The 57,671-nt window shown below is 71.7% G+C and carries 51 protein-coding genes and 1 tRNA gene (1 of these 52 only partly in view); 35 read left to right on the forward strand and 17 right to left on the reverse strand.

What is annotated here, in order from left to right:
- Positions 1 to 31: 31 nt before the first annotated feature.
- Entirely contained in the window at positions 32 to 493 is a 462-nt protein-coding gene (locus tag LDL48_RS13390; protein ID WP_225255395.1) for a DUF4383 domain-containing protein, read from the forward strand.
- A 16-nt stretch (positions 494 to 509) separates the two neighbouring features.
- Here the strand turns inward: LDL48_RS13390 and LDL48_RS13395 are convergent, their stop codons facing one another.
- Positions 510 to 1,112, reverse strand: coding sequence for a TetR/AcrR family transcriptional regulator (locus tag LDL48_RS13395; protein ID WP_225255454.1), 603 nt, complete (start codon positions 1,110 to 1,112; stop codon positions 510 to 512).
- Between the two features lie 237 nt (positions 1,113 to 1,349).
- Between LDL48_RS13395 and LDL48_RS13400 the strand changes: the two genes are divergently transcribed.
- From LDL48_RS13400 to LDL48_RS13445, 10 genes are all read left to right on the forward strand, one after another.
- On the forward strand, positions 1,350 to 2,222 hold the full coding sequence (locus LDL48_RS13400) for a resolvase (RefSeq protein WP_225255396.1): 873 nt from the start codon (positions 1,350 to 1,352) through the stop codon (positions 2,220 to 2,222).
- A gap of 44 nt (positions 2,223 to 2,266) precedes the next feature.
- A tRNA-Gln gene (locus LDL48_RS13405) sits at positions 2,267 to 2,337 on the forward strand.
- Positions 2,338 to 2,400: 63 nt separating this feature from the next.
- A complete protein-coding gene (glmU, locus tag LDL48_RS13410; RefSeq protein WP_225255397.1) occupies positions 2,401 to 3,837 on the forward strand; it encodes a bifunctional UDP-N-acetylglucosamine diphosphorylase/glucosamine-1-phosphate N-acetyltransferase GlmU in 1,437 nt (478 codons plus the stop codon).
- Positions 3,838 to 3,935: 98 nt separating this feature from the next.
- Entirely contained in the window at positions 3,936 to 4,916 is a 981-nt protein-coding gene (locus tag LDL48_RS13415; RefSeq protein WP_225255398.1) for a ribose-phosphate diphosphokinase, read from the forward strand.
- Positions 4,917 to 5,241: 325 nt separating this feature from the next.
- Entirely contained in the window at positions 5,242 to 5,874 is a 633-nt protein-coding gene (locus LDL48_RS13420) for a 50S ribosomal protein L25/general stress protein Ctc (RefSeq protein WP_225255399.1), read from the forward strand.
- A gap of 82 nt (positions 5,875 to 5,956) precedes the next feature.
- The gene (gene pth / locus LDL48_RS13425; RefSeq protein WP_225255400.1) at positions 5,957 to 6,541 is read left to right on the forward strand and encodes an aminoacyl-tRNA hydrolase; all 585 of its coding nucleotides are present in this window, start codon (positions 5,957 to 5,959) and stop codon (positions 6,539 to 6,541) included.
- Positions 6,542 to 8,474: 1,933 nt separating this feature from the next.
- On the forward strand, positions 8,475 to 9,875 hold the full coding sequence (locus tag LDL48_RS13430) for a sugar transferase (protein WP_225255401.1): 1,401 nt from the start codon (positions 8,475 to 8,477) through the stop codon (positions 9,873 to 9,875).
- A gap of 155 nt (positions 9,876 to 10,030) precedes the next feature.
- Positions 10,031 to 10,879: a 3'(2'),5'-bisphosphate nucleotidase CysQ gene (locus tag LDL48_RS13435; protein WP_225255455.1), complete on the forward strand. Its 849-nt coding sequence runs from the start codon at positions 10,031 to 10,033 to the stop codon at positions 10,877 to 10,879.
- A gap of 43 nt (positions 10,880 to 10,922) precedes the next feature.
- Positions 10,923 to 11,834, forward strand: a complete 912-nt coding sequence (gene cysD / locus LDL48_RS13440; RefSeq protein WP_225255402.1) for a sulfate adenylyltransferase subunit CysD — start codon at positions 10,923 to 10,925, stop codon at positions 11,832 to 11,834.
- The gene (locus LDL48_RS13445; RefSeq protein WP_225255403.1) at positions 11,834 to 13,132 is read left to right on the forward strand and encodes a sulfate adenylyltransferase subunit 1; all 1,299 of its coding nucleotides are present in this window, start codon (positions 11,834 to 11,836) and stop codon (positions 13,130 to 13,132) included. Before cysD ends, LDL48_RS13445 begins: the two co-directional genes overlap by 1 nt.
- A gap of 53 nt (positions 13,133 to 13,185) precedes the next feature.
- On the opposite strand, the gene LDL48_RS13450 is transcribed toward LDL48_RS13445, so the two are convergent.
- The 6 genes from LDL48_RS13450 to galE all read right to left on the reverse strand — a co-directional run bounded on the left by LDL48_RS13450 (position 13,186) and on the right by galE (position 17,587).
- Positions 13,186 to 13,884, reverse strand: a complete 699-nt coding sequence (locus LDL48_RS13450) for a hypothetical protein (RefSeq protein WP_225255404.1) — start codon at positions 13,882 to 13,884, stop codon at positions 13,186 to 13,188.
- Positions 13,881 to 14,414: a SigE family RNA polymerase sigma factor gene (locus tag LDL48_RS13455; RefSeq protein ID WP_225255405.1), complete on the reverse strand. Its 534-nt coding sequence runs from the start codon at positions 14,412 to 14,414 to the stop codon at positions 13,881 to 13,883. The genes LDL48_RS13450 and LDL48_RS13455 overlap by 4 nt, the downstream gene beginning before the upstream one ends.
- Before the next feature lie 111 nt (positions 14,415 to 14,525).
- Positions 14,526 to 15,011 (reverse strand): ATP-binding protein, encoded by a 486-nt coding sequence (locus LDL48_RS13460; RefSeq protein ID WP_225255406.1) that lies wholly within the window; start codon positions 15,009 to 15,011, stop codon positions 14,526 to 14,528.
- A 163-nt stretch (positions 15,012 to 15,174) separates the two neighbouring features.
- A complete protein-coding gene (locus LDL48_RS13465) occupies positions 15,175 to 15,375 on the reverse strand; it encodes a hypothetical protein (RefSeq protein WP_225255407.1) in 201 nt (66 codons plus the stop codon).
- 58 nt (positions 15,376 to 15,433) lie between these two features.
- Positions 15,434 to 16,597: a galactokinase gene (gene galK / locus LDL48_RS13470; protein WP_225255408.1), complete on the reverse strand. Its 1,164-nt coding sequence runs from the start codon at positions 16,595 to 16,597 to the stop codon at positions 15,434 to 15,436.
- A 12-nt stretch (positions 16,598 to 16,609) separates the two neighbouring features.
- Positions 16,610 to 17,587, reverse strand: a complete 978-nt coding sequence (gene galE / locus LDL48_RS13475; RefSeq protein ID WP_225255409.1) for a UDP-glucose 4-epimerase GalE — start codon at positions 17,585 to 17,587, stop codon at positions 16,610 to 16,612.
- Positions 17,588 to 17,711: 124 nt separating this feature from the next.
- Here galE and trpS point away from each other — a divergent pair, with 124 nt between their 5' ends.
- From trpS to LDL48_RS13495, 4 genes are read left to right on the forward strand one after another with little or no spacing between them, the layout of a single operon-like run.
- On the forward strand, positions 17,712 to 18,737 hold the full coding sequence (trpS, locus tag LDL48_RS13480) for a tryptophan--tRNA ligase (protein WP_225255410.1): 1,026 nt from the start codon (positions 17,712 to 17,714) through the stop codon (positions 18,735 to 18,737).
- Entirely contained in the window at positions 18,734 to 19,270 is a 537-nt protein-coding gene (locus LDL48_RS13485; protein WP_225255456.1) for a 2'-5' RNA ligase family protein, read from the forward strand. The genes trpS and LDL48_RS13485 overlap by 4 nt, the downstream gene beginning before the upstream one ends.
- Before the next feature lie 21 nt (positions 19,271 to 19,291).
- A complete protein-coding gene (locus LDL48_RS13490; protein ID WP_225255411.1) occupies positions 19,292 to 20,212 on the forward strand; it encodes a YihY/virulence factor BrkB family protein in 921 nt (306 codons plus the stop codon).
- Positions 20,213 to 20,219: 7 nt separating this feature from the next.
- The gene (locus LDL48_RS13495) at positions 20,220 to 20,624 is read left to right on the forward strand and encodes a hypothetical protein (RefSeq protein ID WP_225255412.1); all 405 of its coding nucleotides are present in this window, start codon (positions 20,220 to 20,222) and stop codon (positions 20,622 to 20,624) included.
- On the opposite strand, the gene LDL48_RS13500 is transcribed toward LDL48_RS13495, so the two are convergent.
- Positions 20,611 to 21,204 carry a TetR/AcrR family transcriptional regulator gene (locus LDL48_RS13500; protein WP_225255413.1) on the reverse strand — a complete coding sequence of 198 codons (594 nt, stop codon included), beginning with the start codon at positions 21,202 to 21,204 and terminating at the stop codon, positions 20,611 to 20,613. The genes LDL48_RS13495 and LDL48_RS13500 overlap by 14 nt on opposite strands.
- A 96-nt stretch (positions 21,205 to 21,300) precedes the next feature.
- Here LDL48_RS13500 and LDL48_RS13505 point away from each other — a divergent pair, with 96 nt between their 5' ends.
- The 9 genes from LDL48_RS13505 to LDL48_RS13545 all read left to right on the forward strand — a co-directional run bounded on the left by LDL48_RS13505 (position 21,301) and on the right by LDL48_RS13545 (position 31,031).
- The gene (locus tag LDL48_RS13505; protein WP_225255414.1) at positions 21,301 to 22,293 is read left to right on the forward strand and encodes a hypothetical protein; all 993 of its coding nucleotides are present in this window, start codon (positions 21,301 to 21,303) and stop codon (positions 22,291 to 22,293) included.
- Between the two features lie 46 nt (positions 22,294 to 22,339).
- The gene (locus tag LDL48_RS13510; protein WP_225255415.1) at positions 22,340 to 22,609 is read left to right on the forward strand and encodes an SCO4848 family membrane protein; all 270 of its coding nucleotides are present in this window, start codon (positions 22,340 to 22,342) and stop codon (positions 22,607 to 22,609) included.
- Positions 22,610 to 22,802: 193 nt separating this feature from the next.
- Entirely contained in the window at positions 22,803 to 23,903 is a 1,101-nt protein-coding gene (locus LDL48_RS13515; RefSeq protein WP_225255416.1) for a BMP family lipoprotein, read from the forward strand.
- A gap of 175 nt (positions 23,904 to 24,078) precedes the next feature.
- Positions 24,079 to 25,593, forward strand: coding sequence for an ABC transporter ATP-binding protein (locus tag LDL48_RS13520; RefSeq protein WP_308016457.1), 1,515 nt, complete (start codon positions 24,079 to 24,081; stop codon positions 25,591 to 25,593).
- Positions 25,590 to 26,855, forward strand: coding sequence for an ABC transporter permease (locus LDL48_RS13525; RefSeq protein ID WP_225255417.1), 1,266 nt, complete (start codon positions 25,590 to 25,592; stop codon positions 26,853 to 26,855). The genes LDL48_RS13520 and LDL48_RS13525 overlap by 4 nt, the downstream gene beginning before the upstream one ends.
- Before the next feature lie 5 nt (positions 26,856 to 26,860).
- On the forward strand, positions 26,861 to 28,129 hold the full coding sequence (locus LDL48_RS13530) for an ABC transporter permease (protein WP_225255458.1): 1,269 nt from the start codon (positions 26,861 to 26,863) through the stop codon (positions 28,127 to 28,129).
- 137 nt (positions 28,130 to 28,266) lie between these two features.
- Positions 28,267 to 28,980, forward strand: a complete 714-nt coding sequence (locus tag LDL48_RS13535; RefSeq protein WP_225255418.1) for a cytidine deaminase — start codon at positions 28,267 to 28,269, stop codon at positions 28,978 to 28,980.
- Positions 28,981 to 29,063: 83 nt separating this feature from the next.
- A complete protein-coding gene (locus tag LDL48_RS13540; RefSeq protein WP_225255419.1) occupies positions 29,064 to 30,344 on the forward strand; it encodes a thymidine phosphorylase in 1,281 nt (426 codons plus the stop codon).
- Between the two features lie 6 nt (positions 30,345 to 30,350).
- The gene (locus LDL48_RS13545; RefSeq protein ID WP_225255420.1) at positions 30,351 to 31,031 is read left to right on the forward strand and encodes a DUF4272 domain-containing protein; all 681 of its coding nucleotides are present in this window, start codon (positions 30,351 to 30,353) and stop codon (positions 31,029 to 31,031) included.
- 42 nt (positions 31,032 to 31,073) lie between these two features.
- On the opposite strand, the gene LDL48_RS13550 is transcribed toward LDL48_RS13545, so the two are convergent.
- Entirely contained in the window at positions 31,074 to 31,895 is an 822-nt protein-coding gene (locus LDL48_RS13550) for a methyltransferase domain-containing protein (RefSeq protein ID WP_225255421.1), read from the reverse strand.
- 26 nt (positions 31,896 to 31,921) lie between these two features.
- Between LDL48_RS13550 and LDL48_RS13555 the strand changes: the two genes are divergently transcribed.
- The 6 genes from LDL48_RS13555 to LDL48_RS13580 all read left to right on the forward strand — a co-directional run bounded on the left by LDL48_RS13555 (position 31,922) and on the right by LDL48_RS13580 (position 39,590).
- On the forward strand, positions 31,922 to 33,043 hold the full coding sequence (locus tag LDL48_RS13555; RefSeq protein WP_225255422.1) for an adenosine deaminase: 1,122 nt from the start codon (positions 31,922 to 31,924) through the stop codon (positions 33,041 to 33,043).
- A 447-nt stretch (positions 33,044 to 33,490) separates the two neighbouring features.
- Complete coding sequence (locus tag LDL48_RS13560; protein WP_225255423.1) at positions 33,491 to 37,066, forward strand: sensor histidine kinase; 3,576 nt, start codon at positions 33,491 to 33,493, stop codon at positions 37,064 to 37,066.
- Positions 37,063 to 37,467, forward strand: a complete 405-nt coding sequence (locus LDL48_RS13565; protein ID WP_189078622.1) for a roadblock/LC7 domain-containing protein — start codon at positions 37,063 to 37,065, stop codon at positions 37,465 to 37,467. Before LDL48_RS13560 ends, LDL48_RS13565 begins: the two co-directional genes overlap by 4 nt.
- Positions 37,468 to 37,558: 91 nt before the next feature.
- A complete protein-coding gene (locus tag LDL48_RS13570) occupies positions 37,559 to 37,933 on the forward strand; it encodes a DUF742 domain-containing protein (protein WP_225255459.1) in 375 nt (124 codons plus the stop codon).
- Position 37,934: 1 nt separating this feature from the next.
- Positions 37,935 to 38,522 (forward strand): GTP-binding protein, encoded by a 588-nt coding sequence (locus LDL48_RS13575; RefSeq protein WP_225255460.1) that lies wholly within the window; start codon positions 37,935 to 37,937, stop codon positions 38,520 to 38,522.
- A 63-nt stretch (positions 38,523 to 38,585) separates the two neighbouring features.
- A complete protein-coding gene (locus LDL48_RS13580; protein ID WP_225255424.1) occupies positions 38,586 to 39,590 on the forward strand; it encodes an NAD(P)/FAD-dependent oxidoreductase in 1,005 nt (334 codons plus the stop codon).
- Positions 39,591 to 39,660: 70 nt separating this feature from the next.
- Here the strand turns inward: LDL48_RS13580 and LDL48_RS13585 are convergent, their stop codons facing one another.
- Positions 39,661 to 40,131 carry a nitroreductase/quinone reductase family protein gene (locus LDL48_RS13585; RefSeq protein WP_225255425.1) on the reverse strand — a complete coding sequence of 157 codons (471 nt, stop codon included), beginning with the start codon at positions 40,129 to 40,131 and terminating at the stop codon, positions 39,661 to 39,663.
- Between the two features lie 76 nt (positions 40,132 to 40,207).
- On the opposite strand from LDL48_RS13585, the gene LDL48_RS13590 reads away from it, so the two are divergent.
- Positions 40,208 to 40,813: a TetR family transcriptional regulator gene (locus tag LDL48_RS13590; RefSeq protein ID WP_225255426.1), complete on the forward strand. Its 606-nt coding sequence runs from the start codon at positions 40,208 to 40,210 to the stop codon at positions 40,811 to 40,813.
- A gap of 153 nt (positions 40,814 to 40,966) precedes the next feature.
- Here LDL48_RS13590 and LDL48_RS13595 read toward each other — a convergent pair whose 3' ends face one another.
- The 5 genes from LDL48_RS13595 to deoC all read right to left on the reverse strand — a co-directional run bounded on the left by LDL48_RS13595 (position 40,967) and on the right by deoC (position 47,520).
- Positions 40,967 to 43,237 carry a transposase gene (locus LDL48_RS13595; protein WP_225255427.1) on the reverse strand — a complete coding sequence of 757 codons (2,271 nt, stop codon included), beginning with the start codon at positions 43,235 to 43,237 and terminating at the stop codon, positions 40,967 to 40,969.
- A 158-nt stretch (positions 43,238 to 43,395) separates the two neighbouring features.
- Positions 43,396 to 44,238 carry a SatS C-terminal domain-containing protein gene (locus LDL48_RS13600; protein WP_225255428.1) on the reverse strand — a complete coding sequence of 281 codons (843 nt, stop codon included), beginning with the start codon at positions 44,236 to 44,238 and terminating at the stop codon, positions 43,396 to 43,398.
- A gap of 125 nt (positions 44,239 to 44,363) precedes the next feature.
- Positions 44,364 to 45,179, reverse strand: a complete 816-nt coding sequence (locus LDL48_RS13605; RefSeq protein ID WP_225255429.1) for an aldehyde dehydrogenase family protein — start codon at positions 45,177 to 45,179, stop codon at positions 44,364 to 44,366.
- On the reverse strand, positions 45,172 to 46,590 hold the full coding sequence (locus LDL48_RS13610; protein ID WP_225255430.1) for an aldehyde dehydrogenase family protein: 1,419 nt from the start codon (positions 46,588 to 46,590) through the stop codon (positions 45,172 to 45,174). The genes LDL48_RS13605 and LDL48_RS13610 overlap by 8 nt, the downstream gene beginning before the upstream one ends.
- 3 nt (positions 46,591 to 46,593) lie before the next feature.
- A complete protein-coding gene (gene deoC, locus LDL48_RS13615) occupies positions 46,594 to 47,520 on the reverse strand; it encodes a deoxyribose-phosphate aldolase (protein WP_225255431.1) in 927 nt (308 codons plus the stop codon).
- 61 nt (positions 47,521 to 47,581) lie between these two features.
- On the opposite strand from deoC, the gene upp reads away from it, so the two are divergent.
- From upp to LDL48_RS13630, 3 genes are all read left to right on the forward strand, one after another.
- The gene (upp, locus tag LDL48_RS13620) at positions 47,582 to 48,214 is read left to right on the forward strand and encodes a uracil phosphoribosyltransferase (RefSeq protein WP_225255432.1); all 633 of its coding nucleotides are present in this window, start codon (positions 47,582 to 47,584) and stop codon (positions 48,212 to 48,214) included.
- Positions 48,215 to 48,287: 73 nt separating this feature from the next.
- Positions 48,288 to 51,788 carry a bifunctional glycosyltransferase/CDP-glycerol:glycerophosphate glycerophosphotransferase gene (locus LDL48_RS13625; protein WP_225255433.1) on the forward strand — a complete coding sequence of 1,167 codons (3,501 nt, stop codon included), beginning with the start codon at positions 48,288 to 48,290 and terminating at the stop codon, positions 51,786 to 51,788.
- 28 nt (positions 51,789 to 51,816) lie between these two features.
- The gene (locus LDL48_RS13630; RefSeq protein ID WP_225255434.1) at positions 51,817 to 52,500 is read left to right on the forward strand and encodes a GOLPH3/VPS74 family protein; all 684 of its coding nucleotides are present in this window, start codon (positions 51,817 to 51,819) and stop codon (positions 52,498 to 52,500) included.
- Between the two features lie 3 nt (positions 52,501 to 52,503).
- Here the strand turns inward: LDL48_RS13630 and LDL48_RS13635 are convergent, their stop codons facing one another.
- Both LDL48_RS13635 and LDL48_RS13640 read right to left on the reverse strand, forming a co-directional pair.
- Positions 52,504 to 54,144, reverse strand: coding sequence for a phospho-sugar mutase (locus LDL48_RS13635; protein ID WP_225255435.1), 1,641 nt, complete (start codon positions 54,142 to 54,144; stop codon positions 52,504 to 52,506).
- A gap of 26 nt (positions 54,145 to 54,170) precedes the next feature.
- Positions 54,171 to 56,132: a serine/threonine-protein kinase gene (locus tag LDL48_RS13640; protein ID WP_225255436.1), complete on the reverse strand. Its 1,962-nt coding sequence runs from the start codon at positions 56,130 to 56,132 to the stop codon at positions 54,171 to 54,173.
- 204 nt (positions 56,133 to 56,336) lie between these two features.
- Here LDL48_RS13640 and LDL48_RS13645 point away from each other — a divergent pair, with 204 nt between their 5' ends.
- Positions 56,337 to 57,671: the 5' portion of an acyl-CoA mutase large subunit family protein gene (locus LDL48_RS13645; protein ID WP_225255437.1), read on the forward strand. Its footprint extends 225 nt past the window's final position; 1,335 of the gene's 1,560 nt are visible here — the first part of the coding sequence; its start codon is at positions 56,337 to 56,339; its stop codon lies off the right edge, out of view.

Genomic DNA, 57,671 nt, shown 5'->3' on the forward strand with positions numbered 1-57,671 from the left:
AGGATCTCGACCCACTCTGGAGACGGACACCATGGCGCACAATCCGGTCAACCACCCGCTGCGGCCGATCTACCGGGCCATCGCCGCCCTGGTGGGGCTCTACCTGGTCGCGTTCGGTGTGCTGGGCCTCATCCTCACCGCCGACGAGGGCCTCTTCGGCCGGGCCGGTGACCGGGTCCTCGGCCAGGGCGCCAACCTGTTCTGGTCGATCGTCTCGCTGGTGCTGGGTGCGGTCGTGCTGGCCGCCGTGGTGCTCGGCCGCAACCTGGACGTCGCCGCCAACACCTACCTCGGGTGGGGCCTGCTCGTCATCGGCACGTTCGCCCTCGCGGTGATCCGGACCGACGCCAACTTCCTCGACTTCAGCATCTCCACCGTGGTCGTCACCTACCTCGCCGGCCTGGCGCTGATCCTCGCCGGCCTGTACGGCAAGGTGGCCCCGCAGGAGCAGGAAGGCGCACCGCGCCAGGTGCGCGAGGGCCGCACCGCCTGATCGGAGCGCCTGCCGGTCAGCGCAGCTTGCGGGTGATCAGCGTCGGTTTCGCCTCCAGGTGGGACAGCCCGTTCCAGGCCAGGTTGACCAGCTGCGCCGCGACCATCTCCTTCTTCGGCTTGCGCGCCTCCCGCCACCACTGCCCGACCAGCGCCACCATGCCCACCAGCGCCTGGGAGTAGAGCTCGGCGAACTTCGGGTCCAGGTCACGGCTGCGGAACTCGGCCGCCAGGATGTGCTCGACCTGGTGCGCCACGTCGTTCATCACGCTGGAGAAGTTGCCGGCCGGCGACAGCACCGGAGACTCCCGCACCAGCACCTGGAACCCGTGCGGCTCCTGGTCGATGTAGTCGAGCAGGGCCAGCGCCGCCTGCTCCAGCAACTCCCGCGGATGCCCGGCGGTCAGCGCCGCCGCGATCCGGTCCAGCAGCGCACGGACCTCCCGGTCCACCACCACCGCGTACAGGCCCTCCTTGCCGCCGAAGTGCTCGTACACCACCGGCTTGGACACCTTGGCGCGGGCCGCCACCTCCTCCACGCTGGTGCCGTCGAAACCGCGCTCGGCGAACAGCTGGCGGCCGATGGCGATGAGCTGTTCGCGCCGCTGCGCCGCGGACATGCGGACCCGGGAGGTCGTGGTCGGCGGGGTCGCCACGCGGCTCGACGCGGCCGCGGCGGCGCGCGAGGTGCGTGCGCGCCGGCCGCGGCCTTCGGCGGGAGGCTCGGTTGGCTCGGTCACCCGGCCATCCTGCCAGCAGCGGACCCGATCCAGGGGGCAGGTACGACGGCGTGGCCGTTCCCGCGGACTTCCGTCAGCGGACTGGTGCGTGTCTTCATTCCATTGTAATGTACCTACATGGCTACCTCCCAACGTGCAGATGATGTCCGCCGCATTGAAGCCCGGCGTCTCCGTTCCGAGACCCGCATGTCATTGGCCGAGTTGCGCCGTCACTTCGGCGTCAGTCGCGACACCATGGCGGAATGGCTGTGGGGGTTGCCCAATCCGGAGTGGACGTCGCGACCCAACGCCAAGGACGACCTTCGCGACGAGGCGGTCGCCCTCCGCGGCGAGGGCTGTTCGGTGCCGGACATCGCCGCAATTCTCGGCGTCGCCAAGTCGACGGCCTACCTCTGGACGCGCCACCTGCCATTACGGCGGACCGATGAGGGTGCCGACGAGCGCCGCCGCAGACACCTGGAGCGCATGCGCGAGGCCCGCTGGGAACCGCACCGCAAAGCGCGCCAAGAGGAACGCAGGGCGGTCGCGGCGGAGGCGGCAGCGTCCGTGGGGGAGTTGTCGCATCGCGACCTGTTGATGCTGGGTGCCGTCGCCTACTGGTGTGAAGGGGCCAAGGAGAAGCCGTGGCGGCCGACGAGCCTCCCCCTTCAGTTCATCAACAGCGACGAGACACTGATCCTGCTCTTCCTGCGCTTTGTGGAGGCTCTCGGCGTCGACCGGGCGGCGCTGCGTTACCGGCTGAGCATTCACGAGTCCGCCGACGTGGCGGCCGCGACCCGTTCGTGGGCCGAGGTCGTCGGCGTGCCGCCGGGGCAGTTCCAGCGGGCCACCCTCAAGACGCACAAGCCGTCCACCGTGCGCCGCAACATCGGGGATTCTTATCGGGGATGCCTGGTCGTCTACGTACCAAAGTCGGCCAGGTTGTACTGGATCGTGGAGGGCATCATGCGGGGCATCGCCCTGGGTGAGCCGGCCGACGAGGGACGCTAAGATGTGATCCGCGGACACAACTGAAGAAGAATGTCCGAAAAGGGTCCCGGATCGTCTAATGGTAGGACTGCGGCCTTTGGTGCCGTCTATAGGGGTTCGAATCCTCTTCCGGGAGCGTAATCTCCGCGGCTGACTTTGCGCCGCTTCTGCACCGCCACTGCGACCAATGGAGTCCCGCGTGAGCCAGGCCCCCAGCCGCACCGTCGTCGTCCTCGCCGCCGGTGAGGGCAAGCGGATGAAGTCCGCCACGCCCAAGGTGCTGCACCCGCTGCTCGGCCGCACGCTGCTGGGCCACGTGCTGGCCGCGGCCACCGCGGCGGAGGCGGCGGGCACCATCGTGGTCGTCGGGCACAAGGCCGAGCAGGTCCGCGGGCACCTGTCCGAGATCGCCCCGGACGCCACGCCGGTGCTGCAGGAGCAGCAGAACGGCACCGGCCATGCGGTACGCATCGCGCTCGAGGCGGCACCGGACGCCGACGGCACCGTGGTCGTGCTCAACGGTGACGTGCCGCTGCTGCGACCCGAGACGGTGGCCGCGCTGCTGACCGCGCACGAGGAGTCCAAGGCGGGCGCCACCGTGCTGGCCGCCGAGGTGGCCGACCCGTCCGGGCTGGGCCGGGTGGTGCGCGACGCCGACGGCAACCTGGAACGGATCGTGGAGGAGCGGGACGCGTCCCCCGAGGTGCGGGCGATCCGCGAGATCAACGCCGGGATCTACGCGTTCGACGCCGCGCTGTTGCGGGAGGCGCTCGGCCGGATCTCCACCGACAACGACCAGGGCGAGGAGTACCTCACCGACGTGTTCGGCCTGCTCGCCGACGCGGGGCAGCCGGTCGGGGTGTACGTGGCGGCGGACGCCGAGGAGACGCTGGGCTGCAACGACCGGGCCGAGCTGGCACGCCTGCGGGCGCTGCTGCGGGACCGGGTGAACACGGCCTGGATGCGGTCCGGGGTGTCGATCCTGGACCCGGCGACCACCTGGATCGACGTGACGGTCACGCTGTCACCCGATGCGGTGATCGACCAGAATTCGCAGCTGCAGGGTACGACGACGGTGGCCGCGGGCGCCGTGATCGGACCGGACACCACGCTGGTCGACACCACGGTCGGTGCCGGTGCGGTGCTGCTGCGGGCGCACTCGATCGGGGCGCAGGTCGGGCCGGAGGCGCAGGTCGGGCCGTACTCGTATCTGCGACCGGGGACGCTCCTGGGCCGCAAGGCCAAGGTCGGCGGGTTCGTCGAAACGAAGAACGCCGAGCTGGGCGACGGGGCGAAGGTCCCGCACCTGACGTACGTCGGGGACGCCACCATCGGCGCGAAGGCGAACATCGGTGCGGGCACCATCTTCGCCAACTACGACGGCGTCAACAAACACCACACCACCGTGGGTGAGGCCGCGTTCGTGGGCAGTGACACGGTGCTGATCGCGCCGGTCGAGGTGGGCGCCGGGGCGTACGTGGCCGCGGGCAGCGCGATCCAGACCGCGGTACCCGCGGGCAGCCTCGGGGTGACGCGGGCACCACAGCGCAACATCGAGGGCTGGACGGCGCGCAAGCGGCCTGGCACCGTGTCGGCGGAGGCCGCCGAGCAGGCCGCAACGGGTGACGCGGGGTGAGCCATCCCACCCCGTGCACCTGAGCCGGTGGCGGGAACGCCGACGCAGGGGATACTTCAAGCGAATAATCCCCTCGACCCACGGGAGCAGACGAGCCGATGGGCAGCATCGTCGCGGAGAACCGTAAGAGTCTGATGCTTTTCTCCGGACGGGGCTTCCCGGAGCTGGCGGAGGAGATCGGTCAGGTCCTGGGGGTGGAGCCCACCCGGTCGGATTCGTACGAGTTCGCCAACGGCGAGATCTTCGTGCGGTTCAAGGATTCGGTACGCGGCTCGGACGCGTTCGTCGTGCAGTCGATGACGGCGGGGATCAACACGTGGGTCATGGAGACCCTCATCATGATCGATGCCCTGAAGCGTGGGTCGGCGAAGCGGATCACCGTGGTGATGCCGTTCTATCCGTACTCCCGGCAGGACAAGAAGCACCGCGGCCGGGAACCGATCTCCGCGCGCCTGGTGGCCGACCTGCTGAAGACCGCGGGCGCCAACCGGATCCTCACGGTCGACCTGCACACCGCGCAGATCCAGGGCTTCTTCGACGGCCCGGTGGACCACCTGTTCGCGATGGACATCCTGGCCGAGCACGTGCAGCGCAAGTTCGCCGGCCGGCCGATGACGGTGGTCGCCCCGGACTCCGGCCGGGTGCGGGTCGCGGAGCGATGGACGGACCGGCTGGGCGGCTGCCCGCTGGCGTTCATCCACAAGACCCGGGACCCGCTGAAGCCGAACCAGGTGGTGGCGAACCGGGTGGTCGGCGAGGTCGAGGGCCGGGTCTGCCTGATCGTCGACGACATGATCGACACGGGTGGCACGATCGCGAAGGCCGCCGACATCCTGTTCGACTCCGGCGCCGCGGACGTGATCGTGTCGGCGACGCACGCGCTGCTGTCCGACCCGGCCACCGAGCGCCTGAAGAACAGCCGGATCAGCGAGCTGGTGGTGACGAACACGCTGCCCCTGCCGCCGGAGAAGCACCTCGACAAGATCACCGTGCTGTCGATCGCGCCGCTGCTGGCGCGGGCGATCCGCGAGGTCTTCGACGACGGCTCGGTGACCACCCTCTTCGGCGGACTGAGCTGACCGCTCCGGCATGACGGCCGGCCGCCTGTGCGCCGAGCAGCCGGGCGCCGGCTCGCGTGCAAGTTGCACCGGAGAAGGAAAAATTGGCGAGGGACGGTACCGCCTCTGATGTCGTGGAAAGGGGCAGGTAAGCTGGTGCGGTTGCCACGGCGAGGGTGCCCCGCGGTCTGCTGAGTGTCGCAGCCGCTCGGAGGCACCGTGATCGACGCGGTGCTCCGGGCCTGTGCCCAGCGCGCCCCCTCGCCCGGCACCGCCGAAGCCCGCAGCCCGTCGAACCGCCCGCCGACTAGACGCAGCCCGATCAAAGAGTTTCAGGAGTTTCCCCGTGTCCGAGGTAAAGATCAGCGCCGAAGCCCGCACCGAGTTCGGCAAGGGTGGTGCCCGCCGCACGCGCCGGGCCGGCAAGGTGCCCGCCGTGCTGTACGGCCACGGCGAGAAGCCCCAGCACATCGCCCTGCCGGCGCGTGAGTTCGCGGCCGCGATCCGGCACGGCGGTCTCAACCAGGTTTTCACCATCGACATCATCGGTGGCCAGGGCACCACGCTGGCGCTGCCCAAGGCGATCCAGCGTGACCCGATCAAGGACACGTACGAGCACGTCGACCTGCTGATCGTGAAGCGTGGCGAGAAGGTCACGGTGGACGTGCCGATCGTGCTGGTCGGCGAGGCGGGCCGGAACACGCTCGTGGTGAGCGAGAGCACCACGCTGTCGATCGTGGCCGAGGCGCTGCACCTGCCCGACTCGTTCGAGGTGTCGGTGGAGGGCCTGGAGGCCGGTTCGCAGATCACCGCGGCCGACGTGCAGTTGCCGGCCGGTTCCGAGCTGGCCGCCGACCCGGAGACGGTGATCGTCGTGGTGAGCGCGGCGCAGACCGCCGAGCAGCTCGAGGGCGACACCGGCGACGGTGGCGAGGCCGAGGCGACCGACGGCGAAGCCACCGAAGAGTCCGCTTCCTGACGAGGCCCCGCCTCGAGCAGAGCACGCGATCAGGGAAAGCGCCGGCCGGCGCTTTCCCTGATCCATTTTCCGGGAGTGGGAGATGAGCGACGTACCCTGGCTGGTGGTCGGTCTGGGCAATCCAGGCAAGGAGTACGCGGGGCACCGGCACAACGTCGGCTTCCGGGTGGTGGACCTGCTGGCGTCCCGGGTGGGAGCGAAGTTCGGCCGGTCCAAGCGGGCGCACGCCGAGGTGGCGGAGGGTCGACTGGGGTACGGCGGCCCGAAGCTGATCCTGCTGAAGCCGTTGACGTACATGAACCTGTCCGGCTCGGCGGTGGCGTCGTTGGCACAGTTCTTCAAGGTCCCGCTGGAGCAGGTGCTCGCCGTGCACGACGAGCTGGACGTGCCGTTCGGACAGGTGCGGGCGAAGCTCGGCGGCGGCGAGGGCGGCCACAACGGGTTGCGGTCGATGTCCAAGTCGCTGGGTTCGAAGGACTACGCCCGGGTGCGTTTCGGCATCGGGCGCCCGCCGGGACGGCAGGATCCGGCCGACTACGTGTTGTCCGACTTCGGCTCGGCGGAGCGCAAGGAGCTGGACTTCCTGGTGGACCGCGCGGCCGACGTGACCGAGGCCGTGGTGCTCGAGGGCGTCGAGTGGGCGCAGAACAAATACCACGGAAGTTGATCTAGCGGGACCGGAACGGATAGATCGTTTAGACCGTTTTGTCCATCTATCGGTCCCGTGTCGCCACGCCTGCCCGCGCGTTGGTCACGTGTATGCACCGCACGGTGCAGCGTGAACCAGCAGTGCGGGGAGGTTCGAAGTGCACCAGGACCTGCCCGGGAGCCGCGAGCCTGCCCAGCATGAGCCGACGTTCCTGCTCCCGGCGACGACGCCCCGGGACGCCGGCGCGCGGAGCGGGTCGGTCGGGAGCGGCGACGGCGGCCTGGTGCCGCATGGGGAGATCGACCCGGGTACGCGCCGGGTCGCGCGTGACAGCGCCGCCGCCGGGGTGCCACATGGAGACATCGCCGCCGCCGCGCGGCTGCCCGCGCATGTGAGCGGCATGCGGTCGGCGGAGCGCCGGGACACCGGTCCGTCGCCGGATGCTCGACCGGGCGGACGCGGGCAGCCGGACTCCGCCCCGAGGTGCCCTGACGACTCCGGATCCTGGATCAGTCGAGACGCTGATGCGGGCTCGTGGACCGGCCGAATTGTCGACTCCGGCTCGTGGATCAGCCGGGACGGTGACTCCGACTCGTGGACCAGCCGGGACGCTGACCCCGGCTCGTGGACCAGCCGGGACGCTGACCCCGGCTCGTGGACCAGCCGGGACGCTGACCCCGGCTCGTGGACCAGCCGGGACGCTGACTCCGGCTCGTGGGCCTACGGTGACTCCGGCTCGTGGACCCCAGGTGATGCCGGTTCGTGGACTCCCGGTGGCACCACCACGTGGACCCATCGTGACACCGCCGCATGGTCCCAGGGCGACCCCGGCCCGTGGATTCACGGTGACGCCAGCTCGTGGATTCACGGTGACGCCGGCCCGTGGATTCGTGGTGACGCCAGCTCGTGGACCCAAGGTGACGCCAGCTCGTGGACCCGACGTGACATCGACAGCGGGATCCGGCCCGCCGCCGACCCGGGAAGGTGGCCAGATGGCCGCCCGGACGGGTATTCCGGACCGCGGCCGGCCCCCGCCGCAGATGGGTGGACGGACGCAGGCGTCGCGGTTCCCGGGCCTCGTCCTGACGCCGGCCTGGTGGCCGCCCCGCACGCCGGCCCGGACACCCGGCCGGACGGCCCTCCCAGAGCCTGGTCGGCGGCACACCGGGAACCCGGCCCACCGGCCCGCCGCGACCGGGAGCCAGGACCCCGGCCGAGCGGGACCCGCGGTCCAGCCGCGGTGATCCCACCGCCCGTCCACCGCCGGGACGCCGATGCGCCGGCTCCGGCCCGCCGGGACGGCGTGATCCAGCGTCGTGGCGCCGACGTGCCGATGTCCGGTCATCCCGAGGCGGTCGCTGAGCGTCGCGGTGAGATGCCCGTGACCGGTCGGCGTGAGGGAGTGGTTGACCGTCGCAGTGAGATGCCCGTGACCGGTCGGCGTGAGGGAGTGGTTGACCGTCGCGGTGAGATGCCCGTGACCGGTCGGCGTGAGGGAGTGATTGACCGTCGCGGTGAGACGGCCGGGGCGGGTCGGCGTGAGGGAGTGGTGCAGGGCCGGGCCGGTGATGTGCCCGCGCCGGCCCGCCGTGAGCAGCCGGTTCAGGAGTTGGGCGGGCCGGTCACGCACCGCGGGGATCGCGAGCGGACCGGGCGGGTCTCCTGGCCCGACCACGACGTCGACCAGCCCGTGTCGGCTCTGCGCTGGGAGGCCGACCGGGACGCCCCGACGAACCGCCCGCCGGCCGGTCATGGCCCGCGTCCGCACCGTCCGTCGCCGCGGCAGGGCCGGGCCACGAAGATTCCGTCGCCGTCCGTCCCGTCGAGTCCGGCTCCGGCCGGTGCGGGCAGGTACGTTCCGGCCGATCGGGGCCGTGACACCGACTGGCCCGCGGAACCGGGGCGGCCGGCGGGTCGGCCGTTCGTGCGGGTGCGGGGCCGGCATGCGGCGATGTCGCGGCGGCAGCGGTGGGAGCGGCGGTACGTCCGTTCGCTGCTGCTCTGTGACCTTGCCGCCGGGGTGGCGGCGGGCGCGGTGACGTTCGGGCTGCGGTTCGGCGACCAGGTGACCGCGTACAACCGGTGGTATCTGCTCTTCTCCGCGTTGTTGCCGGTGGCGTTGCTGGTGGTGCTGGCGGTCAGCCGGGCGTACGAGCGGCGGTTCCTGTTCGTCGGCACGGACGAGTATCAGCGGGTGTTCCGTGGGGGCGTGGGGCTGATCGCGGGGGCGGCCGTGTGTTCGTACGCCCTCGAATTGGATCTTGCTCGATCCTATGTCCTGGTTGCGCTGCCGTCGGCGATCGTCTCGGCGGTGGTGTTGCGGTTCGCGCTGCGTAAGCGGCTGCACTGTGCCCGGGCCCGGGGGGAGAGCCTGCGCCGGGTGATCGTGGTGGGGCACGAGTTGTCGGTCATCGGGATCACCCGCCAGTTGCGCCGGGAGCGGTACCACGGACTGGAGGTGGTGGGCGCCTGCCTGCCGCCGGAGCACGACGGCGTGCTGGACCTGCCGGTGTACGGGACGTTCGACGACATCGCCGGCGCCGTGGACATCGCGGACGCGGACACGGTGGTGGTGTTGAGCTGCCCGGAGCTGGACGGGGCGGCGTTGCGGCGGCTGGCCTGGCGGCTGGAGCGCGACGAGGTGGATCTGGTGGTGGCGAGCGCGCTGATCGACGTGGCCGGGGCGCGTACCACGATCCGGCCGTTCGACGGGCTGCCCATGCTGCACGTCGAGCACCCGCGGCTGCACGGCGGGATCCGCCTGGTGAAGGAGCTGGTGGACCGGGTCGGTGCGCTGCTGTTGCTGGTGCTGTTCGGGCCGCTCCTGTTAGGCACCGCACTGTGTGTGCGGCTGACGTCACGTGGCCCGGTACTCTTTCGGCAGGTGCGGGTCGGGCGGGACGGGCGTGAGTTCCGCATCTTCAAGTTCCGCAGCATGTACGTCGATGCCGAGGCGCGGCTGGCCGAGCTGAGGCATCTCAACGAGTACGACGGTGTGCTCTTCAAAATGCGTGACGATCCACGGGTGACGCCGGTGGGACGGTGGTTGCGCCGGTTCTCCCTGGACGAACTGCCGCAGCTGCTGAACGTCCTGGCCGGGCAGATGTCGCTGGTGGGTCCGCGGCCGCCGCTGCCGGCGGAGGTCGCCGCCTACGCCGACGATGTGCGGCGCCGGTTGGCGGTCAAACCCGGCATGACGGGCCTCTGGCAGGTTTCCGGACGTTCGGATCTGCCCTGGGAGGAGGCGGTCCGACTGGACCTGCGCTATGTGGAGAACTGGTCGCTCAGTTTGGACCTGGTGATCCTGTTGCGCACCATGACCGCGGTGGTGCGCTCGTCCGGCGCGTATTGATGGCCGCCTCTAGGGTGTTCCGGACACCGCCGTTCGGAGACGAGGAGCGTGACGATGAGCGTAGCGACGAGGCTACGGTGCGCCGATCTGCGGAGCGAGGGCGAGCAGTGAACGAGACCGAGGTGCCGGCCCGCATTGCCGGGCAGCGGGAGCCGCTGTCCGAGGGCGGCTCGCCGCCGGTCATCGACGCCGCGTTCGCCCGCTGGCTCGCCGACCGCGCCGGGCAGGTGCTGCTCCAGGTGCGTGACGAGATGGGGTACGCCGACCCGAAGGCGCTCAAGGCCGCCGGCGACCGGGCGGCGCACGACCTGTTGCGCCGCGAACTGGCCCGGTGGCGTCCGGCCGACGCGGTGCTGTCGGAGGAGGACGACCACTCCCGGGTCGCCTGGCAGGACGGCGAGCAGACCGCGGTACGCCCGCAGCGGCTCGGCGCGTCCCGGGTCTGGATCGTGGATCCGCTGGACGGTACCCGTGAGTTCAGCGAGGAGGGCCGGACCGACTGGGCCGTGCACGTCGCGCTGTGGACCGCGGACTGTGGCCGCCCGCACTGCCTGTCCGCGGGTGCGGTGGCGATGCCGGCCCGGCACCGGACGATGGCGACCGACCACCCGCCGGCGTACCCGCCGCTGCCGCCGCCGGTGAGCGGGGGCGACAGCGGGCCGATCCGGATCGCCGCCAGCCGTACCCGGCCGCCGGCCTTCGTCACGGCGCTGGCCGAGGAGCTCGGCGCCGAGCTGGTGCCGATGGGCTCCGCCGGCGTGAAGATCGCCGCGGTGGTCAATGGCGACGCGGACGCCTATGTGCACGCGGGCGGGCAGTACGAATGGGATTCCGCGGCGCCCGTGGCTGTGGCGTCGGCCACCGGACTGCACGCTTCCCGAATCGACGGATCTGCGTTGAAATACAACGAGGCCGATCCGAAGTTGCCGGATCTGGTGGTCTGTCGTAAGGATCTCGCTCCTCGGTTGCTTGCAGCGTTGCAGCGACACCTCCCGCTAACCTGACCCCCGGCAGCTCGGCCGACGTCTCGAAAGGTCTGGGATTCCCATGAGCCAGACAAAGCCCTATCGCGTCTCGCATCTCGACGCTCTCGAAGCCGAGAGCATTTTCGTCATGCGCGAGGTCATGGCCGAATTCGAGCGGCCGGTGCTGCTGTTCTCGGGTGGCAAGGACTCGATTGTGATGCTGCGGCTCGCCGAGAAGGCGTTCGCGCCGGCCCGCATCCCGTTCCCGGTGATGCACGTCGACACCGGCCACAACTTCCCCGAGGTGCTGGAGTACCGCGACACCCGGGTCGCCGAGCTGGGGCTCAACCTGGTGATCGCCAGCGTGCCGGAGGCGATCGACGCGGGGCTGGTCCGCGAGCTGCCGGACGGGACCCGCAACCGGATCCAGACGCCGGTGCTGCTCGCCGCGGTGGAGAAGTACCGTTTCGACGCGCTGTTCGGTGGTGCGCGCCGCGACGAGGAGAAGGCCCGGGCCAAGGAGCGGATGTTCAGCTTCCGCGACGAGTTCGGCCAGTGGGACCCGAAGAACCAGCGCCCGGAGCTGTGGTCGCTCTACAACGGCCGGCACCACGCGGGCGAGTCGATCCGGGTCTTCCCGCTGTCCAACTGGACCGAGCTGGACGTGTGGCACTACATCGCCAAGGAGAACATCGCGCTGCCGAGCATCTACTACGCGCACGACCGCGAGGTGGTCGAGCGTGACGGGATGTTCTACGCGGTCAACGAGTTCATCACGGCCCGCGCGGGCGAGGTCGTGGAGACCCGCCGGGTGCGGTACCGCACGGTCGGCGACGCGTCGCAGACCGCCGCCGTGCTCTCCGACGCCGACACCGTCGACAAGGTGATCGACGAGGTCGCGGCGACCCGGATCACCGAGCGCGGCGCCACCCGGGGCGACGACAAGGTCAGCGAGGCGGCGATGGAAGACCGCAAGCGAGAGGGCTACTTCTGATGAGTCAGGCAGTGCTGGAGCCGGACACGTCCGCGGCACGCGGCATGGACCTGCTGCGGTTCGCCACCGCCGGCAGTGTGGACGACGGCAAGTCGACGCTGATCGGGCGGCTGCTGTACGACACCAAGTCGCTCTTCTCCGACCAGCTGGAAGCGGTCGAGGCGGTCAGCGCGGCCCGCGGTGACGAGTACACCAACCTGGCACTGCTCACCGACGGCCTGCGCGCCGAGCGGGAGCAGGGCATCACGATCGACGTGGCGTACCGCTACTTCGCCACCCCGCGGCGCAAGTTCATCATCGCCGACACCCCCGGGCACATCCAGTACACCCGCAACATGGTGACCGGCGCGTCCACCGCCGACCTGGCGCTGATCCTGGTCGACGCGCGCAAGGGCCTGGTGGAGCAGTCCCGCCGGCACGCGTTCCTCACCTCGCTGCTGCGGGTGCCGCACCTGGTGCTGTGCGTCAACAAGATGGACCTGGTGGGCTGGGACAAAGAGGTCTACGACCGGATCGCGGACGAGTTCACCTCGTTCGCGGCCAAGCTCGACATCGGCGACCTGACGATCATTCCGATCTCGGCGCTGGACGGCGACAACATCGCCTCGCGGTCCGAGAAGAGCCCGTGGTACGAGGGGCCGTCGCTGCTGCACCACCTCGAGCACGTGCACATCGCGTCCGACCGCAACCTGGTCGACGTGCGCTTCCCGGTGCAGTACGTGATCCGCCCGCAGTCCACGGTCGTCACCGACTACCGCGGCTACGCCGGGCAGGTGGCGTCCGGGGTGCTCAAGCCGGGCGACGAGGTGATGGTGCTGCCGTCCGGCATGACCAGCACGATCGCGGGGATCGACACCGCGGACGGGCCGGTCGCCGAGGCGTTCCCGCCGATGTCGGTGACGGTCCGGCTGGCCGACGAGATCGACATCTCCCGGGGCGACATGCTGTGCCGTCCGCACAACGCGCCGGCCGTCGCCCAGGACATCGAGGCGATGATCTGCTGGATGGACGAGACCGCGCCGCTGCGGGTCGGCGGCAAGTACGCCATCAAGCACACCACCCGGACCGCCCGTACGGTGGTGCGCGGCCTGCAGTACCGCCTGGACGTCAACACACTGCACCGGGACGAGACGGCGGACGGGCTGGGCCTGAACGAGATCGGCCGGGTCAAGCTGCGAACCACGGTGCCGCTGCTCGCCGACGAGTACCGCCGCAACCGCACCACCGGCGGTTTCATCCTGATCGACGAGACGACGAACCGTACCGTCGGGGCCGGGATGATCATCGAGGCGCAATAGCGAAACCGGGGTGGGCCGCTCGGCCCACCCCGGTCGTGTCGCGGTTCTCCCGCTCAGTTGTTGCGCTTGGCGTTCCGGCTGACGGTCACGCCGGCGGCGAGCTCGATCATCTCGGACCGGCTGAGCTTGAAGCCGTCCCCGAAGTGCACGATCAGCCAGCTGTCGTCTTTCTCCAGTGCCCAGACCGACCAGCCGATGTCGGAGTCCGGCATGCCGGTCGGGCCCTTCGTCAGAATGCCCTGCCGGCCGGCGACCTTGATGCCGTCCCCGGCGCCGAGGCTCATGTCGTCCGTGGTCTCCACCGAGATGCGAACCTTGTGGGCGTACACCCGCCGGTCGTAGCCGCGGTCGCGGAACGGATCCACCTTCGGGGCGGGGCCCTGCTCGTCGCGGGGCGCGAGCACCACCACGCCGTCGTCGTCGGACAGCACGGCGTAACCGCTCGGCACCTTCTTGAGCGTGTAGCCGGCCGGCTGCTCACCCGCGTATTCCATCAGCTCGGTGGCCGGCGTCGCACCCGGCGCGGCAGCCGGCACTTCGACGGCGCGGCCGTCCGGCGCGCCGGCGCCCCTGGTGAACGTGAAACCGACCAGCATCGCGGCGACGGCCAGCGCGGCGCTCGCGACGGTCTGCACGGCGCGGCGCCGCCGCAGGGCGCGGCGCCCGCGGGTCAGGTCCGCCTCGAGTTGCTGGATGGTGGGCGGAAGCGGCGGACCGGCGATCTCCTCGAGCCGCTGGTGCAGGTCCATCACGGTGTCACTCCTTGGGCACGAAACAGGCGGCGGGGCGGTGGGGCGGGGCGGTCCAGGACCGCGCGGAGCCGGTCCAGGGCACGCGCGGTCTGGCTCTTCACGGTGCCTTCGGAACAACCGAGCGCGTCCGCGGTCTGGGCGACGTCGAGGTCGTAGAAATAGCGGAACACCACCGCGGCGCGCATCCGCGGCGGCAGATCCCGCAGCGCCTGACGCAATCCGTCGTCGAGCCCGCCGGTCGGCAACTCGGCCTGCGGACGGTCCGGCAGCGATTCCACCGGCCGCTCCCGGCGCCGCCACAACCGGCGCCGCTCGTCGGTCAGCGCGTTCACCAGGGCGCGGCGAACGTAGCCGTCGGGATTGTCCGCGCGCTTGAACGACGACCACGCGACGTACAGCTTGGTCAGGGTGGCCTGGACCAGGTCCTCCGCGAGGTGTGGGTCGCCCGCGGTCAGCAGGGTCGCGGTTCGTACCAGGCCGGCCCGCCGGTACAGCACGAATTCGTGGAACTGCTCATCTCGCGTCGTCAAGAGCCCTCCCAATGTCTCACGCCTCCCTGACGGCTCGCGGTTCGCCAGGGTTGCATGCGGAGGAAAGTGCGGGAAGGAATCGACGATGCGGGTACGTTCGGTGACCGTGCGTCAGCGGAGCGAGGCCCAGACGACCTTGCCGGTGGGTGTGGCGGCGGCGCCCCAGTCGGTGGCGACCGCCTGGATCGTGCGCAGGCCGAAACCGCGTTCGTCGAGCGGGCGCCCGCGGTGCGGGGCGGACGGCCGGCGCAGCCGCGGTAGCCGGGGCTGACCGTCGGAGACCGCCAGGTGCAGACCGTCGCCGTGCCGGGACACCACCACGGTGATCTCCGAACCGGCGTGCTCCACCGCATTACTAACCAATTCCGACATCATCAGCCGGGCCGGGTGCAGCAGGTCCGGCCGATTCCATCGCCAGCACGCGTCGCCGACCAGGTTCCGGGCGAGCGACGCGGACTCCGGAGCGGACGGCAGATGCAGCACCAGCGGCCGGCGGTCCGACCGGATATCGGCGGCCAGCTGCGCCAGCGCGTTCTCGGCGGCACGCTCGGCGGTGATCGGGCCCTCGCCGAACACCGGTGGCGGGCTGACCCTCATGACGACCCCTTCGTCACGGTCCGGGGCGCCTGTGTTCCCGGACGTGGCGTCACCCTAAGCGGCGCCACGCCGGGAACGGAACGTCATTCCCCCGCGCGGGTGACGTTCGACGCCAATGCTGCGGCCGGCGTGCCGCGGGCGGCGAGGTTTCGGCCGGCTGCGGTCAGGGGCGGGCGTTTGCGGCAGCGTCGGAGTCGGTGACGTCGTCCAGGCCCTCACTGAGGGCGCCGGTCAGGTCGTCCGCCGGTACCTCGACGTCCTCGCGGTCCACCGAGTCGGCGCGGTCGGGCGTCGGTTCCGGGCCAGTGGCTCCACCGGCGAAGCCGTACTCATTGGGTCGATTGCCTTCCGTCTCAGCACTCATACGCGCCCTATACCCGACACGGCCCCCTTCCAACGCCCCCGCGACAGGCGCCCGGGGGTCAGTGGGGTAGGCGGGTGGCGCCGGGGCCGGGTACCGCGACGAACGGCGTGGGTGCGGTGAAGCCGCGCCGCTCGTAGGCCGCCGCGACCGCCCCGGCGACCGCGTCCGCCCCGTCCGCGTCGACCAGAGCCAGGATGCAGCCGCCGAATCCGCCCCCGGTCATCCGGGCGCCGTACGCGCCGGCGGTCAGCGCCGCCTCGACCGCCACGTCGATCTCCGGCACGGTGATCTCGAAGTCGTCGCGCATGGACGCGTGTGAGGCGGTCATCAGCGGTCCGATCTCGCGGATCCGGCCGGAGCGGAGGAGCCGGACCGTGTCCAGCACCCGCTGGTTCTCGGTGACCACGTGCCGGACCCGGCGGCGGGTCACCTCGTCCGGCAGGGATTCCAGCAGCCCGTCCAGCTCCTCGGTGCGGACGTCGCGCAGGGCCGGCACGCCCAGGATGCGGGCCGCCTCCTCGCAGGAGGTGCGCCGGGCGCCGTACTCGCCGCTGACGTGCTGGTGCGGGGCGTTGCTGTTGACCACCAGGATGGCCAGGCCCTCGGCGGCGACGTCGAACGGGATCTGTTCGACGGCCAGGGACCGGCAGTCCAGGAACAGGGCCTTGCCGGCCTGGCAGCGGATCGACGCCGACTGGTCCATGATGCCGGTCGGCGCGCCCACGTAGACGTTCTCGGCGCGCTGGGCCACCGCGGGACGGCGGCCCACCGGCAGGTCGAGTTTGCCGAGGTCGACGAGCGCGGTGAGGACCGCGGACTCGAGCGCGGCCGACGACGACACGCCGGCACCCACGGGTACGTCGGAGGCCAGTGCGATCCGGGCCGGCGGCACGTCGAAACCGGCGTCGCGCAGCGCCCACACCACGCCGGCCACGTACGCCGCCCAGCCGTCCAGCACGCCGGGCTCGGCCAGCTCGGGTTCGCCGAACCGCACGGTGCCGTCGGCGAAGTCGGAGCAGACCTGCCAGCCCTCGGGCGCCGGGCCGGCGGCCGCGACCACGCGTTCCGGCAGGGCGAACGGAAGCACGAAGCCGTCGTTGTAGTCGGTGTGCTCACCGATCAGGTTGACCCGGCCGGGTGCGGCCCAGAGACCTTCGGGCTCGTCGTCGTACGCGGTGGAGAAGGCCGACGCCGCCCGGGCGGCCACATCGTCGATCGTCATGCGCCGATCACATCACGCCACATGGTTCCGGTAGAACGTCCAGGCGTCTCCGATCATGTCCTGAAGGGTCGCCTTCTGCGGGATCCAGCCGAGATCGGCGCGCGCCTTGGCGGACGACGCCACCAGCGAGGCGGGGTCGCCCTCGCGGCGCGGTGCGATCTCCACCGGGAGGTCGGTGCCGGTGACCTCGCGCGCCACGTCGACCACCTGCTTGTTGGTGAAGCCGCTGCCGGTGCCCAGGTTGTAGATCTTGTGTTCGCCGGGGGTGGCCGCCTCCAGCGCCAGCAGGTGCGCGCGGGCCAGGTCCTCGACGTGGATGTAGTCGCGCACGCAGGTGCCGTCCAGCGTCGGGTAGTCGTCGCCGAACAGCTGCAGCTTCTCCCGCTTGCCGGCCGCCACCTGCAGCGCGATCGGGATCAGGTGGGTCTCCGGGTCGTGCCGCTCGCCGATCTCGGTGCCGTCGGGACGGATGTACGCACCGGCCACGTTGAAGTACCGCAGCGACACGGCGGCCAGCCGGTGGCCGAACGTCTCCGAGGTGAGCGCGTAGTCGAACGCCAGCTTGGTGGCGCCGTAGGTGTTGGTGGGCGCCTTCACCGCGGTCTCGGTGATCGGCAGCTCGCTGGGGTTGCCGTAGACGGCGGCGGTGGAGGAGAAGACCACCGTCGGCACTCGGGCGGCGCGCACCGCCTCCAGCAGCGCGAGCGAGGCGATCATGTTCTCGTCCCAGTACAGCTCCGGCTTGAGCATCGACTCACCGGCGGCGATCAGGCCGGCGAAGTGCAGCACCGCGTCGAAGCCGGCGTCCGGGGTGAGCACCCGGCCGGCGTCCCGGATGTCGGCCTCGACGAACGTGGCGTCCGGCGCCACCGCCTCGCGGAACCCGGTGCGCAGGTTGTCGATGACGACCACCTCGTGGCCGGCGTCGAGCAGCAGGCGGCTGGTGACGCTGCCGACGTAGCCGGCGCCTCCGGTGAGGAGCAGTTTCACGATGCTGGCCTTTCAGGGAGTACGGCGTGCAACCAGGTTCCATCATAAACGCTCAAAAGGCAACACGATCAAACAACGCCGGGTGGTTCGCAATATCTGCGTCGAGACTGACACAATGGCGCTCATGTCCGACGCCACCCCCCGCCCCCGGGTGCTCTCCGGCATCCAGCCGACCGCCGATTCGTTCCATCTCGGCAACTATCTCGGCGCTCTGCGGAACTGGGTGGCGATGCAGGACACGCACGACGCCTTCTACTGCGTGGTCGACCTGCACGCGATCACCATGGGACATGATCCGGTCGCCCTTCGTAACCGTACTCGCCTGTCGGCCGCGCAGCTGCTGGCGCTGGGACTGGATCCGGAGCGGTGCACGCTGTTCGTCCAGTCGCACGTCCCCGAGCACGCTCAGCTGGGGTGGGTGCTGAGCTGCATCACCGGTTTCGGAGAGGCCGGCCGGATGGTGCAGTTCAAGGACAAGTCCGGTAAGACGGGTGCCGACTCCACCAGCGTCGGGCTGTTCACGTACCCCATCCTGCAGGCCGCGGACATCCTGCTGTACCAGGCCGACCAGGTGCCGGTCGGCGAGGACCAGCGGCAGCACCTGGAGCTCACCCGCGATCTCGCGCAGCGGTTCAACACCCGGTACGGGCAGACCTTCACCGTGCCGTCGCCGTACATCGTGCGGGACACCGCGAAGATCACCGACCTGCAGGACCCCACCGCGAAGATGAGCAAGTCGGCGTCCTCGCCGAACGGCATCATCGAGTTGCTGGAGGAGCCGTCCCGGTCGGCCAAGAAGATCAAGTCGGCGGTCACCGACACCGGCCGGGAGATCCTGTACGACGAGCAGAACAAGCCCGGCATCAGCAACCTGCTCACCATCTACGCGGCGCTGACCATGCGCACCATCGACGAACTGCTGGAGCAGTACGACGGCCGGGGCTACGGCGACCTGAAGAAGGACCTGGCCGACGCCGTGGTCAACTTCGTCAAGCCGGTGCAGGAACGCACCCGGGCCTACCTCGAGGACCCCGGTTACCTCGACAAGGTGCTGGCGGTCGGCGCGGAGAAGGCGCGGGCCGTGTCCGCGGGCACGCTCGAGACGGCGTACCGGAACGTGGGCTTTCTTCCCCCGGCGCGTGAGGCCTGAGCCGGGTGGCGGAGGACACGACCCGGATCGGCGTCGCGATCGACATCCCGGAGCCCTGGGGTACGACGCTGACCCGCCGCCGCGCCGAGGCCGGTGATCCGCAGGCCGCGTACACCCCGGCGCACGTCACGCTGCTCGGGCCGACCGAGGTGGCGGCCGGGGCCCTGCCGGCGGTGGAGAAGCAGCTGGAGCGGATCGCGGCGGCGCACCGGCCGTTCACCATCCAGCTGCGCGGCACCGGCACCTTCCGGCCGATCACCGAGGTGGTGTTCGTGACGCTGGCGATGGGCATCAGCGAGTGCGAGCTGCTCGCCGAGGCGATCGCCGCGGCCGAGGGGGTGAACCGCGCCGCCCGGTTCCCGTACCACCCGCACGTGACCGTGGCGCAGGACGTGCCGGCACCGGCCCTGGACGCGGTCTTCGAGGATCTGGCCGACTTCTCCTGCCGGTTCGACGTCTCCTCGTTCACGCTGTTCTCGCACGGTGGCGAGGGCCCGTGGCGGCCCCGGCGTGACTTCCCGCTTGGCGGCTGAGGACTTGGGTACATTCACGCGGTGAACGCCATCGACCGCGGGTACGACGCGGTGGAAGCGCGGATCATGGTGCTGCGGCGACGCTCGCGTCACTTCGACCATCTCTGCCGGGCGCTGTTGCGCTTCTGGGAGGCCCAGGGCGGGCGGCTGGCCGCGGCGATCGCGTACTACGGCTTCTTCGCCATCTTTGCGCTGCTGCTCATCGGCTATTCGATCTTCGGCATCCTGCTGAACAACAACCCCGACCTGTTCGACATCGTCCGCCAGTTCCTCCGCGAGAACCTGCCGTTCCTGGACCTGCGCCAGATCGTGGACAGCGGCCGTACCGTCGGGGTGGTCGGTCTGCTGGGTCTGATCTTCACCGGCGTGGCCTGGGTCGAGGCCATCCGCTCCTCGCAGCGGCTGATCTGGCGGCTGAACGAGCAGCCCGGGTACGTCGGCGTGCGCCAGCTGCTGGATCTGCTGGTCGGCATCGGCGTCCTGCTCCTGCTCGCCTCCTCGGTGCTCGCGGTGTACGGCCTGGAGCGGCTGCTGGCCTGGCTCGCCGACGGCCGGGTCGGTTTCGTGCTGTCCGCGATCAGCCTGATCCTCTCCATCGCGATCAACATGCTGCTGGCCGCGGCGCTGCTGGCCGCCGTGCCGCGGCTGCGGATGACCGTCCGGCGGCTGGCCCCGCCGGTGCTCCAGGTCGGGCTGGGGGTCTGGCTGCTCAACACGGTGGGCCGGTCGTTCGTCGGGCTGGTCCAGGAGAACCCCGCGTACGGCCTGGTCGCCAGCGCCGTCGGGGTACTGGTCTACCTGTACGTCTTCAACCAGTTGCTGCTGTTCGGCGCGGCCTGGGCGGCGACCAGCCCGCACGGCCGGGTGGTGGACCTGTCGGCCGACGACAAGACCGCTCCGGTCGGGCAAAACACCTGGATCCGGCACCGCAGCCCGCAATGATGGGCCGGTGGGCACTCTCATCACGCTGAGCCTCCCGCCGGACTCGCCGGTGGCCGGCCTGCCGTGGGTCATCACCATCGGTGCGCTGGGTGACGAGGAGGACTGGGAACCGGTGGTGTGCGGCCCGTACGAGCGCGCGCACGCGCTGGCGCTGGCCCAGGCGGTGGTCGCGGACGAGGACCTGATGGCCGTGGTCGAACCGCTGTTGCCGCTGGTCGACGCGGAGGCCATCCGGGACGAGGTCGAGCTGGCCCGGGCGGCGGCCGACCCCGATGGCGCCGGGCCGGCGAAGGCGGCCGACCAGTGGCAGGAGTCCGGCGTGGAACGCGGGCCGGCGCCGACCGCCGCCGAGGTGCGGGCCGGCTTCGCCCGGATCGCGGCCCGGCTGCCGGGTTCGGTCAGCCCGGGTTGAGCAGCGCGCGTACCCCGCGCAGGTAGGTGTCCTTGTCGGGGTGGCCGAGGAAGAGCCGTTGCAGCGCGAACCCGGGTATCAGGCCGAACAGCACGCTCGCGGCCGCCTCCACGTCGGTGTCCGGCGCGAGTTCGCCGCGCTCGACCGCCCGGCGGGCCAGCGTCACGTACGCCTCCCGCATCCCCTGGTAGCGGTGCCGGACGATCTCCCGGATCGCCGGGTCCAACGTGGCCTCGCCCCACACCTGCACCGCGAGCGGGAAGTTGCCGTTCTCCCCGACCTGGACGTTGATCGCGTCGAAGACCTCGCTCAGCGCCTCGACCAGCGGAGGAGCCGGCTCCCGGGTGGACACCTCCTGCAGGAGCGCGGTGATGCCGCCGGCGACCGACTCGGCGATGGCATTGATGATCTCGTTCTTCGATTTGAAGTAGCGGTACACGGCGCCGACCGACAGCCCGGCCTCGGCGATCAGATCCTGCATGGTCGTGTTGTGCAGGCCGTTGCGGAGGAAGCAGGTCCGGGCGGCGACCAGGATCTGCTCCCGGCGGGCGATGAGGTGGTCCTCGGATACACGTGGCACGGGGCACAGTGTAAAACGAACGCTCGTTCTTGACACCCGGCCGGGTGGGGAGCACGCTCTTCTTAAGAGAACGAGTATTCGTTTTAGGAGAAGACCATGCGCGCCAACCCGATCCGCCTCGGTGTCCTGATCGCCCTCGTCGTGGTGGCCCTGCAGGCCCTGCTCGTGCCGCTCTTCGCCGGTCCGGCCGGCAACCTCGCGCCCCGCGACCTGCCGCTCGCGGTCGCCGGGCCACCGCCCGCCGTCGCCGCGCTCACCGGCAGACTCGAGTCCGGGCATCCCGGCGCGTTCGCCGTCACGGTGGTCGCCGACGGCGCGGCCGCCGACGCGGCGATCCGCGACCGCGACGTGTACGGCGCCCTGGTGCTCGGTCCCGCCGGGCCGGAACTGCGCGTGGCCTCGGGCGCCTCGCCCACGGTCGCGACGCTGCTCACCCAGGCCGCCGCCGGGCTGGGCGACGGCACTCCGGTCCCGGTCCGCGACGTCGTGCCGGCCGACGCCGACGACCCCCGCGGCACCGGATTCGCCTCCAGCTTCCTCCCGCTCGCGATGACCGCGATGCTGGCCGGCGTGCTGATCTTCCTGCAGGTCCGGCGGCGCTCCGCGCGGTTGCTCGCGCTCGGCACGTTCGCCGTGCTGGCCGGACTCGCCGGGGCCGCGGTCCAGCAGTACTGGCTCGGCGTGCTGCCCGGCGACTACCTGCCCGCCGCGGGCGTCGTCGGCCTCTTCTCGCTCGCCGTCGCGGCCACCGTCACGGGGCTGGGTGCGGTCGCGGACCGGGCCGGGGTGGCCCTCGGCGCGGTGACCGTCTTCCTGGTCGGCAACGCGCTGTCCGCGGTCGGCTCGGCCGCCGAGCTGCTGCCGCAGCCGTGGGGCGAGATCGGCCAGTGGCTGCCGATCGGCGCCGGCGGGACGCTGCTCCGCTCCGCGGCGTTCTTCGGCGGCAACGGCGGCGCGGCCGCCGCCTGGCTGCTCACCGGGTACGCGGTGGTCGGGCTGCTCCTGGTCGCGGGGGGCCGGCGCGGTCTCGCCGCCCGGAGCGAGCCGGTCCCGGCGGCGCCGGAACCCGAGCACGCCCTGGCCCGCTGACCCGGCCACCGACCTCGCCGGACGGAGAGGCCGCCATACTGGTCGCGTGGTGATCACGCGCCGGTGGGCGGCCTTCCTCGTTGCGGTCGGTGTCTGGAACTGGGCGATCTGGCCGGGCTTCATCTCCCGGACGCTCCGGGACGACCGCGCCTTCGCGGCCGGCTCGCCGACCGCGTTCTTCTGGGTGCACGCGCTGATCATCGGTGGCTCGCTGGCCCTCGGGACCGTCGCCGGGGTGCTCGGCATCCGCGCCTGGCGGGCGAACCGGCGTACCGAAGGATCGACGGTGGCCCCCGCTGGAGTGCCGAAAGATTAACGGCAGGTTTCGCGGTGAGCGGGCAATTCGCGCCCCAAGCGCGCTAAAGCGACGTTAAGGCCGGGGCGGAGTCGCGAGCAGGTAACGGTGCGCCAACAGTCCGGTCCGAATTCCTGACGCTGCTGTGGCCTGCGCGTACGGTAGCGCCCGAGACTCACCGCGAGGTGTCGGTGTGCAGCGGAAGGAGGGCGTCTTGCGCCCAGTACGTGGGAAGCGGATCGTGGCGATTCTCGCGGCCGGTGGGTTGACGCTCGCCGCCGCAGCCTGTGGTGACGCTCCCGATGAGACCCCGAGCGCCGGCAGCAGCAGCGCCGCCTCCGGCGCCGCCTACAAGGCCTGCATGGTGACGGACACCGGCGGCATCGACGACCGGTCGTTCAACGCCTCCGCCTGGGCCGGCATGGAAGGCGCCAAGGCCCAGCAGAGCAACGTCGAGCCGGAGTACACGGCGTCCTCGGACGAGGCCGCCTACGAGCCCAACCTCCGCGGCTACGTGACCAAGAAGTGCAACTTCATCCTCGCGGTCGGCGGCCTGATGGGCCCGGCCACCACGAAGATCGCGAAGGAGAGCCCGAACCAGCAGTTCGGCATCGTGGACAGCGCGGTCGAGGGCGCGCCGAACGTGTACCCGATGCAGTTCGCCACCCAGGAGGCCGCGTTCCTCGCCGGCTACCTGGCCGCGGGCTTCTCCAAGACGCAGAAGGTGGCGACGTACGGCGGCCTGAAGATCCCGCCGGTCACCGTGTTCATGGACGGCTTCTACGACGGCGTGCAGCACTACAACAAGACGAAGAGCAAGACCGTCGCGGTGCTCGGCTGGGACAAGGCCAAGCAGAACGGCACGTTCGCCGAGACGTTCACCGACCAGAACAAGGGCAAGGCGATCACCAACACGTTCGCCGCGCAGGGCGCCGACGTGATCATGCCGGTCGCCGGCGGCACCGGCCTGGGCACCGCGGACGTCGCCCGCGCCTCCGGTGGCAAGACCTCGGTCATCTGGGTCGACCAGGACGGCTGCCAGAGCGCCCAGCAGTACTGCGACGTCTTCCTGACCACCGTGGTCAAGAACATCAAGGACGCGGTGCAGCAGGCCGTGGTCACCGGCGCCGCCAACCAGCCGCTCAACGCCACCCCGGGTTACCTGGGCACGCTGGAGAACAACGGCGTCTCGCTGGCGCCGTACAACTCCTTCGAGTCGAAGGTCGACGCCGCGCTCAAGGGCGAGGTCGACAAGCTCAAGGCGGACATCGTCGCGGGCACCGTGAAGGTCGAATCGGCCAACGCGCCGAAGTGACGGTGCGCTGAGGCAGGTTTTTCCGGCCGTCGCACGGCCGTGGGATCTTTCCCGCGGCCGGGCGGCGGCCGTGTGCCACGTCCTTTGTTAAGTTCCTCGCGTTGAGCGTCCCCGTCGGCAGGAGATTCCGCTGAGACTCGAACTGCGCGGCATCACCAAGCGCTTCGGCGACCTGGTGGCCAACGACCACATCGACCTGACCGTCGAGCCCGGCGAGGTGCACGCGCTGCTCGGCGAGAACGGCGCCGGCAAGTCGACGCTGATGAACCAGTTGTACGGCCTGCTGCAGCCGGACTCCGGGGAGATCGTCGTCGACGGCACGCCCCGGACGTTCCGCAGCCCGCGGGACGCCATCGCGGCCGGCATCGGCATGGTGCACCAGCACTTCATGCTGGTGCCCGTGTTCACCGTCGCGGAGAACATCGCGCTCGGCGCCGAGGAGACCCGCGGCGGCCCGCTCGGCTGGCTGGACCGGCGCCGCAGCCGCCGCGACGTCCTGGAGACCTCCCAGCGGTACGGCCTGCCGGTCGACCCGGACGCGCTGGTGGAGAACCTGCCGGTCGGCGCGCAGCAGCGGGTGGAGATCGTCAAGGCACTCACCCGCGACGTCGACCTGCTGATCCTGGACGAGCCCACCGCCGTGCTCACCCCGCAGGAGACCGAGGACCTGCTCGCGGTCATGCGCGGGCTGGCCGAGTCGGGCAAGTCCGTCGTCTTCATCACCCACAAGCTCAAAGAGGTCCGGGCCATCGCGGACCGGATCACCGTGATCCGCCGCGGCCGGACGGTCGGGACCGCGACGCCGGACACCGCGGAGGACGAACTCGCCGCGTTGATGGTCGGGCGCGCGGTCAGCCTCGAGGTGCAGAAGACCCCGGCCGAGCCGGGCCGGCCGGTGCTGAAGCTCTCCGGGCTGATCGTCGAGGACGACCGCGGCGTCCGCGCGGTGGACGGCGTCGACCTCGTGGTGCACGCCGGCGAGGTGCTCGGCGTCGCGGGCGTGCAGGGCAACGGCCAGACCGAACTGGTGGAGGCGGTGCTGGGCCTGCGGCCGCCCCGGGCCGGCACCATCCAGGTCGACAACGAGGACCTGGTCGGCATGAGCACCAAGCGGATCCTCCGCTCCGGAGTCGGGTACGTGCCCGAGGACCGCAGCACCGACGGCGTGGTCAAGGAGTTCACCGTCGCCGAGAACCTGGTGCTCGACATGTACGACCGGGCGCCGTACGGCAACGCGTTCCGTCTCGACGCGCGGGCCATCGCCACCTCGGCGGCGGAGCGGATCAAGCAGTTCGACGTCCGTACCCCCTCCGCGGACGCCGCGGTCGGCACGCTCTCCGGCGGCAACCAGCAGAAGGTCGTGGTGGCCCGGGAGATGTCCCGGCCGCTGCGGCTGTTCATCGCCGCCCAGCCCACCCGCGGCGTGGACGTCGGCTCGGTGGAGTTCATCCACAGCCGGATCGTGCACGAGCGCGACGTCGGGACCGCCGTGCTGGTGGTGTCGAGCGAGCTGGACGAGATCATCGGGCTGGCCGACCGGATCGCGGTCATGTACCGCGGGCGGATCCTGGCGATCGTCTCGCCGGACACCCCGCGCGAAGAGATCGGCCTGCTGATGGCCGGGATCACCGACGGTTCCGCCGCCCCGGAGCCCGGGACGCCCGGGGCCGCAGAGAAGGGCACCACGTGACCACCGACGACGCCGTCGCCACCGAGCAGGCGCCACCACCGGCACCGAAGAAGGACGAGCCCGGCGACTCGTTCCTCAGCCACTTCGTGCACAACCTGTGGGCGGCGAACACGTTCACCGTCACGGTGCTGTCCATCCTGCTGGCGCTGCTGATCGGCGCCGTCCTCATCGTGGTGTCCGACTCCGCGGTGCTGGACACGTTCGGCTACTTCACCGCGCGCCCGTCCGACGCGCTGACCGCCAGCTGGAACGCGGTCAGCACGGCGTACGCGGACCTGTTCAAGGGCGCCGTCTTCGACCCGGAGACGGTGCGCACCGGCACCTGGCGGGAGGCGCTCGCCCCGATCTCCGAGACGCTCACGTACGCCGCGCCGCTGGTCTTCACCGGTCTGTCGGTCGCGGTGGCGTTCCGCGGCGGCCTGTTCAACATCGGCGGCCAGGGCCAGGCGGTCATCGGCACCATCGCGGCCGCGGTGGCCGGCTTCTCGTTCGGCCTGCCGATCGTGCTGAACCTGCTGGTGGCGCTGATCGTCGGGCTGGCCGGCGGCGCGCTGTGGGGCTTCATCCCGGGCATCCTCAAGGCGCGCACCGGTGCCCACGAGGTGATCACCACGATCATGCTGAACTACACCGCCGGACTGTTCCTGACCTGGCTGATCCTGCAGAAGGGCGTGCAGGATCCGGGACGCACGGACGCGATCAGCAAGGCGGTGGCCGAGTCGGCGCAGCTGCCCTCGCTCGGCGGCGCGCTGCGGGTCAACCTCGGCATCGTGCTCGCCGTGCTGGTCACCGCGGCCGTCGCCTGGATGCTGAACCGGTCCGCGTTCGGCTTCGAGCTGCGGGCGGTGGGTGCCAACCCGGCCGCCGCCAGGACCGCGGGGATCAGCGTCGGTAGGACGTACACCCTGCTGATGGTCGTGGCCGGCGGCCTCGCCGGCCTGGGCGGGGCGACCCAGGTGCTGGGCACCGCCTACTCCCTGACCCCGGCCGTGGCCGGCAACATCGGCTTCGACGGCCTGCTCGTCGCGCTGCTCGGCCGCAACCGGCCGTGGGGCACGCTGCTCGCCGCGGTGCTGTTCGGCGCGCTGCGCGCCGGCGGCAACCGGATGCAGTCGTTCAGCGGGATCTCGCTGGAACTGGTCACCGTGCTGCAGGCGCTGATCGTCATCTTCATCGCCGCACCCGCCCTGGTGAAAACGATCTTCCACCTGCGCGCCGCCCGCTCCGCACGGCTCGGCGCCTCGATGGCGAAGGGCTGGTGAGCCACATTTCCACGGCAACGGAACAGGATCTGGCGGAAGCCACCGCCCCGAAGCGGTTCTGGAACCGGCAGCGCCGCCTCGGCACCGCGCTGGTCGCGATCGGAGTGCTGGCCGCGGCCCTGTTCGGTGCGCTGGCGCCGTCCGAGACCGCCCGCTTCACGCTCAGCGAGGACGCCGAGGGCGCCGCGCTCAGCATCAACGGCCAGCTCGGCGCCGTCCTCTTCGGCATCGTCGCGATCGGCGCCGGCGTGGCACTGCTCGTCGGCGTGGCCAAGCGGTGGCAGACCACGCTGCTCGGCCTCGGCATCGTCGGGTTCGTGCTGTCCTTCCTGTGCTGGCAGGTGGCGGGCAAGTTCATGCCGCTGGTGGACACCGCCAGCGGCTCGCTGGAACTCGCCCTGCCGCTGATCCTCGGCGCGCTGGCCGGCGTGCTCGGCGAACGCTCCGGCGTGGTCAACGTGGCCATCGAGGGCCAGTTCCTGATGGGCGCGTTCGCCGCCGCGCTGGTCGGCACGATGGCCACCAGCGTCTGGTTCGGCCTGCTCAGCGCGGCCGTGGGCGGCGCGCTGATCGCCGCCATGCTGGCCGTGCTGGCCATCCGGTTCCTGGTCGACCAGGTGGTGGTCGGCATCGTGCTGAACCTGTTCGCGGTCGGCGTCACCGGCTTCCTCTACGAGCGGCTGATGCAGCCGGACGCGCAGTCGTACAACACGCCGCCGCAGATGGAGACGTGGCGGATTCCGGTGCTGGCCGACATCCCGGTGATCGGCCCGGTGCTGTTCGAGACGAACTTCCTGGTCTGGCTGGCCCTGATCCTGGTCGTCGCGATCCACTTCGGGCTCTCCCGGACCCGGTGGGGCCTGCGTACCCGGGCGGTCGGCGAACACCCCACCGCGGCCGACACGGTGGGCATCCGGGTACGCGGCCTGCGCTACGCCAACGTGCTGGTCGGCGGTCTCGTCGCGGGCGCCGGCGGTGCGTACTTCACGCTGGTCGCCACCGGCAGCTTCACCAAGAACATGACGTCCGGCGCCGGCTTCATCGCCCTGGCCGCGCTCATCTTCGGCCGGTGGACGCCGGTCGGGGCGCTGGGGGCGGCGCTGTTCTTCGGGTTCGCGCAGAAGCTGGCCACCTACCTGAGCGCGGTGGGCAGCCCGGTGCCCAGCCAGTTCCTCAACATGCTGCCCTACCTCGCGACGATCGTCGCGGTGGCCGGGCTGGTCGGCCGGGTACGGGCGCCGGCCGCGGACGGTCAGCCGTATCTCAAGTCCTGACACCGGGGCGCCGCGCTCTCTCTTGAGGCGTGGCGCTCCGGGTTGGGTGGGTGCTGCTGCTTCCCCGGGGGTCCGGCCGTATCGACGCCGGTGCGGGGAGTGCCGTGTCGGCCGGGTGGGTGGGGCAGAATCGTGGGATGGAGATCGACTGGGAGGCGTTGCGGGAGGCGGCCATCGGGGCCATGCGACTTGCGTATGCGCCCTACTCGGACTTTCCGGTGGGCGTGGCCGGGCTGGTCGACGACGGCCGGGTGGTGGTCGGCTGCAACGTGGAGAACGCGTCGTACGGCGTGGGCCTGTGCGCGGAGTGTGGCCTGGTGAGTTCGCTGCACGCCACCGGGGGCGGGCGGCTGGTGGCGATCTCCTGTGTCGATGCGACCGGCGCGCCGCTGATGCCGTGCGGGCGGTGCCGGCAGCTGCTGTACGAGCACGGCGGCGCCGACTGCCTGGTGGAGGCGGATCCGCGGCCGCTGCGGATGGCGGAACTGCTGCCGCACGCGTTCGGGCCGGACGACCTGGACAAGGTGAACGGGCCGGCCGCGGTGCCCGAGGTGCCGACCCGGCTGGCGAAGTGGCGGGGCCGCGGCACCGTCTTCGTGCACCCGGACCTGTCCGGCGGCGAGCAGATCTGGACCGGCTACTGGGAGCGGTCCGGTGGCAGTTCCGACGCGGCGGACGCGGAGAAGGGCGTGCTCGAGGAGGGCCCCAACTTCCCGACCGCGGCCGCGGCGGTGCGGTGGGCCAAGGTGCGTACCCCGCGGATCGTGGTGGTGGACGCGGCCGGCGCGTTGTCCTGGGCCGGCGAGGGTGAACCGCCCGAAGGTATCGGCAACCGGTGGGACGGCGCCTAACCTGAGCGGGTGCTGGGACGGCCACGGCCGGGACGGCGACGCGGCAGGATGAGGACGAACGCGGCGGGGACGAAGAGGTGGTCATGAGCGAGTTCGCGGCGGTGGACGTCATCCGGGCCAAGCGGGACGGGCACGCGCTGTCCGAGGCGCAGATCGACTGGGTGGTGGACGCGTACACCCGGGGTGTGGTCGCCGACGAGCAGATGTCGGCGCTCGCCATGGCGATTCTGCTGCGCGGGATGACGTCCGCGGAGATCGCCCGGTGGACCGCGGCGATGATCGCCAGTGGGGAACGCCTGGACCTGTCCGCGGTGTCCCGGCCGACCGCGGACAAGCACTCCACCGGCGGCGTCGGCGACAAGATCACGCTGCCGCTCACGCCGCTGGTGGCGGCGTGCGGCGCGGCCGTGCCCCAGCTGTCCGGGCGCGGGCTGGGGCACACCGGCGGCACGCTGGACAAGCTGGAGTCGGTTCCGGGGTGGCGGGCGACGCTGAGCAACGACGAGTTCGTCCGCCAGCTGCAGCAGGTGGGCGCGGTGATCTGCGCGGCCGGCGAGGGACTCGCCCCGGCCGACCGCAAGTTGTACGCCCTGCGCGACGTCACCGGGACCGTCGAGGCGATCCCGCTGATCGCCAGCTCGATCATGAGCAAGAAGATCGCCGAGGGCACCGGCGCGCTGGTGCTGGACGTCAAGGTGGGCACCGGGGCGTTCATGAAGGACCTGGACCAGGCCCGCGAACTCGCCCGGACGATGGTGGAGCTGGGCCGGGACAGCGGGGTGACCACGGTGGCGTTGCTGACCGACATGTCCACGCCGCTCGGTCTCGCGGTGGGCAACGCGGTCGAGGTGGCCGAGTCGGTCGAGGTGCTGGCCGGCGGCGGGCCGCGGGACGTGGTGGAACTGACCCTGGCGCTGGCCCGGGAGATGCTCGACGCGGCCGGCCTGCGTGACGCCGACCCGGCCAAGGTGCTGGAGTCCGGCGCGGCGATGGACACCTGGCGGGCGATGATCTCGGCGCAGGGCGGCGATCCGGACGCGCCGCTGCCGGTGGCGCGGGAGACCGAGGTGCTGCGGGCCGAGCGGGACGGGGTGGTCGCCGCAATCGACGCGTACGGGATCGGGGTCGCCGCCTGGCGGCTGGGCGCCGGCCGGGCCCGCAAGGAGGATCCGGTCAGCTTCGGCGCCGGGGTGGTGCTCAAGGTGCGGCCGGGTGACCCGGTCCGGGCCGGTGATCCGCTGCTGGAGCTGCGTACCGACGAACCGGGCCGGATCGCGGCGGCGCGGGCCGTCGCCGCACCCGCCGTCGTGGTCGCGGAGACCGCGCAAGCCCCGGCACCGCTGCTGATCGACCGCATCGCCTGATCGGCGATGACCAAAGCCGCGCCCGACCCCCGCGCCGTCCGGGAAGCCAGCCTGGACGAGCTGGAACGGCTGGGTCTGCCGCTGCCGCCGGCCGGGTTCCCGCTGGTCTGGGAGCCCGGTGACGGGGTCGACCTGCGGCCCACCCGGGAGATCGAGGCCCGGGTGGCGGTGCTGCACGTGGTGGTGGCCCGCTGCTTCGGCATGCCCACCGACCTCGCCATGGGCTGGCTGCTCAACTCGCACCTGGTGGAGGCCGTGACGCCGCCGGAGTGGCAGTTCGTGGTCGGCGGGAAGGGCGATCACCGCTCGTTCGTGCTGCACTACGACGCCGTCTTCGCGCTGGCCTGGCTGCTCGGGCTGAGCCGGCACCTGGACCCGGTCGCGGTGCCCGAGGACCGGCTGATGCAGCAGATGCCGGACCTGCCGGGCGGCGAGTCGTTCGAGAGCTGGCGGTCCCGGTCGCTGGTGGCGCCCCGGGACGCGGTCGAGGCGGCGGTGCTGCTCGACCTTTACTACTGCCTGGACTGGGCATTCCAGGAGGTGGAGAGTGCGGGCCGGCCGGTGCCCGGTGAGATCAACGCGAACGCCGTCGGGCAGCGGCGCTGGGCGCTGGAGTGGGCGGTGGTGTTCTCCGGGCCGTACCACGACCGGGCGCCGGGCTGGGAAGAGGTCGACCTGTCCGTCTGAGCCCACCCGCGGCGGAAACCCATGCAAGTTCCTTACCTGAGGTCAGGCCGGGCGGTACACGGTGAGGTCGACGGCCGCGGTGACCGGCACGTCGTGCTCCGGAAGATCGCCGGCCCGGACGTGCCGGGCGCTCGGCGTCATGCCGACCAGCGTGCGCAGGTCGGCGCCGGCCAGGTGCAGGGTACGGCGGTGGGTGGTCGTCCCGGCGGCGGTGAAGTGGCCGCCGAGGTGGTCGGCGAGCCGTTCCGCCTTGTCCGGGTCCACCCGGATCAGGCCCAGCGTGCCGACCAGCTCGTGCAGGTGGTCCGCGGCCGGCGTGACGACCAGCAGCGCGCCGCCGGGGCGCAGCACCCGCCGGAACTCGGCGGCGTTCCGCGGCGCGAACACGTCCAGGACCAGCGCGGCGGACGCGTCCGCGAGCGGCAGCCGGCGCCACAGGTCGCAACGCACCGCGCCGGCCCGCTGGTGCGCCCGGGCGGCCCGCCGCAGGGCCGGCTTGGAGACGTCCAGGCCCACCCCGACGGCGCCGGGCAGGGCCTGCAGGACGTGCCCGAGGTACCAGCCGGTGCCGGTGCCGGCGTCCAGCACCGGTCCGTCGCCGGCCGGCCGGTGTGCCGCGGCGGCCTCGGCGAGCGCGGCGGCGATGAAGTCGTAGTGGCCGGCGGCCAGGAACTCCGCCCGGTCGGCGACCATCGGGACGGAGTCGCCCTGGTGCGGCACCCGGCCGGCGGTCAGGTCCACGTACCCCTGCCGGGCGATGTCGAAGGTGTGCCCGCGCGGGCAGCGCAGTGACCCCGCCCCGGCCCGCGCCACCGCGCCCTCGCACACCGGGCAGCGCAGGTACGGCAGTGCTCCGTCGATCATTGCCGGGATACCTCTATCGTCGTCTGATGGCCGCCATCACCGCAGAAGACATCGTCAAGGCTCCCAAGGCGCTGCTGCACGACCACCTCGACGGAGGACTGCGGCCGGGAACGATCGTGGACCTGGCCGGCGCCGTGGGCCACGAACTGCCCGAGCGGGACCCGGTCCGGCTCGGCGAGTGGTTCGTCGCCGCCGCCGATTCCGGGTCGCTGGAACGCTACCTGGAGACGTTCGAGCACACCGTGGCGGTGATGCAGACCGAGGAAGGGCTGCACCGGGTGGCCCGGGAGTGCGCCGAGGACCTGGCCGCGGACGGCGTGGTCTACGCCGAGGTGCGGTTCGCGCCGGAGCAGCACCTGGAGCGCGGGCTGAACCTGGACCAGGTGGTGGAGGCGGTCCGTGCCGGGTTCGCCGCCGGCTCCGCCGAGGCGGCCGCCCAGGGCCGGCGGATCCGGGTCGGCATCCTGTTGACCGCGATGCGGCACGCCGCCCGGTCGCAGGAGATCGCCGAGCTGGCGGTGCGGTTCCGGGACGCCGGCGTGGTGGGCTTCGACATCGCCGGGGCCGAGGCGGGCTACCCGCCCACCCGGCACCTGGACGCGTTCGAGTATCTGCAGCGGGAGAACTTCCACTTCACCATCCACGCCGGCGAGGCGTTCGGGCTGCCGTCGATCTGGCAGGCGATCCAGTGGTGCGGCGCGGACCGTCTGGGGCACGGGGTACGGATCGTCGACGACATCAACGGCGGCGTCCCGCACCCCGGTGCGGTGACCGCGACCGGGGGCACCGAGTCGGCGCCTCCGCTGCTCGGCCGGCTCGCCGCTTACGTCCGGGACAAGCGCATCCCGCTGGAACTGTGCCCGTCGTCCAACGTGCAGACCGGCGCCGCGCCGTCGATCGCCGAGCATCCGATCGGGCTGCTGCACGATCTCCGGTTCCGGGTCACGGTGAACACCGACAACCGGCTGATGAGCGGAACGTCCATGTCGCGGGAGATGGCGCTGCTGGTCGAGGCGTTCGGGTGGGGCTGGGCGGAACTGCAGTGGCTGACGATCAACGCGATGAAGTCGGCGTTCATCCCGTACGACGAGCGGCTGACCATCATCAACGAAGTGATCAAGCCGGCGTACGCGAAACTGATCCCGTGAAATCCGGATTAGCGGCTTAATACCGGACACGGCCCTACTTTCGTTCCAGGAAACTGGCGATTCGGTCAGTCGGCTCATCCGATCGGACACATTGCTGTCTACAAACACTGCACAATCCGGCATCTTGCCTTGCCGTGGATCGCCGTGCGAGTAATCGTTCGTGCTGCCCTGTCCGCATGGACGGGGCTCGGTCGAAGGCGCGACCCCCGCGCGTCGTCGGTCGTTGGGAGTGACCGTGAGAGACGCAGAAATATACGAGCAGTAACGACTTGGCCGACGATGTCCAACTCCACCGGAGCAACATCGCATCACACAGGCGGTCCGGGTCGGGCTGGTCTTTCTCTTTGACACTCGTCGTGATGGAATCTCGGGGGCCCGACCCGGCGAGTCGGCCACGTGCGGCACTCGGTCAGCCGACGATCGAGTCCGAATCAGGAGGACGGTGACGTGAGCAAGCGCCCCAAGACGGCGAACGCTGTCATGTCGCGTCTCAGCCGACCGGCCGGCCGGCTGCGGGATCTCCCCATCTGGTCGAAGCTCGGCCTGATCATGCTGGTACCCACGCTCGCCACGGTCATCGTCGGCGTGAGTGGTCTGGTGGACCACATCAACGAGGCCAGCAACGCCGAGCGTGCCCGCACGCTCGCCGTGTTGTCACAGGCCGCCGGTGGTCTCGTCGATCAGCTGCAGGACGAGCGTGCGTACGGCGTGATGATCGCGACGACCCGTGCCAACACCCCGGACCGGGCCAAGGTGGCCAAGCTGTACGGCGGCGAGCATGCCCAGGTGGATGCCGCCAAGGTGCCGTATTCGCAGCAGAAGGCCGCGCTGGAAGAGGTGCCCGACAAGGTCGAGGTGCTGGTCCGGCGTCTCGACAACAACCTGGGTGAGCTGCCCGCGGTCCGCAGTCAGGTGGCCAACGGCCAGCGTGATCTCCAGGACGTCGAGGAGACCTACGGCCGGATCATCAACGACCTGCTGGACGTCCGCGACGCCTCGGCGCAGCTGGCCGCCGACACCACGCTGAGTGACCACATGCGTGCGGCTGCCGCCGTGGCCCGGGCCAAGGACTACATCTCCCAGCAGCGCAACGTCGGCCTCAAGGTGGTCGCCGAGGGCGAGTTCAGCGTGCCGCTGCGCCGCCAGTTCGTTCTCACCGACACCGGCTACTCGATCGCCGACGCCACGCTCCGCTCGGTCGGCAGCGACGTCGAACAGCAGATGTTCGCCCGGACGGTGAGCGGCCCGAACAAGACCGCGGCAACCAACCTGACCGTGCAGCTGCAGAACCTCGAGGGCACCAACGCCAGCGCGATCCCGTTCAACCGGGACCAGTGGGAAACCGCGATGACGGGCTACAACAAGCTCTTCCGCACGGTCGAGACGGGCTTCGACAAGATCATCGTGGACGAGTCCACCGCCCTGCGGGACAAGGTGCAGCGCCAGGTCTTCCTGGAGACCAGCATCCTGCTCGGCATGCTGCTGCTGGCCATCCTGTTCGCCTGGCTGGTGGCCCGGTCGATGGCCCGCTCGCTGCGCGAACTGCGCCAGGGCGCGCTCTCGGTCGCCCAGTTCGGGCTGCCGCACGCGGTCAACCGGCTCCGCGACCCGGCGCTGTCCGCGTCGCTCACCCCGGCGCAGGTTGCCGACCAGGTGGCCGAGCCGCTGCCGGTGCGCAGCCGGGACGAGTTCGGGCAGGTGACCGAGGCGTTCAACGCGGTCCACCTGGAAGCCGTCCGCACCGCGGCCGAGCAGGCCGCGCTGCGTGCCTCCGTCGCGACCATGTTCGTCAACCTGGCCCGCCGTTCGCAGATCCTGGTCGACCGGCTGATCGGTCACCTCGACCGGCTGGAGCGCGGCGAGGAGGACCCGGACCGGCTGGCGGAACTCTTCCAGCTCGACCACCTGGCCACCCGAATGCGCCGGAACGACGAGAACCTTCTGGTGCTCGCGGGCGCCGACTCCACCCGTGTGCAGCGCGAGCCGGCCGCCCTGATCGACGTGCTGCGCGCCGCGCAGTCCGAGGTCGAGCACTACACGCGCATCGAGTTCGGCATGATTGACCGGGACATCGAGGTGGCCGCGCACGCGGTCAACGACATGGTCCACCTGGTCGCCGAGCTGTTCGACAACGCGACCGCGTTCTCCCCGCCGAACTCCACCGTGCTGGTGGAGGCCCGCCGCCTCGGCGACGGCGCGATCCTGTCGGTGGAGGACCGCGGCATCGGCATCAGCCGCGAGCAGTTGCGCGACCTGAACGAGCGGCTGGCCAACCCGCCCACGGTGGACGTCGCCGTCTCCCGGATGATGGGCCTGGTCGTGGTCGCCCGGCTGGCGAACCGGCACAGCGTCAAGGTGGAACTGCGCCCGGCCGACAACGAGCGGGGCACCGTGGCCGAGGTCGGCCTGCCGCTCAGCGTGCTGGTCACCACGTCGGCGGCCGGTCGGCTGCAGGCCACCGCGCACGCCGGCGCCCCGCAGTTCGGTGACGGACCGCAGGCGCCGTCCCGGCCGCAGTTCGCCGAGCCGCTGGCGCTGGAGAGCGGCTCGTCCCGCGGCGGGTTCCAGGGCGGGCGCCCGTTCGACCCGAACCCGCCGATGCACTCCGGCGGCATGCTCGGCACCGGTAACCGTTCCGTACCGGCCTGGTCCGACCTGACCGGGGCTCCGGCCGCGAACGGGTTCGGCAACGGCTTCGGCAACGGCTCGAACGGCAGCAACGGTGCCAACGGCTTCCACGGACCGCGCAGCAACGAGGTCATCCCGCCGTTGCCGCCCGCGCCGGACCACCGCCCACAGGGCTACGCCGGTGGCGACGGGCTGCCGCAGCGCCGCAACGGCGAGAACTTCCGGCCGGACGACTCCGGCTCGTTCGGGGCCACCATCCCGCGCCAGTTGCCGCCCAACCCGGAGAACCAGGGCCGCAACCCGTTCGGTGGCCCGCCGCCGGTGTCCGCCCCGCCGGTGCCGCCGATGTCCGCGCCGCCGTACGGACGGCCGGTCTCCTCGCCGCCCGTCTCCGGACCGCCGACCTCGGCACCGCCGATGTCGCCGTCGCCCGCGTCGGTACCGCCCGCACCCGCGTCGGCGCCGCCGGCCTGGCCGCCGGTCGCCGGCGACCGGGACGGCAACGGCACGCCGCCGCACGTACCGGAGAGCCTGGCCGCCGCGCTGGACATGACCGCGGAGATCCCGCGGTACCGTCCGGACCGCTCGGCGACCGGCTCCCAGCCGCGGGTGGAGCGCCCGACCAATCCGCAGTCCGCACCGGCCGCGCCGAGCGAGGCGCAGCGTGCCGCGGCGGCCGCCCAGGCGGCGCACGAGGCCGCCACGGCCCAGGCCGCCGAGGCGCAGGCCACCGCGGCCGCGCAGATCGCCGCCGCGCAGGCGGCGGCCCGGCAACGCGCCACGGACGGTGCCACCCAGTACGCCGACGAGACGATGGAGCTGCCGATCTTCCGGGAGCTCGAGTCGGCCTGGTTCACCACGGCCAAGGCGGCACCGAAGACATCCCCGGCGCCTACTCCGGCGCCGGCCAAGGCTCCGGCGCAGCCGACCCCGCCGTCCGCGGACAGCGGTGACGACTCGCCGGTCACCACCCAGCGCTTCTCCACGGGTGAGCCGGCCCGATCGGTGCCACAGCAGGGTGGGTCGCCCGAGTCTCGGGGTCACGACCGGGCCACGGTGGGCGCGGTCGCGTCCAACGGCAGTGCCTCGTCGAGCCCGTGGCAGACGGCGGCGGACGAGGGCTGGCAGGCCGCCCGTGCGGCTGCCGAGGCGCCCGTCGATACCACCACGTCAGCCGGCCTGCCGAAGCGCACGCCGATGGCACAGCTCGTCCCCGGTGGTGTCGACCGGGGCGGTAATTCCGTCCAGCGCCGCACTCCCGAGGCGGTTCGCGGGCTACTGTCCGCGTACCACCGGGGTGTGCAGCGGGGTCGCACCAAGGAACAATCGACCAATCCGGAGGAGACTTCGGGCGGGCAGCAGTCTTCCCAGGCTGGCAAGGAGCATGAGGCATGACATCTACGCAGGATCTCGGTTGGCTTCTGGCCAACTTCGCCGATCGCGTTCCCGGGGTCGCGCACGCGATTGCGGTTTCCGCCGACGGTCTGCTCCTCGCGGCCTCGCGGGACCTGCCGCGTGACCGGGCCGACCAGCTGGCGGCCATCGCCTCCGGCCTGGTCAGCCTGACCCAAGGCGCCGCCCGATGCTTCGAGGGCGGTGCGGTGCTGCAGACTGTCGTCGAGATGGACAACGGGTTCTTGTTCCTGATGTCCATCTCCGACGGCTCGTCGTTCGCCGTGCTGGCGGCGCGGAGCTGCGACGTCGGCCAGGTGGGCTACGAGATGGCGCTGCTGGTCGACCGGGTCGGCGAGGCGTTGACGCCGGCTCCGCGGTCCACCGCCGGAGTGCTGGGCTGAACGGGCGATTCGCCGGCCTCGATGGCGGCTGTCCAAAACATTGAAACCAAGAGACACTTCTAAGGGCCGAGGGATGGGGTGAGCGGTGACGATGCCCGAACGCGATGAGCCGACCGGCGCGCTGGTCAGGCCGTACGCCGTAACCCGCGGTAGAACTCGGCCCAAGTTGGAGATTGCGCTCGAAGCGCTCGTCGAAACCACCGTTCGCGGCCGCAACACCGGGACCGGCCGGGGGGGCAGCGAGCATCAGTACATCGCGGCGATGTGCGACGGCGGCCGGGTGCAGTCGCTCGCGGAGATCGCCGCACGCATGCAACTGCCGCTCGGTGTGGCCCGAGTCATCGTGGCCGACATGGCCACCGACGGCCTGGTCGCGGTGTACGAGCCGACCTCGCTCGAGGACGAGACCGATGCGGTGGGCACGGAACTGCTGGAGAGGGTGCTGAGTGGACTTCGCAGGCTCTGACATGTCGCGTCGCCCGGCTGCCGGGCGCGTCACATCGGCGAAGATTGTTATCGCCGGTGGGTTCGGCGTCGGTAAGACGACGCTGGTGGGGTCCGTCTCGGAGATCACCCCGCTGACGACTGAGGCCATCATGACCTCAGCCGGGGTGGGGGTCAACGACAACCGGCAGGTGCCGGGGAAGACGACGACCACCGTGGCGATGGACTTCGGCCGGATCAGTATCGACCGTGATCTCATCCTGTACCTGTTCGGAACACCGGGCCAGACGCGTTTCTGGTTCATGTGGGACGAGCTCGTGCGGGGCGCCATCGGCGCGGTGGTCATGGTCGACACGCGCCGGCTCGCCGACTGCTTCGCCGCCATCGACTTCTTCGAGCATCGTCGCCTGCCGTACCTGGTGGCGATCAACTGCTTCGACGGCATGCAGTACCACAATGCCCAGGACGTCCGGGACGCTCTCGCGATCTCCACCGAGGTTCCAGTGGTGAGCTGCGACGCGCGCAACCGCGAATCGACCAAGAACGTACTCATCTCGCTAGTCGAGTACGTTCTGACGATGCGCCGTTCGCGCGCGGTAGCCCCGGCCTGACGCTGAGTGGAAGCCCCGCACCGGCATGCCGGCGCGGGGCTTCTCGCTGCCCCGGTATTGGTCGTGGGGGCCGGAGTGGTCGGCGCCTCGGTGGCGTACCACCTCGCCCGGGCCGGCGCGCCGGTCACCCTGATCGACGGTGCCGGGTCGCCCGCGGCCGGGGTCACCGGCACGTCCTTCGCCTGGATCGGTGACGCCGGCGGCGACTGGCCCGGTGGTGCCGCGGATCTGCGCGCCGACGCGCTCGCCGACCATCGCCGGCTGGAGTCCGAGGTGCCCGGGGTGGCGGTCCGGTGGACCGGGTCACTGGCCTGGGGCGGCGCGGAAGCTCCGGGACCCGGCCGGCGGTGGATCGGCCCGGACCGGGTCGCCGCCCTGGAACCGCGCCTGCGCACGCTCCCCGACCGCGCCGTGCACACCCCCACCGACGGGGCCGTCGATCCGGTCGGCCTGACCCGGGCACTGGTCCACGCGGCCCGGGGGCTCGGCGCCCGGGTCGTGCTGGGGTCGGCGGTGTCGTCCGTGGCGACGGAACGGGGCCGGGTGTCCGGGGTGGTGTCCGCGGCGGGTCACCACGCGGCCTCGACGGTGGTGCTGGCCGCTGGGACGGCCGTACCGGCTCTGGCAGAGCAGATCGGGGTTCGGGTGCCGGTCGGGGTGTCCCCGGCCCTTCTGGTCCGTCTGGCGGCGCCGCCGGGACTGGTCCGGACGATCGTGGCCGGTCCCGGCTTCGAGGTGCGGGAGCTGCGGCACGGACGGCTGCTGATGACCGCGCCGATGCCGGACGATCCGTCGCCGGTGGCCGTGCGGAGTGCCGTCGAGGACGCGGTGGAACGGCTCCGGGCCGCGTTCCGGGGCGAGGTGCGGCTGCTGGGGTGGGGCGTGGGTGCGCGGCCGATGCCGGCGGGCGGGCCGGTGGTGGGGCACCTGACGGCGGACCGGTCGGCCTATGTGGCGGTGCTGCACTCGGCGGTGACGTTGGCTCCCACGGTGGGGCGGCTGGTGGCTCGGGAGATCGTCACCGGGCGGGACGCGCCGGAACTCGGGCGGTGCCGGCCGGCGCCGTGACGGCCGGCGCCGTGACGGCCGGATGACCGCCGGGCGGGACGGCGCGGTCGACATAGTTGCGGGGAGCGGGTCATCCGGCCGGCGTGGGGTCGGCGGGTTCGAGCACGACCACGGGGATCTCCCGCTCGGTGTAGGTCGCGTAGGCCGCGTACGGCTGGTAGATGGCCACCGCCCGTTCCCACAGGGAGGTCCGCTCCGCCCCCTCGGCGCGGCGCGGACGGACCCGTCGTCGTTCCCCGCCGGGCAGCTCGACCTCGGTCGTGGTCATCGCCATCAGGTTGTGGAACCAGGCCGGATGCGCGTCGACGCCGCCCTTCGACGCGACGACGACCAGCCGGGGCGCGTCGTCGAGGTAGATCAGCGGATTGATCCGGGCCTGACCGGACTTGCGGCCGACATGGTGCAGCAGCAGCACGGGCGCGCCGCCGAAGTAGGACCCGCCCACCCGCCCGCCGGTCCTGCGGAACAGGAACGTGTTGAGGCGTGCCAACTGACGGTGCAGCTTCCAGAACCAGGACGTGGGCGCGGGCGGCTTCGGCATGCCACTACGATGTCACCCACCGACAAATGTCGTCAACTGACAAACGCCCAGGGATGACGCCACGTAGGCTGGCGGCGTGGATAAGACCGGCCTGCGGGAACGGAAGAAGCAGCGGACGCGCGAGGCCCTGATCGACGCGGCGCACGCGCTGTTCTGCGCCAACGGCTTCGAGGCCACGACGATCGACGAGATCGCCGAGGCGGTGGAGGTGTCTCCGCGCACGTTCTTCCGGTACTTCACCTCGAAGGAGGACGTCGCGCTGTCGCTCGCGGACGCCCAGATCACCGCGATCCTCGAGGCGTTCGCCGGACAGCCGGCCGGCCTGCCGGTGCTGACCGCGATGCGGACGGCCGCGGTGGAGGTGGTGCGGGCGTCCGAGGCCGAGGCGCGCTACCGGAGCCTGCAGACGCTGATCTCGGCCAGCCCGGCGCTGGCGGCCGCGCGGGTCGAGCGAGGGGCCGCCCGGTTCGACGAGGTGGCGGGTCTGATCGGCGCCCGGATGGGGGTCGACCCGGCCGCCGATCCCCGGCCGCACCTGGTGGCCTCGGTCGTACTGTGCGCGGTGCAGCCGGCCGTCACCGCCTGGCGCACCGCCGGCCACGACGCGCCGGAATCCGAACTGATCCGGCGGGCGTTCGACCTGCTGTCGGCCGGCCTCGACTATCCCGCGGCGCCGAACTGATCCCGCGTTGCCGAACTGATCCCGCGTTGCCGAACTGATCCCGCGGCGCCGAACTGATCCCGCGGCGCCGAACTGATCCCGCGGCGCCGAACTGATCCGGCGGGCGTTCGACCCGCGGCCGGCAGGTCTCGACCATCCCGCGGCGCCGACCGCCTAGCTGCTGCGGTAGTCGGCGTTGTTGCGGTAGTCCTCGGGCTGGCCGTCCCGGCTGAAGTCCCAGCCGCCGGCCGCCTCACGCCCCGGCCGGCCGCCGATCGCGTACCCGCCGATCTCCTGGCCCCGGCGCCACCCGCGGAAGTAACCGGTGGTGTGCGCGGCGATGCTGGCCGCGTCGCGGACGATGCGCAGGGGCCGCTCGTCACGCAACGGCGAGCCGGGCACCAGGTTGGCCTGGGGCACCCGCTTCGGCAGGCCGGCGGCGGTTTCCGCGGCGACCTCCGGGGTGGCCGCCTTCTCCGCGGCCTGCCAGCCGGTGTCCAGCGGGCTGGTCCAGTCCATCGTGGTTGGGGCTTCGCTGTGGCCGGTGAACCAGGCCGACCGGGCCGCCGCGAAGATCAGCAGGTCGCCGTCGCCCTCGGCGGGTACCGGGGGCTGCGTGCTGCGGTCCAGCGCGGTGAGCGTGGTGCGCCGGGGGGTGGCGCGGCCGTTACGGCCGTTGCGCTCGGGGGTGTCCCGGTCGACCAGGCGCAGCGGGGGCGGCTCGGTGATGGCGGTGACGTCCGCGGGGATGTCGGCCAGGCCGCCGAGCTGCGGCTCGACCAGGCGCAGGGCCGGCGGCTCCTTGGGCATGTCCTGCCACGGCGGCTTGACCCGGCCGTCGGACGGCGGACCGCTCACGGTGGCGGGTGCCAGGTCGTCGTCGTTGTTGAGCAGCGGCCAGTTGGCGCGGGAGCCGGGCTCCGGCTTGTCCTCGCCGGGTCGCTGCGCCGGCATGGACAGGGAGTAGTCCGAGGCGCCGTTGGTGGCCGGGGTGCGGGTGTTGGGACGCGGCGGGATGACCGTGCGCTGGCGTTCGGCGCGGGCCTTGCCCATGGCGGCGTCGGTGATGGTCGACCGGAACGGCTGGGTCGGCGGGGCCGGCTGGTCCGGCGGGACCGGGCTGCGGGAGCCGGGCACGATCGGCGTCATGCCGGGCGGGGGCGGCGGCACGGAGACCGGGCGGTTGCCGGGCGGCGGGTTCGGGGTGCGGCTGGGCAGACCCGCGGCGGCGGCCGGTGCGACCGGCGGCGGGGTGACCGGACGCGGGGCCAGCGGCGGCGGCATGATCGGCTCCGGCGCGACCGGCGGCGTGGTGAGCGGGCGCGGCGTCGCGGGCGAGTTGCCGGCGGCCGGTTCGGGGCGGCTGCGGCGGCCGGTGCGGGTATCGCCGGGGCGGGTGATGCGAGTGCCGGTGTCGCCGGGGCGGGTGATGCGGGTGCCGGTGTCGCCGGGGCGGGTGAGCCGGGTACCGGTGTCGCCCGGGCGTACCGCCTGGAGGTTGGTCGCCGTGTCGGCGGCGCGGCGGGCACCGGCGCTGCGGCGCGGAGCGGGCGCGCTCGGGGTCTGCAGGGCGGCCCGGGCCGCCAGCGTGCCGATCAGCGTCTCGCAGGCGTTGTCGCAGGACCGGACGGCGCCGACGGCCTGGCGCACGGTGTCGGCGGCGGACCCGGCGAGGGACTTGTTGATGCCGCCGCGGCGGGGCGACTCGTTGATCGCCAGGACGATCGCGGTGACCGCGGAGGCGACCTGGTCCTCGGTGCCGACGCCGGCACGGGTCAGCTCGGCGACCACGTCCTCGGCGATCTGGTTCTGGTCGGTGCCGCGGCCGGTCAGGCGGCCGGGCTCGGGCAGCGCGTCGAGCACGGCCATGGCCAGGGGGTGGGCCGGGTCCGGGTACGCCCGGAGCGCCGCCGGGTACAGCTCGCGGAGCACCTCGCGCAGGGCGATGGCGGCCGCGTGCCGTCCGGTCAGCATGGCGACGTGCGCCGCGAGGATCGGCTTGTAGCTGGTCAGCTCGCGGGGCGCCGGGGTGGTGACGGCGTCCAGCGCGCCGGCCTGCAGGGCGCGGGCCAGCCCGACGGCGCGGCGGGCCGCGTGTGGCGCCTGCATCTCGTCGGGGGAGTCGTCGTCGGCGAAGCGCTCGGCGAAGTCGTCGGTGGCGTCGTCGTCGGCCACGGCCAGGGGCCGGCCGGCCGCGGTGAGCAGCGAGGTCACCACGTGGTCGTCACTGTCCGCGGCGACCGCGGCGTCGCTGAACCCACTCGTCCGTTCCACGAGCAGCGCACCCAGCTGGGCGTAACCGGCCGGGTCGTCGCTGATCTCGTGGACCCCGAGCAGTCGTCCTGCGTCGTCCACCACGGCGATGCTCAACGGAGCGACGACAGACGCCGTACGCACCGATTCATCAGCCGACGCCAGACCGCAGTACACGCGCACGAGCGCCACGGCGTCGTCCTCCTCCCCGGGTGAGGGTTGTTCGCGACCTACCTCGAGCCGCGCGTCCGTCAGGTGCTGCGCGAGGTCTCCACCGCCGCGAACAATCCTCATTACTGCTGCGTTGTCTGCTGTCGTGTGGCCAAGGACTGATGGTCCCTGGTGAGGGGTCAGTCGCGCCAGTCCACAGCGGCAGAGATCTTGCCGATAATCGAACGCCAACCCAAACTGGCCTGTTGTGCCCCGATTTTACGGAGTCTGCGGCGCCCGAAAAACCCACCCATTCCGCCGCTTTCCGCGGACCGAAGGGACTCGTCCAGGTCGTCCAACGGGGAACCCGGCGACAGTGCCAGGATCACCGGCTTCAGCCGGAGCGCGTACCCCAGGTCCCGGGCGACCTCACCGGCCGCGATGAGGAGCGGAAGGTCCCAGGTGTCGTGGCCGCCCCGCAGATTTTCCACCACGAGGTCAAGCTCGTAGCGGTCGTCCGGCCGCGGGTCGACGTCGGTCGACTGTACCCGCTCGGCCACGGTGGCCCAGGTGTCCAACTGGGTGAGGTCGTGCGGAGCACCCGAACGAATGAAGGAGACGAGCGATTCGGCGCTCTTGAACAGGAGCAACCGGCCCTTGTGGCTGAGGAAAGCGGGCACCTCCTCGTCATCCGTGGCGGCTTCCGGCTCGTCCTCGAAGTCGGCCGGGTCGGGCTCTTCGACGTCGCCGTCGCGCTTCTCGGCCGGATCCAGCTCACCCTCGGTGGCCAGGACCTGGGCCTGGAAGGCCTCTTCCTCCTCCTCGGCGGCGGCGACGCGGGCGCGTTCGCGGGCGTCGAACGGGTCCTCGTCGTCCGACTCGGTCTCGGTGGGCGTCAGCTCGGACGCTTTCCGGTACGCCCGCAGCGTCAGCCCGACACCGCCGGGCATGGCGATCTCGACGGGCGTGATGCGGACCTCGTCCCAGAGCGCATGTCCGGAGAGGCCAGCTGAGGCCTCGGACTCTTCGGACTGGGTGGCCACGGTGACCTCCGGGTTGATCTCGAGTTTCCTGCGGACGGGTGACTCTGCGCACAACACCCTAGAGGGTCTTCCTGGACGCGGACCGCCCCGTCCCCCGTTGCGAAGGTTTGACCGGTCCTAGGCGGTCAGAAACCTTTCGGATGCCAGACCGTCTTGATCTCCAGCAGAGCGGTCATGGGCTGCAGTCCCGGGTCACGCCGGAAGTCGTTCCCGTCGGCCGGTGGACGCAGTACCCGTTTCAGATTGCCCGCCGCCGCGCGTTCCAGCTCGGCCGCCAGCTGCGGGTCGGACACGCCGGTGAGGTCGAGCGCGTTGACGTCGTCGTGCGCGGCGAGCCACGGCGCGGTCTCCGCGGCCCGGCCGGTGAGCAGGTTCACCACCCCGCCGGGTACGTCCGAGGTGGCGAGCACCTCGGCCAGCGTCACCGCCACCTGGGGCGCTCCGGCCAGCACCACCACCGTGTTGCCGGTCACCATCGCCGGGGCCAGCACGCTGGTGAGGCCCAGGAAGGAGGCCGGGGCCACCACGCCCACCACGCCGGTCGGCTCGGGCGCGGAGAGGTTGAAGTACGGCCCGGCCACCGGGTTCGCGGCGCCGTACACCTGGCCGATCTTGTCGGACCAGCCCGCATACCAGATCCACCGGTCGATCACCGCGTCCAGCTCGGCGGCGTCCACGCCGAGCGTGCCGAACTCGGCCCGGCGGGCCTCCAGCATCTCGGCGACGCGGTACAGCACCTGCCCGCGGTTGTAGGCGGTGGCACCGGCCCAGCCGGGCTGCGCCTTGCGGGCGGCGACCACCGCGTCCCGGAGGTCCTTGCGGGAGGCGAGGGCCACGTTGTCGCCGTCCACCAGATAGGTCCGTCCTGACTCGCTGCGCGGGAACGACCCGCCGATGTACAGCTTGTAGGTCTTGCGTACCGAAACACGGGTCTCAGGCAAGGTAGGCCTCCAGGCCGTGCCGGCCGCCCTCGCGGCCGTAACCGGACTCCTTGTACCCGCCGAACGGCGAGGTCGGGTCGAACTTGTTGAACGTGTTGGCCCACACCACGCCGGCCCGGAGCCGGTCGGCCACGGCGAGGATCCGGGAACCCTTGTCGCTCCAGATCCCGGCGGACAGTCCGTACGGTGTGTTGTTCGCCTTCTCCACGGCCTCGTCCGGCGTGCGGAAGGTGAGCACCGACAGCACCGGCCCGAAGATCTCCTCACGGGCGATCCGGTGTGCCTGGGTGACGCCGGTGAAGATGGTCGGCGCGAACCAGAAGCCCTGTTCGGGCAGTTCACAGGCCGGTGACCAGCGCTCGGCGCCCTCGGCCGCACCCACGTCGGAGAGTTCCCGGATCCGGGCCAGCTGGGCGGCGGAGTTGATCGCACCGATGTCGGTGTTCTTGTCCAGCGGGTCGCCGAGCCGCAGCGTGGCCATCCGCCGCTTCAGCGACTCCATCAGCGGCTCGTACACCGACTCCTGCACCAGCAGCCGCGACCCGGCGCAGCAGACGTGGCCCTGGTTGAAGAAGATGCCGTTGACGATGCCCTCGACGGCCTGGTCGATCGGCGCGTCGTCGAAGACGATGTTCGCCGCCTTGCCGCCCAGCTCCAGCGAGAGCTTCTTGCCGGTGCCGGCCACCGCGCGGGCGATCTGCCGGCCCACCTCGGTGGAGCCGGTGAATGCGACCTTGTTCACGTCCGGGTGTTCGACCAGGTGACGGCCGGTGTCGCCGGCTCCGGTGACGATGTTCACCACGCCCGGCGGCAGGTCGGCCTGGCGGCACACGTCCGCGAAGAACAGCGCGGACAGCGGCGTGGTCTCGGCCGGCTTGAGCACCACCGTGTTGCCGGTGGCCAGCGCCGGGGCGATCTTCCAGGCCAGCATGAGCAGCGGGAAGTTCCACGGGATGACCTGGCCGGCCACGCCCAGCGGTCGCGGGTCCGGTCCGAAGCCGGCGTACTCCAGCTTGTCGGCCCAGCCCGCGTGGTAGAAGAAGTGCGCGGCCACCAGCGGCAGGTCGACGTCCCGGGACTCGCGGATCGGCTTGCCGTTGTCCAGGGACTCCAGCACGGCCAGTTCGCGGGAGCGCTCCTGGATGATCCGGGCGATCCGGAACAGGTACCGGGCGCGTTCCGGCCCGGGCAGCGCGGACCACGTGCCGAACGCGCGGCGGGCGGCGGCCACGGCCCGGTCGACGTCCTCCGGGCCGGCCTCGGCCACTTCGGCCAGGACCTCCTCGGAGGCCGGATTGACGGTCTTGAACACGTCCTTGCCGGGAGTGAACTCGCCGTCGATGAAGAGCCCGTAGGACGGCGCGATCTCGACCACCGACCGCGACTCGGGAGCGGGTGCGTACTCGAACATCGGCTAATCCAGGGTGAAGTAGTCGGGGCCGGCGTAGTGGCCGGTGGTCAGCTTGGTGCGCTGCATCAGCAGGTCGTTGAGCAGCGAGGAGGCGCCGAACCGGAACCAGTCCGGGCTGAGCCAGTCGTCGCCCACGGTCTCGTTGATCAGGACCAGGTACTTGATCGCGTCCTTGGTGGTGCGGATGCCGCCGGCCGGTTTGACGCCCACCTGGCGGCCGGTGCGGGCCCGGAAGTCGCGCACCGCCTCCAGCATGACCAGCGTCACCGGAAGCGTCGCGGCCACCGGCACCTTGCCGGTGGAGGTCTTGATGAAGTCGGCCCCGGCCAGCATGGCCAGCCAGGACGCCCGGCGCACGTTGTCGTACGTACCCAGTTCGCCGGTCTCCAGGATGACCTTGAGGTGGGCGTCGCCGCACGCCTGCTTGACCGCGACGATCTCGTCGAAGACGTGGTCGTAGCGCCCGGCCAGGAACGCGCCCCGGCTGATCACCATGTCGATCTCGTCGGCGCCGCCGGCCACCGCGTCCCGGGTGTCGGCCAGCTTGACCGCCAGTGGCGCCTGACCGGACGGGAACGCGGTCGCCACGCTGGCCAGGTGCACGCCGGAGCCGGCCAGCACCTCGGCGGCCACCGGCACCATGGCGGGGTACACGCAGATCGCGGCGACCGGCGGGCAGGACGGATCGGCCGGGTCCGGGCGCAGCGCCTTGGCGGACAGCGCGCGGACCTTGCCCGGGGTGTCCGAGCCCTCCAGCGTGGTCAGGTCGACCATCCGGATCGCCAGGTCGATCGCGGCGGCCTTGGCGGTGGTCTTCACCGAGCGGGTGCCGAGCGCCGCCGCCCGTGCCTCCACGCCGACCTTGTCGACGCCGGGCAGACCGTGCAGAACCGACCGTAGGTCACCGGCCTGATGGAGCGTCGCAGTCATGAGACGGATTCTACGCGGCCCACCGACAGTTGATCTTGGAATGGCCCGGTAGGTTGATCGTGTGGACGTACTCGTCGTCGATCATCCGCTGGCCCGGTCTCGCCTCACCGCGATGCGCGACCTCAACAACGACAGCGGCGCGTTCCGCGCGGCGCTGCACGAGCTGACCACCATGCTGGTGTACGAAGCGGCCCGCGCCTTCGCGGTGGAGACGTTCACGGTCACCACCCCGGTGGCGCCCGCCGAGGGCACCCGGCTGGCCAACCCGCCGCTGATCGTGCCGGTGCTGCGGGCCGGCCTGGGCATGGCGGACTCGGCGCTGGCGCTGTTGCCCGAGTCGTCGATGGGCTTCGTGGGCCTGGCCCGCGACGAGCACACGTTCGAGCCGCGCGCCTACATGGAATCGCTGCCCGCCGATCTGAGCGGCCAGCCGGTGCTGGTGCTGGACCCGATGCTGGCCACCGGCGGCTCCCTGCTGCACTGCTGCCAGTTGCTGGTGGACCGGGGCTGCACCGACATCATCGTGTGCTGCGTGCTGTCCGCGCCGGAGGGCATCGAGCGGCTGCGCGCGTCGGGGCTGCCGTTGCGCCTGGTCACCGCGTCGGTCGACCAGGGCCTGAACGACAAAAGGTACATCGTGCCCGGCCTCGGCGACGCCGGTGACCGGCAGTTCGGTGGCATGCGGCGGTTCTAGGCGATCACCGCGGTCCTAGACTCGCGGCAACCCGGAACCCCGGGCCGGCCCGGACCAGGGAGACGTACGCCAGATGAGTGCCGTGCTGAGCATCGTTGTACCGATCTACAACGTGGCTCCGTACCTGGACGAATGTCTCTCCTCGATCGCCGGGCAGACCCGCGCCGAGCTCGACGTGGTCATGGTCGACGACGGGTCCACCGACGACAGTGCCGCCATCGCCGCCCGGTTCGCCGAGAAGGACTCCCGGTTCACGCTGGTCCGCAAGGCCAACGCCGGCCTGGGCGCGGCCCGCAACACCGGTCTGGAACACGTCACCGGCGACTACCTGATGTTCGTCGACAGTGACGACTCGCTGGCGCCGTACGCCGCGGAGCTGCTGGTCGGCTCGATCGAGCAGACCGGTTCCGACTTCTCCTGCGGCAACGTGCTGCGGTACACCACCAAGGGGATGACCGGCTCGCCCATGCACAAGGGCGCGTTCGGCACCACGAAGCTGCGTACCCACGTCCGCAAGCGACCGGCCCTGCTCGCCGACCGGACCGCGTGGAACAAGGTGTACCGCCGTTCGTTCTGGGACGCGCACGGGTTCCGCTTCCCGGAGGGCGTGCTCTACGAGGACATCCCGGTCACCATCCCGGCGCACGTGCTGGCCGAGTCCGTCGACGTGCTGTCCGTGCCGGTCTACTACTGGCGGCAACGCGAGGGCGAGGACCGGTCCATCACCCAGCGGCGCGGCGAGATCCCGGCGTTCATCGACCGGCTGGACAACTGCTGGGGCGTGAGCCGGATGCTCGGCGAGCGCGGCGAGGACCGGATCAAGCGGCTCTACGACGCGTCCGTCCTGAAGAGCGACCTGATGCTGTTCGTGCGCGTGCTGCCGGACGTCGACGACGACTACCGCAAGGTCTTCCTGGAGAAGACGAACGAGTACCTGGACACCATCGACCCCGGCATCATCGGCGAGCTGGACGCGAACCTGCGGGTGCTGTGGTCGCTGATCCGGCACCGGATGCTGCCCGAGCTGCTGAAGCTGATCCCCACGGTGCACAAGCCGCGCCGGATCGCCCGCCGCGGGCTGCGCCGCTACCACGACATGGACCTGTTCCGGGCGAACCTGCCGCAGCTGCCGCCGGAGCTGTTCCTGGCCGGCACGCCGAGCCCGCGCACCAAGGTGCACGAGGTGTCCTGGACGGACGGCCGGCTGCGGATCCGCGGGCACGCCTTCATTCCCGGCCAGTCCGCGGCGAAGCCGTGGAGCACGTCCCGGCTGATCTGGCTGACCGGCAAGGGCGGCACCCGGACGAAGCGGACACCGCTGGTCAGCCGCCGGTGCATCGACGCCACCGGCGACCACGGCACGCCGAAGACCACGTACGACTGGTCCGGCTTCGAGGCCGTGATCGACCCGGACAGCCTGCGCGCCGCGGACGGCGCCTGGCGCGACGGCGTGTGGACCGTGGCGGTCGGCGTCGTCGGCGTGAGCCGGTGGAGCCAGGGCCCGCTGGAGATGGGCCAGCCGGCCAACCCGATCCGGTTCACCAGCCGGTACGCCGACGGCGTACGGATCACCCCGTTCGTCGACGGCGGCAACCTGCGGGTCCGGGTGGAGCGCAGCCCGGTCCGGATCACCGGCGGCCGGCTGGTCGAGATCGACGGCGAGCGGCACGTGGAGATCGAGGGGGAGAACGCCCCGGCCGCGGCCCCGCTCACCGCGCAGCTGTCGCGGGCCGAGGGACTGCCCTGGGGCAGCTACCCGGTGGACCAGGACGGCGGCCGGTTCCGGTTCCGCATCCCGGCCGGTGAGCTGCAGCGTGACGGGGTCACCTACCCGCCGCTGCGGGTCAACGAGCCGGCCGACCGGTGGAGCGTCGACCTGGTCGGCGGCACCGGCGACAAGCCCCGCCGGATCCGGGTGACCGTGGCCGACGACCTCGCCTGGACGCCGCTCGAGCTCGGCGTCCGGACGGTGCACCTGCACGCCACGCCGGACCGGTACCCGAGGCTGGTGGCGCTGCCGCCGTGCCCGACGGTCACCGAGGTCACGTCGGCGGCCCGGGCGTACCGGTTCGCCGGACGGATCCCGCCCGGCTCCGGCGACTGGTCGCGGCTGGCCCTGGTGCTGCGGCTCGGCTCCGGCCGGGAACTCCGGACCTTCCCGGCGCGGGTGGAGGGCGACGCCTGGAGCGTGGAGATCGACCCGGACGCGGTACCGAACTTCGGCGGGCACATCCGGCTCCGTTCCGGCACCTGGCACGTGCTGTGCCGCAACGGCCGGGAGCCGATCCGGGCGCTGCCCGCCGCCCCCGCGGTGCTGGCCGCGACGCCGCTGCCGCTGGCCGGCGACGCGCCCCGGGTCACCTGCGAGTGGCACAGCGACGAGCGGCTGGTGCTGCGGGTCCGCTCGGCGATCGCGGAGACCGAACGCGGCAAGGGCAATGCGGCCCGGCTGCGCGCCGAGCACTACCTGCCCCGGCGCGAGGAGCCGCTGCGCGACGCGGTGTTCTACAACAGCTTCACCGGCCGGCAGTACTCGGACAACCCGCGGGCGGTGCACGAGGAACTGGTGTCCCGCGGTCTGCCGCTGGAACATCTGTGGCTCTCCACCGAGGGTCAGGCGCCGGTGCCGCCCACCGCGGAGGCCGTGCCGCTGTGGAGCCGCCGCTGGTACGACGCGCTCGCCACGTCCCGCTACATCGTGACCAACCAGCACCTGCCGGCCTGGTTCCGGCGCCGGGCCGGGCAGGTCGTGGTGCAGACCTGGCACGGCACGCCGCTCAAGCGGATCGGCTTCGACATCGCGGACGTCAAGTTCACCGACCAGAGCTACCTGGCGAAGCTGGCCCAGGAGGCGCCGAACTGGACGTACCTGGTGTCGCCGAACCGCTTCAGCACCCCGATCCTGCGGCGCGCGTTCGGCTACACCGGCGAGATGCTGGAGATCGGCTACCCGCGCAACGACATCCTGTTCCGGGACCGTGCCGAGGTCGACGCCCGGATCCGCGCCACCATCGGCGTGCCCCAGGACAAAAAGATCATCCTGTACGCACCGACCTGGCGCGACGACCAGTACAGCGACGGCGGGTACCGGATCCCGGTGCACCTCGACGTGGCGGACGCGGCGGCCCGGCTCGGCACCGACCACGTGCTGCTGGTGCGCCGTCACCCGAACGTGATCGACGAGATCCCCGGCGAGGGTGACGGCTTCGTCTACGACGTCTCCACCTACCCGGACATGGCCGATCTGCTGGCCGTCACGGACGTGCTGGTCACCGACTACTCCTCGGTGATGTTCGACTTCGCCAACACCGGCCGGCCGATGCTGTTCTTCACCTATGACCTGGCGCACTACCGGGACGAACTGCGCGGCTTCTACTTCGACTTCGAGGCGGAGGCCCCCGGGCCGCTGCTCAGCACGTCCGAGGAGGTGATCACCGCGATCCACGACGTGGAGACGGTGTCCCGGGAGTACCGCGAACGGTACGCGGCGTTCGCGGCCAAGGCGTGCGACCTCGACGACGGGCGCGCCGCCGCGGCGCTGGCCGATCACATGCTGGAGGCGGGCAAACGCTAGGTGACGACGGCCACTAATGTGCTGAGACATGACCTCCATCGCCCTGGCTGAGGAACTTCTCCTCCTCGCGTACGACGACCAGACCGGCAAGGCGACCGGTTCCCGGATCGGGCTCGACCTCGGGATGGCCGCCGCCGTGATGGTCGACCTGGCCCTGGCCGGGCGCGTCGCCTACGTCGAGGGCTATCTGAAGGTCATCGACCCGACCCCGGTGGGCGACCCGATCGCCGACGCGGTGCTGGCCAAGGCGGCCGCGGACGACCCGCACACGCCGGCGCAGTGGCTGCAGCGGCTCCGGCACGGCCTGCGCAACCGGGTGCTGGCCGACCTGGTGGAGCGCGGGGTGGTGCGGGACGTCGACGAGACCCAGCTGGACTACATCCACGTACACCGCTATCCGACCACCGACCCGGCGGTCGAGGCCGAGATCCGCAAGCGCCTGGGCGAGGCGCTGATCAGCGGAAGCATCCCGGACGAGCGGACCGCGGCGCTGGCCACCCTGCTGGTGGCGACCCGGATGGAGCCGGCCCTGCGGCTGCCGCCGGAGGAGGCCGCCGAGGCGCACCGCCGCCTGGAGGAGATCGCCAGCGGCGCCGGCTTCTCCGGCGGCGCGAACCTGGAGGACTCGATCGTGCGGCCCAGCGTCGCGCTGGTGGTGGCGACGCTGGGCAAGGCGATCCAGGCCGCGCTGGGCACGCCCAAGCAGGTCTGAGGCTCAGGCCAGGCCGAGCGCCGCGGACACCTCCCGGCGCAGGTCCGTCATGGCGGCGTCGGCGCGGGCCCGGGCCCCGGCCAGGTCGCCGTCCGCGACCGGTTCCACCACCTCGAGGTACGCCTTCAGCTTCGGCTCGGTGCCGGACGGCCGGATCACCACCCGGGTACGCCCGGTCCGCACCGTCAGCACGTCCGCGTCCGGCAGCCGGTCCTCGGTGCCGGTGACGTCCTCGCCGAGCAGCCGGGTGGGCGGCGTACCCCGGACGTGCGTCATCGTACGAGTGATGTCGTCGAGGTCGGTGACCCGGACCGAGAGCTGGTCGGTGCGGTGCACGCCGAACTCCGAATCGAGTTCGTCCAGCCGGTCGGCGATCGTCCGGCCCTCGGCCCGCAGCGCCGCGGCCAGCTCCGCGACCAGCAGGGCCGCGGTGATCCCGTCCTTGTCGCGCACCAGGTCCGGCGCCACGCAGTAGCCGAGCGCCTCCTCGTAGCCGAAGGCCAGCTCGCCGGCCGCCCGGACGATCCACTTGAAGCCGGTGAGCGTCTCCGCGTACGGCACGCCGCGGGCCGCGCACAACGCCCGCAGCAGCGTCGAGGACACGATCGTGGTGGCGTACGTGCCCGGCCGGCCGCGGCGGATCAGGTGGTCGGCCAGCAGCGTGCCGAGCTGGTCGCCGGTGAGCGGGCGCCACCCGGCGGCGGACGGCACGGCGATCGCGCACCGGTCGGCGTCCGGGTCGTTGGCGACGGCCAGGTCCGCGTCACCGGCCGTGGCGAGCGCCAGCAGCAGGTCCATGGCGCCCGGCTCCTCCGGGTTGGGGAACGCCACGGTCGGGAAGTCCGGGTCCGGCTCGGCCTGCTCGGCGACCACGTCCGGGGCGTCGAACCCGGCCCGCCGGAACGCGGCGGTCAGCACCGCACCGCCCACCCCGTGCAGCGGCGTGTACGCCACCCGCAGGGCGCGCGGTCCGGCGGCGACCACGGACGCGGCGCGGTCCACGTACCCCTCGACGACGGTCTCGTCCAGCACCGTGCCCGGCCCGCCCAGCGGGACGCCGGCCAGCGTGTCCACGGACCGGATGGCGGCCTCGATGCCGGTGTCGGCGGGCGGCACGATCTGCGCCCCGGCGCCGCCGGGACCGCCCAGGGCGGCACCCAGATAGACCTTGTAGCCGTTGTCCTGCGGCGGGTTGTGGCTGGCGGTGACCATCACCCCGGCGGCCGCGTCCAGCGACCGGACGGCGTGCGCGAGCACCGGCGTCGGCAACGGGCCGGGCAGCAGCAGCGCCGCACGTCCGGCCCCGGTGGCGACCCGCGCGGTGCGTTCGGCGAACTCGCGCGAGCCGTGCCGGGCGTCGTACCCGATCACCAGCGGGCCGTCGGCGTCCTGCGCGGCCAGCCACCGGACCAGCCCGGCGGCGGCCCGGGTCACCACCGCGACGTTCATCCCGTTCGGGCCGGCGCGCAGCCGGCCGCGCAGGCCGGCGGTGCCGAACGTGAGCGGACCGGCGAAGCGGTCCCGCAGCTCGGCCGTGGTCGCCGGCAGACCGGCGATCAGTTCGCGCAGCTCGTCCCGGGTGACCGCGTCGGGGTCGTCGGCGAGCCAGCGTTCGGCGAGCGCGCGAAGGTCATCAATTGCCATGCACCGTGGATAGCACGGGCCTGTGCTCAGGAGGCGTCGAGGGCGAAAGTGCGCGTCATCTCGTCGAAGAACGGCTTGCTCTCGGCGAACTGGGCGTCCGTCGCGGTCAGGTAGAACGAGTACATCTTTCCGCCGACCGTGGTCTCCCGCCAGATGCCGTGGCGCATGCTCGCCCCGCTGCCGCAGGTGTACTCCAGCTGGGCACCCGGGTGACCGGCCACCTCGACGTCGGTGACCGCCACCCGCTTGTACGGCTTCGGGCAGTTCTTCGAGCCCTTCAGCGTGTTCTCGGCGATCCGTTCGGCGAACCGGCGCGGCTCCGCCGTACCCGTCTCCACCAGGATGCGGACCTTGCGCTTGTTGTCCTCCGGGTCGACGTAGTCCACCCAGTTGCCGCCGGACGTGCGCTTCCAGTCCTTGGGCACCTTCACCGTGACGCCCTTGGCCTTGTGGTCCTGGGTGGCGAAGGAGGCGGGCACCGGCTGCTGGCCGGTCGGCTTCTGCGCCGTCGGGGCCGGCTCCTCGTCGCCGGAGAACGCGATCACCACGCCCAGCAGCAGCACCACGGCCAGGCCGGCGCCGCCGGCCGCGAGCTGGATGTTGCGCGGCCAGCCCCGGACGGTGGTGACGGCCCGGGTGCCGGTCTCCCGGGCGGCGCGGACCGCGTTGTCGATCATCGCGCGCCGGCGGGCCGCCGGGCTCCGGACCACGGTGCCGGACGTCGACTCGCCGGCCGCGCGGGCGCCGCTCCATGCCTCGCGGGGCGGTACCACGGCGGTGGTGTCGCCGCCGGGGCCGCTGGTGGGAGCGTTCGGCGGGGCGCTGCGCGGTGCGTTCGGGGGCAGCACGCTGGTGCGGTCGCTGTCCGTGCCCGGAGACGGGTAGGCGCCGGTGGGCGGGACCACCGCGGTGTCGTCCGCGGTGGGCCGGCGGCGGCCACCCTGGCGCAGATTGGCCAGGCGCCCGGTCAGCGACTCGCCGGGCGCCAGCATGGCCCGGCCGCCGATCTGGCCGGTCGGCTTGGGCGGGATCGGCTGGGTCTCCGCGGCCGCGGGACGCTGGGTCGGCACCACCGCGTACGGGTCCGTCATCATGTGCGGCGGTGCCTTGCTGGCCAGCGGGCCGGCCAGCTGCTGACGCAGCATGGTGCGCGCGGTCGGCACGTCGAAGCGCTGGGCCGGGTCCTTCTCCAGCAGGCCCATCAGCACGGTGTTCAGCGAGCCGGCCCGGGACGTCGGCGCGGGCGGATCCTCGACCACCGCGTGCATGGTCTCGATCGGGTCACCCTTGTCGAACGGCGGGCGGCCCTCCACCGCGGTGTACAGCGTCACGCCCAGCGAGAACAGGTCGCTGGGCGGGCCGAAGTCGCTGCCCATGGCGCGTTCCGGCGAGATGAAGTGCGGCGAGCCCAGCACCATGCCGGGCGTGGTGAGCTGCACGTCGGTGGGCATCCGGGCGACGCCGAAGTCGGTCAGCACGCAGCGGCCGTCCGAGCAGATCAGCACGTTGGCCGGCTTGACGTCCCGGTGCAGCACGCCGTGCGCGTGGGCCACCTCGAGCGCGCCGAGCAGCGCGATGCCGATCTTGGCGACCACCCGGGGCGCGACCGGGCCGTCCTCGATGACCATGTCGGCCAGGCTGCGGGCGTCCAGCAGCTCCATCACGATCCAGGGGCGGCCGTTCTCGTGGACCACGTCGTAGACCTGCACCACGGCCGGGTGCTGCAGCGCCGCGGCGGCCCGGGCCTCACGCATGGTCCGCTCGTACATCGAGTCGCGGTCGCTGGGCGCCAGGCCCGGCGGGAGGACGACCTCCTTGATGGCCACGTCGCGGCGGAGCAGCGTGTCCGCCGCGCGCCAGACCGTGCCCATGCCGCCGTGGCCCACCGCGGCACGCAGCGTGTACCGACCGCCGATGAGCGTGCCCGGGGCCGCGCGTCCGCTGGTAGGAGCCGTGTTCCCGCTGCTCCACGTCGGAATCTGAGTCACTGAGAATGCCACCGAGGGATGTAGGGGGCGTGGAACCAACCACGATATCTTGCCGGTTCGCACCCCTTTTACGAAAGTCGGTGCGGGAGTGTTCTGTCGAAGTCGACCCTGGGTAGCGGGCAGATAGCGGTGCGTCGCACAAAGTCCGCGCAGAGTGCGAAACCACTCACTCATCCGTGCTTAACAAGGATTTAGGATTTGCCGGTGGACGCAGAATCCGGGTTTCATATCAAATCGGTGTACGACGCCCCGGACGTCGGAGAGAACGTGGGCCGCCCCGGCGAGTACCCGTACACCCGTGGCGTCTACCCGACGATGTACACCAAACGCCCCTGGACCATGCGCCAGTACGCCGGCTTCGGCACCGCGGCCGAGTCCAACGCGCGCTACCACCAGCTGCTCGCGGCCGGCACGATGGGCCTGTCCGTCGCGTTCGACCTGCCCACCCAGATGGGGTACGACTCGGACGAGCCGATCGCACACGGCGAGGTCGGCAAGGTCGGGGTGGCCATCGACTCGATCGACGACATGCGCCGGCTGTTCCAGGGCATCCCGCTGGACCGGGTCTCCACCTCCATGACGATCAACGCGCCCGGGTCCGTTCTGCTGCTGCTCTACCAGCTGGTCGCGGAGGAGCAGGGGGTGCCGGCCGCGGCGCTGCAGGGCACGATCCAGAACGACATCCTCAAGGAGTACATCGCCCGGGGGACGTACATCTTCCCGCCCAAGCCGTCGCTGCGCCTGGTCGCCGACACGTTCGCCTACTGCCGCGCCGAGATCCCCCGGTGGAACACCATCTCGATCTCCGGCTACCACATGGCCGAGGCCGGGGCCACGCCCGCGCAGGAGATCGCGTTCACGCTGGCCAACGGCATCGAGTACGTCCGGGCCGCGATCGCCGCCGGACTCGCCGTGGACGACTTCGCGCCGCGGCTGTCGTTCTTCTTCGTGGCCCGCACCACCCTGCTCGAGGAGATCGCCAAGTTCCGGGCCGCCCGCCGGATGTGGGCCCGGATCATGCGCGAGGACTTCGGCGCCCGCGACCCGAAGTCGATGATGCTGCGGTTCCACACCCAGACCGCGGGCGTCCAGCTCACCGCGCAGCAGCCCGAGGTCAACCTGATCCGGGTGGCGATCCAGGCGCTGGGCGCGGTGGCCGGCGGCACCCAGTCGCTGCACACCAACGCGTACGACGAGGCCATGGCGCTGCCCACCGAGAAGTCGGCGCGGCTGGCGCTGCGTACCCAGCAGGTGCTGGCGTACGAGACCGGGCTCACCGACACCGTGGACCCGTTCGCCGGCTCGTACGCGGTGGAGGCGATGACCGACGAGGTGGAGGCCGCGGCCACCGCGCTGATCGAGCGGGTGTTCTCGTACGGGTCCGTGGTCGACGCCATCGAGCAGGGCTTCCAGAAGCAGGAGATCGAGGCGTCGGCGTACCGGATCGCCAACCAGATCGACGGCGGCGAGCGGGTCGTGGTGGGGGTCAACCGCTTCACCACCGACGCCGACGAGAAGTACGAGCCGCTGCGGGTCGAT

This window comes from Jidongwangia harbinensis (assembly GCF_020216025.1).
Lineage (GTDB): Bacteria > Actinomycetota > Actinomycetes > Mycobacteriales > Micromonosporaceae > Actinoplanes > Actinoplanes harbinensis.

What these genes read in the sequence shown, in the direction of transcription:
- LDL48_RS13430 (WP_225255401.1), top strand. Translation starts at nt 8,475, where the DNA reads ATGTCGCGGCGGCAGCGGTGGGAGCGGCGGTACGTCCGTTCGCTGCTG.
- LDL48_RS13565 (WP_189078622.1), top strand. Translation starts at nt 37,063, where the DNA reads ATGACATCTACGCAGGATCTCGGTTGGCTTCTGGCCAACTTCGCCGAT.
- LDL48_RS13625 (WP_225255433.1), top strand. Translation starts at nt 48,288, where the DNA reads ATGAGTGCCGTGCTGAGCATCGTTGTACCGATCTACAACGTGGCTCCG.
- LDL48_RS13635 (WP_225255435.1), bottom strand. Translation starts at nt 54,144, where the DNA reads ATGGCAATTGATGACCTTCGCGCGCTCGCCGAACGCTGGCTCGCCGAC.
- LDL48_RS13570 (WP_225255459.1), top strand. Translation starts at nt 37,559, where the DNA reads ATGCCCGAACGCGATGAGCCGACCGGCGCGCTGGTCAGGCCGTACGCC.
- pth (WP_225255400.1), top strand. Translation starts at nt 5,957, where the DNA reads ATGAGCGACGTACCCTGGCTGGTGGTCGGTCTGGGCAATCCAGGCAAG.
- LDL48_RS13535 (WP_225255418.1), top strand. Translation starts at nt 28,267, where the DNA reads ATGGAGATCGACTGGGAGGCGTTGCGGGAGGCGGCCATCGGGGCCATG.
- LDL48_RS13585 (WP_225255425.1), bottom strand. Translation starts at nt 40,131, where the DNA reads ATGCCGAAGCCGCCCGCGCCCACGTCCTGGTTCTGGAAGCTGCACCGT.
- LDL48_RS13465 (WP_225255407.1), bottom strand. Translation starts at nt 15,375, where the DNA reads ATGAGTGCTGAGACGGAAGGCAATCGACCCAATGAGTACGGCTTCGCC.
- LDL48_RS13505 (WP_225255414.1), top strand. Translation starts at nt 21,301, where the DNA reads ATGCGCGCCAACCCGATCCGCCTCGGTGTCCTGATCGCCCTCGTCGTG.
- LDL48_RS13390 (WP_225255395.1), top strand. Translation starts at nt 32, where the DNA reads ATGGCGCACAATCCGGTCAACCACCCGCTGCGGCCGATCTACCGGGCC.
- LDL48_RS13630 (WP_225255434.1), top strand. Translation starts at nt 51,817, where the DNA reads ATGACCTCCATCGCCCTGGCTGAGGAACTTCTCCTCCTCGCGTACGAC.
- LDL48_RS13555 (WP_225255422.1), top strand. Translation starts at nt 31,922, where the DNA reads ATGGCCGCCATCACCGCAGAAGACATCGTCAAGGCTCCCAAGGCGCTG.
- LDL48_RS13540 (WP_225255419.1), top strand. Translation starts at nt 29,064, where the DNA reads ATGAGCGAGTTCGCGGCGGTGGACGTCATCCGGGCCAAGCGGGACGGG.
- LDL48_RS13445 (WP_225255403.1), top strand. Translation starts at nt 11,834, where the DNA reads ATGAGTCAGGCAGTGCTGGAGCCGGACACGTCCGCGGCACGCGGCATG.
- LDL48_RS13575 (WP_225255460.1), top strand. Translation starts at nt 37,935, where the DNA reads ATGTCGCGTCGCCCGGCTGCCGGGCGCGTCACATCGGCGAAGATTGTT.
- LDL48_RS13400 (WP_225255396.1), top strand. Translation starts at nt 1,350, where the DNA reads ATGGCTACCTCCCAACGTGCAGATGATGTCCGCCGCATTGAAGCCCGG.
- LDL48_RS13460 (WP_225255406.1), bottom strand. Translation starts at nt 15,011, where the DNA reads ATGAGGGTCAGCCCGCCACCGGTGTTCGGCGAGGGCCCGATCACCGCC.
- LDL48_RS13545 (WP_225255420.1), top strand. Translation starts at nt 30,351, where the DNA reads ATGACCAAAGCCGCGCCCGACCCCCGCGCCGTCCGGGAAGCCAGCCTG.
- LDL48_RS13550 (WP_225255421.1), bottom strand. Translation starts at nt 31,895, where the DNA reads ATGATCGACGGAGCACTGCCGTACCTGCGCTGCCCGGTGTGCGAGGGC.
- deoC (WP_225255431.1), bottom strand. Translation starts at nt 47,520, where the DNA reads ATGACTGCGACGCTCCATCAGGCCGGTGACCTACGGTCGGTTCTGCAC.
- LDL48_RS13415 (WP_225255398.1), top strand. Translation starts at nt 3,936, where the DNA reads ATGGGCAGCATCGTCGCGGAGAACCGTAAGAGTCTGATGCTTTTCTCC.
- galK (WP_225255408.1), bottom strand. Translation starts at nt 16,597, where the DNA reads ATGACGATCGACGATGTGGCCGCCCGGGCGGCGTCGGCCTTCTCCACC.
- cysD (WP_225255402.1), top strand. Translation starts at nt 10,923, where the DNA reads ATGAGCCAGACAAAGCCCTATCGCGTCTCGCATCTCGACGCTCTCGAA.
- trpS (WP_225255410.1), top strand. Translation starts at nt 17,712, where the DNA reads ATGTCCGACGCCACCCCCCGCCCCCGGGTGCTCTCCGGCATCCAGCCG.
- LDL48_RS13395 (WP_225255454.1), bottom strand. Translation starts at nt 1,112, where the DNA reads ATGTCCGCGGCGCAGCGGCGCGAACAGCTCATCGCCATCGGCCGCCAG.
- LDL48_RS13610 (WP_225255430.1), bottom strand. Translation starts at nt 46,590, where the DNA reads ATGTTCGAGTACGCACCCGCTCCCGAGTCGCGGTCGGTGGTCGAGATC.